Origin of the sequence: Saccharopolyspora sp. NPDC050389 (assembly GCF_040655595.1) — a bacterium.
GTDB lineage: Bacteria > Actinomycetota > Actinomycetes > Mycobacteriales > Pseudonocardiaceae > Saccharopolyspora.
In genome coordinates this window covers 1-46,541 of record NZ_JBFAKG010000019.1, presented here as the reverse complement: position 1 = coordinate 46,541, position 46,541 = coordinate 1, and the positions used below count along the sequence as shown (strand labels likewise).

The following is a 46,541-nucleotide window of genomic DNA, read 5'->3' as shown; positions in this document are numbered from 1 at the left end:
CGTGAGTCTTTTGGGTTGCCATAGCAGCCCAAAAGACTCACGGCCCCGTGCTTCAGCCCAGGCTGCTCATCACGTGCTTGATGCGGGTGTAGTCCTCCAGGCCGTACATGGACAGGTCCTTGCCGTAGCCGGAGTGCTTGAACCCGCCGTGCGGCATCTCCGCGACCAGCGGGATGTGCGTGTTGAGCCACACCGTGCCGAAGTCCAGCTCGATGCTCGCCCGCATCGCCCGCGCGTGGTCGGCGGTCCACACCGACGACGCCAGGCCGTAGCGGACGCCGTTGGCCTTGGCGTACGCGTCGTCTTCGTCGGTGAAGCTCTGCACCGTGATCACCGGCCCGAACACCTCGTCCTGCACGATCTCGTCGTCCTGGCGCAGCCCGGAAACCACGGTGGGCGCGTAGAAGTAGCCGCGCTCCCCGACCCGTGACCCGCCGCAGTGGACGACGGCGCGGTCGGGCAGCCGGTCGATGAACCCGGCCACCAACGCCTGCTGGTCGGCGCTGTTCAGCGGGCCGTAGTCCGCGTCGGTGTCGCCGGGCGGGCCGGTCCGGGTGTTGCGGGCCTGCTCGGTCAGCGCCGCGACGAACTCGTCGTGCAGCCCTTCCTGCACCAGCACGCGGGTCGCCGCCGTGCAGTCCTGCCCGGCGTTGAAGAAGCCCGCAGCCGCGATGCCCTCCGCGGCCGCCGCGACGTCGGCGTCCGCGAAGACCACGACCGGTGCCTTGCCGCCGAGCTCCAGGTGCACGCGCTTGAGGTCCTGCGCCGCCGATCCGGCGACCTCGACGCCGGCGCGCACCGAGCCGGTGATGGAGGCCATCTGCGGCACCGGATGCCCGACGAGGAGGCGCCCGGTGTCCCGGTCGCCGGTGACCACGTTGAACACGCCGGCGGGCAGGTGCTCGGCGGCGATCTCGGCGAGCAGCAACGTGCTCGCGGGAGTGGTCTCGGACGGCTTGAGCACGACGGTGTTCCCGGCCGCCAGCGCGGGCGCGATCTTCCAGATCGCCATCAGCAACGGGTAGTTCCACGGCGTCACCTGGGCGCACACGCCGAGCGGCTCGCGGCGGATCATCGACGTGTGCCCGGCCAGGTACTCGGCCGCGGCGCGCCCCTCCAGCACCCGGGCCGCGCCGGCGAAGAACCGCAGGTGGTCCAGCACCATCGTCATCTCTTCCGAGTGCGTGAGCGCGACCGGCTTGCCGGTGTTCTCGCACTCCACGCGCACCACCTCGGCCGCGCGCGCCTCGATGGCGTCGGCGATGCGCAGCAGCGCGGTCTGCCGCTGCGCCGGGGTGGTGCGCCGCCAGTCCCGGAAAGCCCTTCCGGCGGCGGCCATCGCATTGTCCACATCGGACTTCCCGGAGTTCGCCTGGGCGGCGTAGACCTCGCCGGTCGCCGGGTCGACGACGTCCAGGGTCCGGCCGTCGACGGCCGGCACCCGGCGGCCGTCGATGAAGTTGTCGAACGCTTGCCCGGTCACGCGACACCTCTTCCGTTGATCGACTGCAATTGACCACTAGATCAATTGTTAGAGATGGTATTTACGACGCTTTCCGTTGTCTACTGCGATCAGTACAATGGATTCCGCACACCCCGATTAACGTGAGGTTGATCATGAGCGCGACGGACAAGCCCGCCGCAACCAGCGCCCGCACCTTCGGCGACCGGGCCCGCGACCACCTGTGGCTGCACTTCGCCGACCACAGCGGCTACGCCGACACCGAGATCCCGGTGATCGTGCGCGGCGACGGCCCCTACGTCTACGACGAGCACGGCAAGCGCTACTTCGACGGCCTGGCCGGCCTGTTCGCCGTCCAGGTCGGGCACGGCCGCGACGAACTGGCCGAGGCGGCGGCGCGGCAGACCAAGCAGCTCGCCTACTTCCCGCTGTGGTCGCACGCGCACCCCGGCGCGGTGGAGCTCGCCGAACGGGTCGCCGCCCAGGCACCCGGCGACCTCAACCGGGTGTTCTTCACCGGCGGCGGCGGCGAAGCCGTGGAGAGCGCCTGGAAACTCGCCAAGCAGTACTTCAAGAAGACCGGAAAACCCAACAAGCACAAGGTGATCAGCCGCTCGCTGGCCTACCACGGCACCTCGCAGGGCGCGCTGTCCATCACCGGCATCCCGGGCGCCAAGCAGGACTTCGAGCCGCTGGTGCCCAGCGCGATCAAGGTGCCCAACACCAACTTCTACCGCGCGCCGGTATTCGCCGACGACTACGAGGCGTTCGGTGCCTGGACGGCCGACGAGATCGCCCGCGCGATCGAGCGGGAAGGCCCGGAAACCGTCGCCGCGGTGTTCCTGGAGCCGCTGCAGAACACCGGCGGCTGCTTCCCGCCGCCGCCCGGCTACTGGCAGCGGGTGCGGGAGATCTGCACCGAGCACGACGTGCTGCTGGTCTCCGACGAGGTGATCTGCGCCTTCGGCCGGCTCGGGCACGACTTCGGCGCCAACCGCTACGGATACCAGCCGGACATCATCACCGTCGCCAAGGGCCTGACCTCCGGGTACGCGCCGCTGGGCGCGATGATCGCCGACGAGCGGCTGATGGAGCCGTTCCTGGTCGACGGCAGCAGCTTCACGCACGGCTCGACCTACGGCGGGCACCCGGTGGCCTGCGCGGTCGCCCTGGCCAACCTGGACCTGATGGAGTCAGAGGACCTCTACGGCCGGGTCCAGGCCAACGAGGCGAACTTCCGGGCCACCCTGGAGAAGCTGCTGGACCTGCCGATCGTCGGCGACGTCCGCGGCGCCGGGTACTTCTACGGCATCGAGCTGGTCAAGGACAAGGCGACCAAGGAGACCTTCACCGCCGAAGACGCGGAACGCGTCCTGCGCGGCCACGTCTCCCCCGCCCTGTTCGAAGCCGGGCTGTACTGCCGCGCGGACGACCGGGCGGAGCCGGTGATCCAACTGGCCCCGCCGCTGATCTCCACCCAGGAGCACTTCGACGAGGTGGAGCAGATCCTCCGCGCGGTCCTCACCGACGCCCAAGCCAAGCTCTGATCCACTGCGTGACGGGCGCCTTCGTCGCCGAAGGCGCCCGTCACGCTGCGCGCGCATGAAAAAGGCCCCTTCCGCGAGAGACGGGGTCATCGCGGAAGGGGCCCGAGTCACCGATCGTCAGGCGATGATGCGGATCGGGTCCTCCAGCAGCCCGGTCAGCAGCTGCAGGAACGCCGCGCCGACCGCGCCGTCCACCGCCCGGTGGTCCGCCGACAGCGTCGCCCGCAGGATCTTGCGGGCCACGAACTCGCCGTCGCGCACCTGTACCTCGTCGCGAGCCGCGCCGACCGCCAGGATCCCCGCCTCCGGCGGGTTGATCACCGCGCTGAACTGCTCGATGCCGAACATGCCCAGGTTGGAGATCGAGAAGGTGCCGCCGGACATCTCGTCCAGCGTCAGCTTGCCCTCGCGGGCCCGCCCGGCCAGCTCCCGGCTCTCCGCGGCGATCTCCGAGACGCTCTTGCGGTCGGCGTCCTTGATCACCGGCACGACCAGGCCGTTGTCGATGGCCACCGCGACGCCGAGGTTGATGCGCTTGTGCTGCAGCATCTTGTCGCCGGCGAACGAGACGTTCACCGCCGGGTTCGCGCGCAGGGCCGTGGCCACCGCCTTGACGATCAGGTCGTTGATGCTGACCTTCGGGCCGCCCGCGGCCTGCAGGCGCTCGTTGAGCGTCGCCCGGAAGGCCATCAGGTCGGTGACGTCGATGGCGCTGGTCAGGTAGAAGTGCGGGGCCTGCTGCTTGCTCTCCGTCAGGCGCTTCGCGGTCACCTTGCGGATGTTGCTGAGCGGGATCTCCTCGACGTCCTCGTTGGCCGCCGTCGCGGCAGCGACCACATTGGACACCGCCACCGGGGCAGCGGCAGGAGCAGCAGCCGGGGCAGCAGCCGGGGCAGCAGCAGCCGGGGCGGCCGAGGCGGCGGCCTCGATGTCGGCGCGGATGATCCGCCCGCCGGGCCCGGTGCCCTGCACCGTCGACAGGTCGACGCCCTTCTCCTTTGCGACCGCCTTCGCCAGCGGCGACGCCTTCGGCTTCGCACCCTGCTCGGCGGGCGCGGCCGGGGCGGCAGGCGCGGGAGCCGGCGCAGCTGCGGGCTCGGCCGGAGCCGGGGCCTCAGCAGCAGCCGGAGCGGCGGCGGGCGCCGGAGCCGGGGCGGCTTCCGCCGCGGCGCCGGAACCGTCGCCGAGGATCGCGATCGGGGTGCCGATCGGCACCGTCGTACCCGCCTCGACGAGGATCTTCTCCAGCACCCCGTCGTCGTAGGCCTCCAGCTCCATGATGGCCTTGTCGGTCTCGATCTCGGCCATCACTTCGCCGCGGCTGACCTGGTCGCCGACGTTCTTGCGCCAGGTCGAGATCACGCCCTCCTCCATCGTGTCGGAGAGCCTCGGCATCTGAATCTCAGTCATGGTCTTCCTCGGGTGAGCACAGGCCTCAGCGGCGGCGGCCGACGGCGTCCAGCGTTTGGTGGACTGCGGTCGTAAGGGACTCGGCGGACGGCAGCGCGGCGCGCTCCAGCGGCTTGGCGTAGGGCAGCGGCACCTCCGCCGCCGCGACCCGGCGCACCGGGGCGTCCAGGTAGTCGAACGCACCGTCCGAAATGGACGCGGCGATCTCCGCGCCGATGCCGTAGGTCAGCCAGTCGTCCTCGGCGATCACGGCGCAGCCGGTCTTGCGCACCGACTCCACGACCGTCTCGCGGTCCAGCGGCCGCAGGCTGCGCAGGTCGACGACCTCGGCGTTGATGCCCTCTTCGGCCTGCAGCTTCTCGGCGACCTGCTGGGCGACCATGGCCATCCGCGAGTAGCCGATGATGGTGATGTCGGTGCCCTGCTTGGTCACCTTCGCCTTGCCGATCTCGGCGGGCTCGACGACGTCCGGGACCTCGCCCTTGGTGTTGTACAGCGCGAGGTTCTCCAGGAACAGCACCGGGTCGTTGTCCCGAATGGACGCCAGCAGCAGCGCCTTGGCGTCGGCCGGGGTGCTCGGCGCGACGACCTTCAGGCCCGGCACGAACGCGTAGTACAGCTCGATGTTCTGCGAGTGGGTGGCGCCCAGCTGCTGGCCGCCGCCGCCCGGCGTGCGCAGCACCATCGGCACGCTGGTCTGCCCGCCGAACATGCCGTAGATCTTGGCCGCGTGGTTGACGATCTGGTCCAGCGCGATCAACGAGAAGTTGATCGTCATCAGTTCCACGACCGGCCGCAGGCCCAGCATGGCGGCGCCGACCGCGGCGCCGACGAAGCCCTCCTCGGCGATCGGGGTGTCGCGCACGCGCTTCTCGCCGAATTCCTTCAGCAATCCGGCGGTGATCTTGTAGGAGCCTTCGAAGACCCCGATTTCCTCGCCGATGAGGAAGACGTCCTCATCGCGCAGCATTTCCTCGCGAAGCGTGTCGTGCAACGCTTGGCGATACGTGATGACGGCCAAGGGTTTTTCTCCTGCACAAAAGCATTGGTGAGCCCGTGGATCTCTCAATTGGCGTCAGAGAGATCCACGGGACCTGTGGCGGGGTGTCGCTAAATCGCGGGCGGGTGCCTCAGAAGACCGGGTCGGCCGGCAGGCGCCGCGAGTCGTTGGCCACCGGGGTGGCGTAGGTGTAGTCGAACAGCGTCGAGGGGTCCGGGTGCGGGCTGTCGTCGGCGAACGCGACCGCCGCGTCGGCCTCGGCCTGCGCCTTGCGCTCGATCTCCACGGCGGCGTCCTCGTCCAGGATGCCCGCCTCGATCAACTGCGCCCGGAAGTTCGCCACCGGGTCGGCCTGCTTGGCCTGCTCGACCGACTCTTCGCTGCGGTACTTCGCCGGGTCGACCACCGAGTGGCCCTTCAGCCGCTCGCTGACCGCCTCCAGCAGCGCCGGGCGACCGGTCTCGCGGGCCTGCTCGACCAGCCGGGTCGCCGCGTCGCGGACGGCCAGCACGTCGTTGCCGTCCACCCGCTCGCCGTGCATCCGGTAGGCGGCGGCGCGCTTGAACAGATCCGGCTCGGCGGAGGACTTGTCGACCGTGGTGCCCATCCCGAGCTGGTTGTTGATCACCACGAACACCACCGGCAGGTTCCACAGCGCCGCGATGTTCAGCGCCTCGTGGAAGGCGCCGATGTTGGTGGTGCCGTCGCCCATCTGGCACATCACGACCTGGTCGCCGCCGCGGTAGTCGATGGCCAGCGCGGCACCGGTGGCCAGCGGGACCTGCCCGCCGACGATGCCGTAGCCGCCGAGCAGCCCGGCCTCGACGTCGAACATGTGCATCGAGCCGCCCCAGCCCTTGGAGGTGCCGGTGGTGCGGCCGTACAGCTCGGCCATCACGCGGCCGGGCTCGATGCCCTTGGCGATCGCGTAGCCGTGCTCGCGGTAGTTGGTGAACAGCAGGTCGCTCTTGCGCAGCGCCCGCATCAGGCCGACGACGGTGGCTTCCTCACCGAGGTTGAGGTGGCAGTAGCCGCCGATCTTGGCCTGGGTGTAGCCCTGCGCCGCGCGCTCCTCGAAGCGGCGGATCAGGGTCATCTCGTAGAAGTAGTCCTGCAGCAGCTCCGGCGACTCACCGGCGAAAGCTCCGCCGCCGGAGCCGCGTACCGAGCCGCCGCGACGCGACTTGGTGGCGCGAGTGGCAGGTTTGGTGCGGGTAGCAGTCTGTGCCATCACAGATCCCCTTCTCGTTCGCTCAGCGCTTCTTCGGCGGCGCGACGTGGACCGGCAGGCCCAGCGCGGACATCGCCGCCTCCATGCCGATCTCGCCCAGGGTCGGGTGCGCGTGGATGGTCTCGGCGAGTTCGTCGAGGGTGGCTTCCAGGGCCATGGCCAGGGCTCCCTCGGTGATCAGGTCGCTGGCGGAGTGCCCGATGATGTGCACGCCCAGCACCTCGCCGTACTTCTTGCCGGCGACGATCTTCATGAAGCCCTCGGTGTCGCCGTAGCTCTGCGCGCGACCGAGCGCGGCGAACGGGAACTTGGCGGCGACGACCTCGTGGCCGGCCTCGATCGCCTTGGCCTCGGTGAGCCCGACGCTGGCGATCTCCGGGTGGGTGAAGGTGGCGGCCGGGATGACGTTGTAGTCGATCGCGGCGTGGTGCCCGGCGATCGTCTCGGCGGCGACCACGCCCTGGTGCGACGCGACGTGCGCGAGCAGCGCCTTGCCGGTGACGTCACCGATCGCGTAGACGTGCTCGACGTTGGTGCGCAGTTTGTCGTCGACGCCGATGAAGCCGCGCTCGCTGGTGGCGACGCCGGTCTTCTCCAGGTCCAGGTTGGCGGTGTTTGGCTTGCGGCCGACACCGACCAGCACCACGTCCGCGTCGATCTGCTGCGGCTTGGCGCCGTCCACGGTGACCTTGAGGCCGTCGGCGGCCTGGTCGACGCGGGACACGGTCGCCTCGGTGAGCACCTTGATGCCGCGCTTGGTGAACGAGCGGCCCAGCGCCTTGCCGACCTCGACGTCCTCGGCGGGCACCAGGGTCTTCTGCATCTCGATGATGCTGACCTCGCTGCCGAGGGTGGCGAACAGCGTCGCCCACTCGGCGCCGACCGCGCTGCCGCCGATGATCGCGATGCGCTTGGGCACCTCGGTGAGCCCGAAGGCGCCGTCGGAGGTGATCACGCCGGGCAGGTCCGCGCCGGGCAGCGGCAGCTGCACGGGGACCGAGCCGGTGGCGATGATGACGTCGCGGGCCTTGACCTGCTCGATGGCCTGCGAGCCGGCCGGTTCGGCGGCGTAGCGCGGGCCGTCGGCGCCCAGCGGCGACTCACCGGTGGCGTAGACGTCCACGGTCGTCGGGCCGGTGAACCGGGCGTGGCCGTTGATCACGGTGACGCCGTTGCTCTTGAGCAGGCCTGCGACGCCGTCGGTGAGGCCCTTGACGACGGCGCTCTTGCGACGCGTGATCGCGTCGTAGTCGATGGTGACGTTCTCGACGTTCACCCCGAAATCGGCCGCGTGCAGCACGGTTTCGTACACCTCGGCCGAGCGCAGCATCGCCTTGGTCGGGATGCAGCCCCAGTTCAAGCAGACCCCGCCGGGCCGCTCCTTTTCCACCACGGCGACCGAGAGGCCACGCTGCGCCGCCCGGATCGCGGCGACGTATCCGCCGGGACCGCCACCCACCACGAGAAGGTCGAACTCCTGCACTTCGCTGTGCTCCTTTGACTGCACGCGCCGGTTACGGAAAGCCCGGATCGAGCGGGCAATTCTCACTGTGAGTGTCGTGAGCACGACCACTTCCGCGCTATGCCCGCTCGCCCAGACTTCTCACATAACGGATGTGCAGAGCGCACATTCCCACGCGTGACGTACACAACATGTAATGCGATCATCACCGACAGTATTCGAGACGGCGATCACATGATCGGAGACACACCCAGGCACAAAAAAGCAAGCGGCGGCGCCGACACCGAGTCGACGCCGCCGCCTGCGGCCCGAATTATACAATTTGTCCGACTGCCACGCTTGCACAGTCAAGCGGCTGACCAGGTGGCGTCTCAGCCGGCCCGCTGCTGCCGTTGCACGGCCAACGCGGCATACGCGGCCGCGCCGTCGCCGAGCACCGCGTCGTCGAACCGGGCTCGCGGCGAGTGGTTGTTCGGCGCCTTCTCGGGGTCGAGGTCGTCCGGGCAGGCGCCCAGGGAGATCATCGCTCCGGGGATTTCGTCGAGCACCCGGGAGAAGTCCTCCGAGGCGCTGAGCGGTTTGGGCGCCCGGGCGAAGCTGTGCTCACCGTGCAGCTCCCGCAGGGCGTCCGCGACGAACTCCGCCTCCGCCTCGTCGTTGACCGTCACCGGGTACTGCTCGACGAATTCCGCTCGCACCTCCGCCCCGTGCGCCGCGGCGATGCCCCTGCAGACCTGGACCGCACCGTCCTTGACCACCGACTGGGCGTGCCGGGAGAAGGACCGGACCGTCGCGGCGAAGGTGACCTCGTCGGGGATGACGTTCTCCTGGGTGCCGCCGTGGATCATGCCCACCGTCAGCACCACCGGGTCGAAGATGTCGAACCGGCGGGTCACGAAGGCCTGCAGCGCCAGGACCATCTCGCACGCCACCGGCACCGGATCCACCGCCCGGAACGGCGCCGAACCGTGCCCGCCGCTGCCCCGAACGGTCACCTCCAACCGGTTCGACGCCGAGAGCATCGGCCCACCACGGGTGGTGAAGAGACCACGGCGCAGCCCGGAGATCACGTGCAGCGCGTAGGCCGCGTCGGGTTTGCGCCCGGAAGCGGACAGCAGGCCCTCTTCGAGCATCCGCGCCGCGCCGTCGTAGCCCTCCTCTCCCGGCTGGAACATGAACACCACGTCCCCGGCGAGCTGATCCCGTTGCGGCGCCAGCAGTTTCGCCGCGCCCAACAACATCGTCGTGTGCAGATCATGACCGCAGGCGTGCATCCGGTCGTTGTCCGCGGCGAAATCCAGCCCGGTCTGCTCCACCACCGGCAACGCGTCCATGTCCCCGCGCAGCAGCACCGTCGGGCCCGGTCGCGATCCGCGCAGGACCGCGGTGACCGAGCTGAGACCGGCACCCGTCGACACCTCCAGGCCCAGTCCGTCCAATTCGGACAACACGCGTTCCTGGGTGCGCGGCAGCCGCAGCCCCAGCTCCGGAACCCGGTGCAGATCATGGCGAATCCGCACCAGGTCCGGATGCAGAGCGCGGGCGTCGTCCAACAACGTCGGCAGGGCGATCACGGCTGTCCCTTCTCATCGGAATGTGCACCGAGCACCGCGGTTCCCAACAGCGTGATGACGGCGGTACCGGCGGCGAACCACGGAACCGCGGTCAGGTGCCCGAGCGCCGCGAGCCCCTCCGCCAGCAGCGGGAAGGTGCCACCGAACAGCGCCACCGCGAGGGTGAACGGCACACCCATCGCCACCACCCGCACCGCCACAGGGAAGATCTCGCTGTAGAGCACGTTCGCCACTGCCGTGGTGGGCGCGACGCCGAGGACGAGGTAGCAGGTCGCCACCGCCCACATCGGCAACCAGCCCTGAGCGAGCGCGGTCATCAGCGGAACCGTGCTCAACGCCAGCAGCAGAGCCCCGATGCGGAACACCTTCATGCCGCCGAAGCGATCGGCCAGCAACCCGGAAACCACCATCGCGGCGATCAACGCGAGCAGGCTCGGGATCATCTCCAGGTTGGACGCCGCGGAATGCGCGACGCCGACCTGCGCGGCGTACTCCGGCAGGTAGACGGTCCCGAAGTAGACCCCGACGGTGGTGCCGGTGGTCATCAGGAACACCGCGAGCATGCTTCGGGCGTGTTCGAGCGGTTTCGGCCGCGGTGCCGCGGCGCTCCTACCGGCCTCGAACTCCTCGCTCTCGGCGGCCGTGCTGCGCACCCAGAACGCCAGGACCCCGAAGAGCGCCGCGACGACGAAACCGATCCGCCAGCCGCCGTCGACGACCCCCTGCTTGCCCAGCACGAGCAGCAGCGCGCCGACGACCGCGAAGCAGAGGATGTTGCCGATGAACGCGCCGCAGTAGGACAGGCCGCTGTAGAGGAACTTGCGGCGCTGCGGCGCGGTTTCGGTGATGTAAGCCGCGACGCTCGGGTTCTCCCCGCCCATCGCGATCCCCTGCAGGGCGCGCAGCAGCACCAGGACCACCGGAGCCGCGACCCCGATCGTCGCCGCCGTGGGCAGCGCCGCGATCAGCAGGCTGCCCAGGCAGATCGTGCCCATGCTGACGATCAGCGCGAACCGGCGGCCGCGCACGTCGGCGATCCGGCCGAGCAGGTAGCTGCCCATCGGGCGGACCACGAATCCCACCGCGAAACCCGCATAGGCCGCGAGCAGCTTGGTCAGCTCGTCGTCCCCGGCGAACATCTGCGATGCGAAGTACGGCGCCAGAACCGCGTAGATCGTCCAGTCGAACGACTCGACGATCCCGCCGACGGTGCCGGCGATCAGTTCTCGACGCCCCTTCGGCGAAACCGCCACTCGCCCTGGCCGCGCTGCCAGGGCCCCATCCACCTGCGCCAACACTCACCTCCGAGGTGTGTTCGTGCCGAGCAGAGTGCGATCCGGTGTAGTTCGCCGAAAGGAACCTGCGCGAGAATGCAGGAAAAAGCGCGAGGGCTGGATGGTCATGCAGGAAAAGACACTGGACGAGCTGGACCGGTCGATCCTGCACGCGCTGCAGATCGCGCCCCGCGCCTCCTGGACCGAGGTGGGCCGGGTGCTCGACGTGGATGCGGTGACCGCGGCGCGCCGCTGGGACCGGCTGCGCAGCACCGGCCGGGCCTGGACGACCTGCTACCCGGGAGTCCGGCTGATCGACGCGATCTTCACGGCTTACGTCGAGATCGACGTGCAGTCCGGCCGGGCGATGGAGGTGGCCCGAACGCTGGCGACCTACCCGCAGGTGGCCACCGTCGAACACCTCGCGGGCGGCCGGGACCTGCTGGTCATGGTGCTGATCCAGGATCTCGGCGCGCTGTCGGAGCTGGTGTCCGAACGCATCTCGGCACTGCCCGGGGTCGCCCGCACCCGCGCCGCGCTGGGCACCCGCGTGTTCACCGAAGGCTCCCGGTGGCGACTGCGCAGCCTCACCGCCGCCCAACAGCGCCGGCTGGCCCGGCCTGCCACCGAACAGCCACGCGCCGATCTCGACGAGCACGACCACCAGCTGATCACCGCCCTGTCCCGGGATGCCCGGGCACCCGCGGTCGAGCTGGCCCGGGAGACCGGGCTGAGCGCGCCGAACGTCCGCCGCCGCATCGCCGGGCTGACGCACCACGGCGACGCCGTGCTGCGGTGCGAGGTCGCCCGCAACCTCACCGAATGGCCGATCGCCGCCACCCTCTGGGCCAGCGTGCCGCCCGGCGAGCTCGACAAGGTCGTGCAGGGCCTGGCCGCCCTGCCCGAACTGCGGATGTGCTCATCGGTCACGGGCCCGCACAACCTGCTGTTCACGCTGTGGCTGAAATCCGTGGCCGACCTGGCGCGCCTGGAAGCGCTGCTGGCCGACCGCCTGCCCCAACTCCACCTCGTGGACCGGGCGGTGACGCTGCGCATGGTGAAGCTGATGGGCCGCCTCCTGGACGAGGACGGCCACGCCGCGGGCTGCGTCCCGATCGACCCCTGGCTGCCGCCGAAGCGGCTGCCGGATCCCCGCCGGTAGGGGCGGCGCCAAATCGGCACCGCCCCTGCGGGTCAGTTGCCCGACTGCTGGCGTTGCACGGCCAGCGCCGCGTATGCGACGGCCCCGTCGCCGAGGACCGCGTCGTCGAACTGGGCGCGAGGCGAGTGGGTGTTCGGCGCGTTCGCCACATCGAGGTCGTCCGGGCAGGCGCCGAGGGCGATCATCGCGCCCGGCACCTCGTCGAGCACTCGGGAGAAGTCCTCGGAACCTGCGACCGGGTTGGGCGCCGGGGCGAAGCGCTCCTCGCCGTGCAACTCGCGCAGGGTGTCGGTCACGAACGACGTCTCGGCCACGTCGTTGACCGTCACCGGGTACAGCTCGACGAACTCCGCGTCCAGCTCGGCCCCGTGCGCGGCCGCGATGCCCTCGCACACCCGGATCGAGCCGTCCTTGACCACCGCCTGGGCCTGCGGCGAGAACGACCGGACCGTCGCGGCGAAGGTGACCTCGTCGGGGATGACGTTCTCCTGGGTGCCGCCGTGGATCATGCCCACCGTCAGCACCACCGGGTCGAAGATGTCGAACCGGCGGGTCACGAACGACTGGAGCGCCAGGACCATCTCGCACGCCACCGGCACCGGATCCACCGCCCGGAACGGCGCCGAACCGTGCCCGCCGCTGCCCCGAACGGTCACCCGCAGCCGGTTCGACGCCGAGAGCATCGGCCCACCACGCGTCGTGAACACCCCCTGCTTGATCCACGATGACATGACGTGCAGGGCGTAGGCCGCGTCGGGCTTGCGGCCGCTGGCGTCGAGCAGTCCCTCTTCGATCATCCGCGCCGCGCCGTCGTAGCCCTCCTCTCCCGGCTGGAACATGAACACCACGTCGCCTGAGAGCTGATCCCGGCGCGGGGCAAGCAGTTTCGCCGCACCTAGCAGCATCGTGGTGTGCAGGTCGTGCCCGCAGGCGTGCATCCGCCCGTCGGTGGCGGCGAAGTCCAGCCCGGTCTCCTCCGCGACGGGCAGCGCGTCCATGTCCCCGCGCAGCAGCACCGTCGGGCCGGGGCGGGCTCCGCGCAGCACCGCCGTGACGGAGCTGACCGATTCCCCGGTGGACACCTCCAGCCCCAGACCGTCCAATTCGGATAGAACCCGCTCCTGGGTGCGCGGCAGCTGCAACCCCAGCTCCGGAATCCCGTGCAGGCCGTGGCGGATCTGCACCAGATCCGGATGCAGCGCGCGGGCATCGTCGAGCAAGGTCGACAAGGAAGTCATGGCAGTATTTCTCCGAATTCAGTCCTGTTTGAAAAGCGCGGTGCCCACCAGCGCGATGACGGCGACGATGGCGGCCGCCCAGGGCACCGCGGCGAGGTACCCGGCCGCGCCGAGGCCCTGGGCCAGCAGCGGGAAGGTGCCGCCGAACAACGCGATCGAGAGGGTGGACGGCACACCCATGCACACCACCCGCACCTCGACCGGGAATCCACGCGCGGACAGCACGTTGGCCAGCGCGATGGTCGGCGCGACGCCGAGCACCAGGTAGAGGGTCGTCACCGCCCACACCGGCAACCAGCCCTGCGCGAGCGCCGTCATCAGCGGCACCGTGCACAACGCCAGCAGCACCAACCCGATCCGGAACACCCGCATGCCACCGAAGCGGTCGGCCAGAATCCCGAACAGCGCCATCGCGGCGATCAGCAGCAGCAGGCTTGGGATCATGCTCAGGTTCGAGCCCGCGGCGGGCGCCGCACCGACCTGCGCCGCGTACTCCGGCATGTAGGTCGTGCCCAGGTAGTAGCCGACGGTGACCCCGGTGGTCATCAGGAAAACCGCGAGCATGTTCCGCATGTGCCCGGCCAGCTTCGGCCGCTGCGCTTCGCGCTTGCCGCTCTCGAACTCGCCGCTCTCCGCGGCGATGCTGCGCACCCAGAACGCCAGCACGCCGAACACCGCCGCGATGACGAACCCGATCCGCCAGCCGCCGTCCACGACGCCCGGCTTGCCCATCACGAGCAGCAGCACGCCCACAACCGCGAAGCACAGGACGTTGCCGATGATCACGCCGCTGTAGGACAGGGCGCTGAACAAGAACTTGCGGTTCGACGGTGCCGTCTCGCTGATGTACGCGGCCACGCTGGGCGCTTCCCCGCCCATCGCGACGCCCTGCAGCGCCCGCAGCAGCACCAGCAGCGCCGGAGCCGCGACACCGATCGACGCCGCGGTGGGCAGCAGCGCGATCAGCAGGCTGCCGAGGCAGATGGTGATCATGCTGACCATCAGCGCGAACCGGCGGCCCCGCACGTCGGCGAGCCGCCCCAGCAGGTAGCTGCCGAAGGGCCGGACCACGAAGCTCACCGCGAAGCCCGCGTAGGCGGCCAGCAGCTTGGTCAGCTCGTTGTCCCCGGCGAACATCTGCGATGCGAAGTACGGCGCCAGCACCGCGTAGATCGTCCAGTCGAACGACTCGACGACGCCGCCCACCGTCCCGGCGAGCAGCTCCCGGCGCCCCTTCGCCGGGACCGTTGATCTCCCTGGTCGCGCCACCAGGGCGTCGTCCACCTGCGTCACGTTCACCTCCGAGGTGCTGTCGTTCGGAGCAGCGTGCGACCCGGCGGCAAAGATCGATAGAAACTTGCGCGAGAATGCACGGAAAAGCTCGAAGGGCAGGTCCGAATGCATGATTCGTCACTCGACGAGCTGGACCGCTCGATCCTGCACGCGCTGCAGATCTCGCCGCGCGCCGCCTGGACCGAGATCGGTGGCGTGCTCGGCGTGGATTCGGCCACCGTCGGGCGGCGCTGGGAACGGCTGCACGCGGCGGGTCTCGCCTGGACGACCTGCTACCCCGGGCGGCTGGCCGGTTCGATCTGCATGGCCTTCATCGAGATCGACGTGCAGTCCGGGCAGCAGGTGGCGGTGGGTCGCCAGCTCGCGACCTACCCGCAGGTGATCACCGTCGAACACATGGCCGGAGGCCGGGATCTGCTGATCACCGTGATGATCCGGGATCTCGGCACGCTCTCCGAGCTGCTGTCCGATCGCATCTCGCCGCTGCCGGGCGTCGTGCGCACCCGCGCCGCGCTGGGCACCAAGGTCTTCACCGAGGGATCCAGCTGGCGGCTCCGCGCGCTGAAACCGTCCCAGCAGCGCCGACTGGCCCGCCCGACCACGACGGACCTGCCGCCCGCGACCGACCTCGAAGAGCGCGACCGCAGGCTGATCACCGCGCTGGCCCGGAACGGCCGGGCGACCGCGGTCGAGCTCGCCCAGGAGGCCGGCCTGAACGCGCCGAGCGTGCGCCGGCGGCTGGCCGGGATGACGCACAACGGCGGCCTGTCGCTGCGCTGCGAGATCGCGCGCGACCTGACCGACTGGCCGGTCTCGGCGAGCCTGTGGGCGAGCGTGCCGCCGGGACAGCTGGACAAGGTGGTGCAGGGCCTGCGGGCGCTGCCCGAACTCCGGCTGTGCGCATCCGTAACGGGCCCGCAGAACCTGCTGTTCACGGTGTGGCTGAAATCGGTGGCGGACGTGGGCCGCCTGGAAGCGCTGCTCGGCGACCGCCTCCCCCAACTGCAGCTGGTCGACCGAGCGGTGGCGCTGCGCCAGGTGAAGCTGATGGGCCGGCTCCTGGACGACAACGGCCACGCCGAGGGCTGCATCCCGATCAACCCCTGGCTACCCCCGAAATCCCTGCCAACCGCCTGACCGCTACCCACACCGCGACGCAACCCCAAGAGCTTCTTCTAGGGTTGTCCTGCGGCGAGGAGTCCTTGCCCGGGGCCAACGGCGGAGATGTTCAGCGTGCGCAGGGCCGCCCAGATAGTGGCCTGGTTGGCAGTGATGATCGGCTTGCCCAGCTCCTGTTCCAGCGGCGCGATGACGTCATAGGTCGGCAATGCCGTGCAACTGAGGAACACCGCGTCCGATTCGGGGTGGTCAGCGGCACGCACCAGATCGGCCACGCGTGCGTACGACACCGCGTACACCTCTCTGATCGAGCCGAGACCGAGGTCGGTGCTGGAGACGACGTCGAATCCCGACTCCGTCAGGAACTCGCCCAGTCGCAGGCCCACCGGCGGTTCGTAGGGATGCGCGACCGCCACACGTCGTGTGCCAACGGCCCGCAGCGCGTCGACGACGGCTCCCGCGGTGGTCACGGCCCGCGGTGCGCCCTGTTCGAGCACCGCGTCCCGGAGCGCGCGCTCGCGACCGATGCCGCCGACGAAACTGCAGGCCGTGCACAGAAAAGCCACGGTCCGCACGCCGAGCGCGCACATCTCACGGGTGGGGCGTTCGACGCAGCCGGGCTGGTTGAGGGTCGACACCAGGTCCAGGTTGTCGGTGAACGACACCGGATCGGTGCGAGCGATGAACAGCGAAACCTCGTCCGGCACCCACCGCCAGAGTTCCCGGTCGCGATCGAAGTCGAACGACGCGACGATTCCCACGCCGACCTGCGGTGGCGGTCCTGCGAAACCAGTACTCATTCCGGCCCGTCCTCGTGTGTGCGGTTGTTCCGCACCAACGCTAGGAAAGCCGGGGCCTCGGATGAATGGATCATGCCAACCGATCCGGCGCTGGGGCTTTCTGTTCGCTAGGCAGAACTGCCCGATGCTTGTCGCATGACCAAGCCGCTCGATCAGGCTGATCAACAACCTCCCGGATCAGGGCTTGATCACGTGCACCGTCCTCAGCGCCCTGCCCTAGTCCCGGAGGCCGTCGCGGAGGCGCAGCGCGGACAGCGCCAGCGACAGCGACACGTATGCCGTGCGGCCGTAGAGGGGCTGGCCGATCAGGGACGTGATGCGGTGCAGGCGGTTCAGGACCGTGTTGCGGTGGCAGTGGAGGCGGACCGCCGCGTTGGCCGTCGAGCAGTTCTCCTCCAGCCACGCCGTCAGGGTGTCCAGCAGCATGTCGCGTTCCTTGACCGGCAGCTCCAGGATCGGGCCGAGCTGGGACTCCAGCATCCGCTGCGCCAGGTCCGGCGACTGCACCAGCAGCGCCTCCGGGAACCGCTCCTCCAGGGTCACCAGCTCCGCGGCGCCGTACGACGACGTGCCCAGCGTGGTGAGCGCGAGCTGGTGGGCGAGCCCCACCTCCGCGAGGCCGCGCACCGGCGGCGACACCGCGACCCGGCCGCGCGCCAGCGGTCGCAGCGCGTCCAACGCGAGATCCTTGCTCCGCTGCTCCAGCGCCACCAGGCCCACCAGCGAATCGGCGCGCACCTGCCACACCGAGCGGAAGTGCAGGGCGCTCAAGGTGTCCTGGTGCCCGCGCAGCGCGAAGCCGCCGTCGCTGGTCAGGTCGGCGACGATCACCAGGTACCGCCCGCCGGTGGGCAGGTCGAGCTCCTTCGCGGTGCGCTGCGCGAAGGCGATGTCGCGCGCGCGACCCGCGAGCAGGTCCTCGACCATGGCGTGGCGCCGCTGGTCGTCGCGGCGCAGCCGCTCCAGCTCGGTGTTGCGGTAGGACGTCGACAGCGTCGAGGACAGCCCGTCGATGACCGTCCAGATCGACGTCGCGACGCCCAGCACCGAGTCGGGATCGGCGCCGTCCTGGTGCGCCTGGTCGACCAGCGCCTCCCAGGCGATCCGGCCGCCCAGCCGGAACGTCCGCAGCATCACCTCCAGCGGCACGCCCTGCTCGGCGCGGCGGCGGCCGATCGCGGCCGCCACGTCGTCGCCGTCGGGCCCGGCGACCTCACCGCTGAGGATCTGCAGGATGCGCTCGAGGTACTGCCGGCAGCCCTCCCAGAGATCCTCCTTGGGCACCGGGCTGTAGTCGGTCCACTCCGGGTTGTCGGTGAAGATCGCGGCCATCAGCCGCTCGGTGAGAGCGGGCACGTCGGCGAGGCGGGCCCTGGCCAGCGCGTGGGTGACCTGGGCGGCGGAGTCGGCAGGATCGGCTACCACACCTGGAACGATACCGGCCGCCCATCGACCTTCTTTCTTTGAAGCGGCGCAGCCCAGAACGAGCCTGGAACCACTCGTTGCTCATCGCTCGATGCGTAGCAGTCCCTCCTGCGCGACCGTTGCGACGTGGCGGCCGGAACGGTCGAAGACGTTGCCGCGTCCAAGCACCCGACCGCCCGCCGCAACCGGGCAGTCCTGGTCGTAGAGCAGCCACTCGTCGGCGCGGAGGTCTTCGTGGAACCACATCGCGTGATCCAGACTGGCCAGCTGCAAGCCCTTGGCGTGCCGGTCGACGCCGTGCAGCAGGAACACCGGCTCCAGCAAGGTCATGTCCGAGGCGTAGGCCAGCGCGCAGGCGTGCAGCAGCGGATCGTCCGGCAGCTTCTCCGGGGCGCGCATCCACACCAGGTGCCGCGAGGCGTCGGTCGGCTCGACCGGCGGCGCATCAGTACTGCGGCGCGAAGCGCCTCCGTGGGGGGTGGCGGTCGGGAGACGGGTGGGGGGGTTGTCGACGTGGCGGAGCTCGATCGCGCGGGGCTTGCGCCACCAGTCCGGTACCGGCACGTCGGAGTCGGCGAAGCGCTCGTGCAGCGGCAGCAGGTCCTCTGGCTCGGTGGCCCGCGGGAACTCCGCCTGGTGCCGCAGGCCGTCGCGGCCGCGCTGGAAGGAGACCAGCGCGGTGAACACCTCGACCCCGTCCTGGCGGGCGATCACCCGCCGCGCCGAGGTCGCTCCGCCATCCCGAATTCTGTCCACTGTGTACTCGATGAGGTCGGTCGGGTCGGCGGGCCGGACGAACAGCGCGTGCATCGAGTGCACCGGCCGGTCGTCGGCGACCGTGCGTCCGGCGGCGGCGATCGACTGGGCGAGCAGCAGCCCGCCGAAGAGTCGGAGCTTCGGCATCGGCTGGGTGCGGCCCAGGAACCGGTCGGCATCCGGCTCCGCCAGGTCGAGCAGGTCCTGCAGGCGAGGAACGTCCATGACCTGAATCAACTACGCACAACAGGTGGTATCAAGTTGCACGTGACAGGCGACACAACCGGTGGATCAGGGGCGGCCGAGCGGTGATCGACGCTGCGATGCGCGCACGCTCCCCCCGGCTTCCCGACGAGCTGGCCGGTCGGCTGCGGGAAGGGATCATGACGGGCCGGCTGCGGCAGGGCGATCACCTGCACCTGGAACGCCTCGCCGAGCAGCTCGGCGTCAGCGTCACACCGGTGCGGGAGGCGCTGCTGGCGCTGCGCGGCGAGGGCTTCGTCGACCTGGAACCGCGCCGCGGGTTCACCGTGGCGCCGCTGAGCCGGCAGGACTTCGAGGACGCGCACCGGCTGCAGGCCACCATCGCGGGCGAGCTCGCGGCCCGCGCGGCGCGCCAGATCGACGCCGAGCGGCTCGCCGAACTCGGTTCCCTGCTCGAGGAAATGCAGATGGCGAACCGGTTCGCGCTGCTCGACATGGGCGCGCCGGTGGCCCGCTTCCACGCCGTGATCTGCCGGGCCGCCGAATCGCCGAAGCTCGCCTGGTTCCTCGGCATCGCGGTGCGCTACACGCCGCGCAACACCACCGCCGACGTGCCGGGCTGGCGGGAAATCGCGGTCGCCGATCACCAGACGCTGCTCACCGCGCTGTGCCACCGGGATCCCGCCGGGGCGCGCGCCGCGATGCACCAGCACATCACCCATACCGGACAGTTACTGATCCATCACCTGCAGCAACTGGGGCTGTGGGCCGAGCCGCCCGAAAACCCACCCCCACCAGGGAGTTCCGCATCACACTTGGAACATGGCGAAGGTCGCTAACGTTGTTCCCTCTCGTGGCGACACCCCAGGTGAGACGCCCGACGTGGCGTTCGCCGCAATTCGCCTTTTGTTCCTACGCGAGAATCCGGGGGCACCTGCCATGCAAAGCAACAGCCGCACCTTCGTGTCGGTTGTCGGAACGGTGATGATGGTCGTGACGACCGTTCTGCTCGCTTCGTGGAGCCCCCCTCAATCGGAAACACCGATCCATCCGGCGGCCAACCAGGCCTCGATCGTCCTGGACCACTAGGTCTCCCGGACCACGTCCCGCGGGCGTTTGTCGTTGCGCAGCCCCGAAAAGCGCGGGTGACGCAGCTTGCCGTCGCCGGTCCACTCGGTGAACCCGACCTGCGCGACCAGCTCCGGCGCCACCCAGTGCGCGCCGGGCTCGGTCACCGGATCGGCGAACGGCGAGCGCTCGCGGGCCAGCTCGTCCAGCCTGCCGCGCAGGTCCCGCAGCGTCCGCTCGTCGTAACCGGTGCCGACCTTGCCCGCGTAGCGCAGCCGCGAATCCTGGTAGTAGCCGACCAGCAACGCTCCGAAGCCGACGCGGGATCCCTTGGGTTCGGTGTAGCCGCCGATGACGAATTCCTGGTCGGCGACGCACTTGAACTTCAGCCAGTCGCGGCTGCGCCCGCCGCGGTAGGGCCGGTCTGCGCGCTTGGCGATCAGGCCTTCCCAACCGCGGCGGCACGCTTCGCGGAAGAACTCCTCGCCGTCGCCGGCGCGGTGCGCGCTGAACCGCAGCGGGTCGGTGAAGTCGAAGCACTCGCGCAGCAGGCGCTTCCGGGAGCGCAGCGACAGCCGCGTGAGGTCGACGCCGCCGAAGGCGATCAGGTCGAACGCGTAGAAGTAGACCGCGACGCCGGTGCGGCGGGCCGCCCGCGGATCGGTCAGGTTGAGGCGCTTCTGCAGCCGCGCGAAGCTCGTCCGGTCGCCCTCGAAGGCGACCATCTCGCCGTCCAGCACGAACCGGTCCGCGCCCTGCGCGGCGAGCGCGTCGATGATCTCCGGGTAGGAGGCGTCGACGCGTTTGTGGTTGCGCGACCACAGCACCGGCCGGTCGCCGTCGCAACCGGCGATCACCCGCGCCCCGTCCAGCTTGCGCTCGAAGATCCAGTCCGGATCGGAGAACCGGCGGTCGGTCAGCGTCGCCAGGGCGGGCTCGTGCCAGGTCCCGCCGGGCCAGGACCGCAGCAGGCCGCGTTCGGCATCGTCCAGAAGGCGCAGCGGATCGTTCATCGAATGCGGAATACCCGGAGATTTCGGCGGCGCAAACCGGTTCAGCTGAGAGCCGGCTGTGAACGACCTGTGAGTTGCACCCCGCGAGAGTTCCCAATCGGGTTAATGCGAGAAACTGGACGTGCCGTCCTTCCCCGCAGAACCAGCGGGCCCGACCGCCGAAGGTGAAAAGCGCGCGATGTCGAACAACAAGAACCCCGTGACCGAGAAGAGCGGGCTGTCCACGAACGTCATCCTCACCGTCGTGGTGGTGGTCGTCGCCGTCGTGGTGATCGGCGGCGTGCTGCTGTTCAGCCGCGGCGGTTCGGACAACGCCGATTCCGGCGGCCCCGCGGTGGCGGCCGAGATCCTGCGCAAGCCCGACAGCAACGTGCTGATCGCCGCGCCGGACAACAAGGTCACCGTTGTCGAGTTCCTCGACTACCAGTGCCCGGGCTGCCACTCGTACTACTCGGGGCTGACCAAGCAGATCGAGAAGGACTACGCGGGCAAGATCACCTTCATCGCCCGCAACTTCCCGCTCGGCATGCACCCGCTGGCCCGGCCGGCCGCGCAGGCCGCCGAGGCCGCCGCGGTGCAGGGCAAGTTCAAGGAGATGTACCACGCGATCTACGACAACTACGACGCGTGGGCGGTGGCGCCCGACGGGCAGAACATCAGCACCGACGAAGCCAAGGCGCGCGGGCTGTTCGACCAGTACGCCCAGCAGCTCGGCCTCGACCTGAACAAGCTCCACCAGGACATGAACTCGCCTCAGGTCAACGCCAAGATCGACGCCGACGTCGCCGACGGGGAGAAGGCCGGGGTGCAGAGCACGCCGACGATCTTCATCAACGGCAAGGAGTTCGACGCGGGCAACATCCAGACCTTCCAGCAGCTCAACGACGCCTTCCGCGGCGAGCTCGACAAGGAGCTCGCGAAGTGACCGCCGCCCACGCCGTCGAACCGGCCCCCGCCGAGCGATCGCACCCGAGCGGCGCGGCGCGCGGCCTGGGCTGGCTGTACGTCGTGGGCGGCGTGATCGGCTTCGCCGGCTCGTTCGCGCTGATCCTGGAGAAGCTGGAGAAGCTGGCCAACCCCGGCTACGTGCCGACCTGCAGCATCAACCCGATCATCTCGTGCGGTTCGGTGATGGACAGCACCCAGGCGGCGGTGCTCGGCTTCCCGAACCCGCTGATCGGGGTGGCGGCGTTCCCGGTGGTGGTCACCGCCGGGGTCGCGGTGCTGGCCGGGTTCCGGCCGCCGCGCTGGTTCTGGCTGGGCATGCAGCTCGGCACCACGCTGGCGGTCGGCTTCATCCACTGGCTGGTGGTGCAGAGCCTCTACGAGATCGGCGCGCTGTGCCCGTACTGCATGGTCGTGTGGGTCGTGACCATCCCGCTGTTCTGGTACACGACGCTGCACAACCTCGAGGCCGGCAACCTCGGCGGCGGCAAATCCGTCGGCGCGGCGCTGCGCCGGGTCCACAGCGTGGTGCTCGCGGTGTGGTATCTGGTCATCGTGGTCCTGATCCTGCAGGCGTTCTGGGACTACTGGACCACCCTGGTGTAACCGGCGGCCCGTCCGTTTGTTCGGTGCGGGCCTCGGGTACCAGGTGACTGTGAGTGAGGTGTGCGCCGCACCGACCGAGACGAGGTGGCCCGGGATGAGCGTGGAACGCGAGCTCGCGCACGTCGAGCCGGAGACAGCCGCGGCGAACCTGGTCGAGGTCCGCATCGCGGCCGAACCAGCCCAGTTGGCGGTCATGCGGGCCGTCGCCGGTGATCTCGCGATGCGCGCCGACTACGACGTCGACTCCATCGCGGACCTGCGGTTGGCCGTCGACGAAGCGTGCTCGTCGCTGGTCCGGCTGGCCGCCCCGGCCGCGACGCTCGTCTGCCGGTTCCGTCTCGGCGGCGACCGGCTGTCGGTCACCGCCGAGGTGATCAGCGACGATGCGTTCGGACCCCGCAAGGACACCTTCAGCTGGCGCGTGCTGAGCGCGTTGGCCGACGTTGTGTCAACCTCGGTCGAGTCGGATCCGGCTGCCAACGGCAGCCACCTGGTGCGGATCGAGTTGACCAAGGGACGGACGGCCCACGTGTGAAACGAGCGGACTCCAAGCCGACAGCGCACTCGCGCAACGAGCGCTACGACCGGCTGGCGCCGCTGTTCCGCGAGCTCGCGAAGCTGGGCAAGGAGGATCCGCGCCGCGGCGTACTCCGCGAAACGCTGGTGACCGAGCACCTGCCGGTGGCCGAGCACATCGCCCGCCGCTTCAGCCACCGCGGCGAATCGCAGGAGGACCTCACCCAGGTCGCGACGCTGGGGCTGATCAACGCGGTGGACCGCTTCGACCCGGAGCGCGGCGTGGACTTCCTGTCCTACGCGGTGCCGACGATCATGGGCGAGGTGCGCAGGCACTTCCGGGACACCGGCTGGGCGGTGCGGATGCCGCGCAGGCTGCAGGAGCTGCACCTGTCGGTGTCGGCGGCGATCGCCCGGCTGTCGCAGGAGCTGGGCCGCGCACCGACGCCGAGCGAGCTCGCGAAGCACCTCGGGATCGGCACCGACGACGTCTACCGCGGTCTGGAGGCGGGCAACGCCTACCGCAGCGCCTCGCTGGACGAACTGCTCACCGACACCGACGAGATCCCGCTCGGCGACGCCATCGGCTCCGACGACGCCGAGCTGGCCGAGGTGGAGAACCGCGAGATGGTCCGGCCGCTGCTGCAGGACCTGCCGGACCGGGAGCGCCGCATCCTGGTGATGCGCTTTTTCCGCGGCATGACCCAGACGCAGATCGCCGAGCAGATCGGCATCTCGCAGATGCACGTCTCCCGCCTGCTGGCGCGAACCCTCGGCTTCCTCCGGCAACGCCTGGAGGAAGACCAACCGGCCGAAACCGCCGCCGAGCAGTAGCCGGGCCCGGAAATGGGGAAGCCGCCCGGGACCCGTCGGGGGCTTCGGGTCCCGGGCGGCTGCTCAGGGTCGCTTTACAGCGAGATGCCGCGCTCTTTGAGCCAGGGCAGGGGGTTGATCTTGATGCCGTCCTCGATGACCTCGAAGTGCAGGTGCGGGCCGGTGGACTGGCCGCGGTTGCCCATCGTGGCGATCTTGTCACCGGCACCGACCTGCTGGCCGACGCTGACGTCGATGGTGTTGATGTGCCCGTAGACGGTGATCGTGCCGTCGTTGTGCTGCACCCGGATCCACTGGCCGAAGCCGCTGGCCGGGCCGGCCTCGATGATCTTGCCGGCGGCCACCGCGCGGATCGTGGTGCCGATGCTGTTGGCGATGTCGACGCCCCGGTGGCTGGTGCCCCAGCGGGCGCCGAAGCCGGAGGTGAAGGTGCCTTCGGCGGGCTTGACGAAGCTGCGCGCCTTCCGCTCCCGCTCCTCCTCCGCGCGCTTGGCCTCGGCGGCGGCCCGCTCGGCCTCCGCGCGGGCGGCTTCGCGCTCCTGCTCGATCGCCTCGCTCTTGTCGATCTTCTGGCCCTCCTCGGCCGAGTCGATCGGGGACTGGGCGGCGAGCAGCCGAACCGCGGCCGGGCTCTCGGTGGTGCCGGTGACGGCGAGGCTCAGGTTCTTCGAACCGACGAGCCGCTGCACGGGCTGGTCGACCTCGGAGTCGGCGCTGGCGGCCAGCGGCTGCCCGACCGCGGCGAAGGCGCCTCCGGCGACCACTGCCGCGACAACCTTGTTGCGAGCCGGAAGGACGGCCTTCGGGGGATGGCCGCCCTCCTTGCGGTGCTTGCCCATCTTCACCTTCCGTCTCGGGGGGATCCGATCGCTGCCCCGCCGGGGGATTGCGGGGAACGCCTCTCGGGGGTGAGGCATTGCCGTGATCGAACCGTGACGTACGAGCCGTGAACGTAGCTGAGGGTTATCGACAGACGCAACCACTGACCCGTTTGGCGGATAAAACCTATACGGTTGCCACCCGATCAGTAACTCTGAGTGCTTCACAAAGATGACCAGTCGATAACGGCAGGGCCGAAAGTCCCCGATTCAGCCGAACCCGCCGGGTCACTCACCCGAAACGATCAAGGCGCCCGTCGTTTCCGCTGGCCCAAAGCAAAACGATCAGCCCAGCCGGCGCGCGCCGCCCGCATCGCCGCCCCTGCGCCCGCACCGCGGAGTCCACAGAGGACACTGCCGTGCACCGGCGGCTGAACTGCCGCGATCACCCGATCGGCAAGATCGATCGACCCTGAAAGTGGCCTTGGGCACACGAAGCGCGAAACCGCGCAGTAACCTTCCCGCACTTTGAGACCAGTGCCGCTCGATCGCGGGATCTGTTTCACTGTCCCGCATGACGCCTGGTGATCAGTGGCGGCTGCTGGTGCAGCGCCTCCACGTCGACCTGCTCCGCGTCACCTCCGCAGGGTGTCGGCGCGCGCGGTAGACCCGCCTCCACCGCCTCATCTCCCCACCCCGAACCGGTTCACACCTGGCTGCGCAGCGCCGCATCGCGGCTCGTCGCGCCCTCCCCGGTACTCACGCACGCACCCACGGAGACATCGTGCAAGCATTCCTGATCTTCGCCATTGGCGGCTTCGTCGCGCAGCTGGTCGACGGCTCACTCGGCATGGCCTACGGGGTGACCTCCACGACGATCCTGCTCACCGCCGGCCTCACGCCGGCCCTGGCGTCGGCATCGGTGCACCTCGCCGAGCTCGGCACCTCGGTCGCCTCCGGGCTGTCGCACTGGAAGTTCGGCAACGTGGACTGGAAGGTGGTGCTCACCCTCGGCGTGCCGGGCGCCGTCGGCGCGTTCCTCGGCGCCACCGCGCTGAGCAACCTCTCCACCGAGGCCGCCGAGCCGTGGATGTCCACGATCCTGCTCGCCCTCGGCCTCTACGTGCTGCTGCGGTTCGCGATCCGCCCGCTGCGGCGCCGCCAGCTCACCGGCGTCAGCCCGAAGCTGCTGGCCCCGCTCGGCCTGGTGGCCGGGTTCGTGGACGCCACCGGTGGCGGCGGCTGGGGCCCGGTGGCGACGCCGACGCTGCTGAGCACCGGCAAGGTCGAGCCGCGCAAGGTGATCGGTTCGGTGGACACCAGCGAGTTCCTGATCGCCGCCGCGGCGAGCCTGGGCTTCCTGACCTCGCTGTCGCACCAGGAGCTGTCCTGGACGACGGTCGGCGCGCTACTGCTGGGCGGCGTGCTCGCCGCACCGCTGGCGGCCTACCTGGTGCGCATCGTGCCGATGCGGCTGATCGGGGTCGGCGCCGGCGGGCTGATCGTGCTGACCAACGCCCGGACACTGATCAAGAACTTCGAGCTGCCCGCCCCGTCGCCGACCATCATCTACGCGGTGATCGTCGTGGCCTGGGTCGCGGCGCTGGCCTACACGATCCGCGTGATCCGGGCCGAGCGGCGGGCGACGACCGAGGTGGACGAGCAGGCCGCCGAGCCGGTCGGGCACTGACCCGATCCGCGTTCGGACGGTGAAGGTTTACCCACGTGCCGTATCGCCGGGATCAACCGAAACGAGTTACTGTTCGGTAGACCGTGTGGAAGCCCCCCGACACACGGTAGGCGCCCCGGGTGCGGAGTCACGCTCCGCGCCCGGGGCACCGCTCCCCGTTACCGGCCGCGACCGACGGCGGCGACCGCGGCGTTAGTGACCAAGTCTGCCCGGCCGCGTTGGTATATTCCAGCCGCCACGCGGCCCAGTCGTCGGCGCGATTGCAGCACGCGCCGTTCAGCGATCCGCGCGCAGCGGATTGGCGGCGTGGCGCCAGTTGACCGTCGGCCGCATAGCGGCGATGTCGACCCGGTACTTGTGCTTGTCCGCCACCCGGAACAGCGACTCGATGAGCGTGTTCGACAGCAGGTGCGGCTCCAGCCCCAGCTCGACCAAGCCGGTGTGCCGGACGTTGTAGTAGTGCTCGCCCTGCTCGACCCGCGGGTTGTCCAGGTACTCGACATCGACCGGCCCCTCGTAGCTGTTGGCCACGATCTTGGCGATCTCCCCCACCGAGTACTTCTCGGTCATCTGGTTGAACACCCGGAACTCGCCGCGGTCGGCCGGGTTCTCCGCGGCCAGCCGGATGCATTCGACGGTGTCGCGGATGTCGATCAGGCCGCGGGTCTGGCCGCCGGTGCCGTACACCGTCAGCGGGTGGCCGAGCACGGCCTGGATGACGAACCGGTTGAGCACCGTGCCGAAGATCGCGTCGTAGTCGAACCTGGTCGCCAGCCGGGCGTCGCGCGCGGTCTGCGGGGTTTCCTGCCCGTAGACGACGCCCTGGTTGAGGTCGGTGGCGCGCAGGCCCCAGGCCCGGCAGGCGAACTCGATGTTGTGGCTGTCGTGCACCTTGCTCAGGTGGTAGAACGAGCCGGGCTTCTTCGGGTACAGCATCCGGTCGGTCCGCCCGTTGTGGGTGACCTCCAGCCAGCCTTCCTCGATGTCGATGTCCGGCGTGCCGTACTCGCCCATCGTGCCCAGCTTGACCAGGTGGATCTCCGGGTCGACCTGCTGGATCGCGAACAGCACGTTGAGGTTGCCGATCACGTTGTTCTGCTGCGTGTAGACCGCGTGCCGGCGGTCGATCATCGAGTACGGCGCGGCCCGCTGCTCGGCGAAGTGCACGACCGCGTCGGGCCGGAAGTCCGCGATCATCGCCTCGGTGAACTCGCCGTCGACCAGATCGCCGTAGTAGGACTTGATCGACTTCCCGGAGACCTCGCACCAGGCGTTCAGGCGGACCTGCATGGGCTCGATCGGCACGAGGCTGTCCACGCCCAGCTCGTGGTCGTAGCCCCGGCGGGCGTAGTTGTCCGCGACCGCGACCTCGTGACCGCGGTCGGACAAGTGCAGAGCGGTCGGCCAACCGAGGTAGCCGTCCCCTCCGAGGACGAGGATTCGCACGCCTTAACTCCTCCAGTTCACCCGTTGGATACAAACACCGGGCATGGTCTCATCTCGTGACCGTTCCATGGTCGACTGCCCTTTTCCTTGCCCCGCACTGAGAATCAGCTGAGACCGGACTCGGTATGGTGCGACGGGAGCGAACCGCACCGAACGGAGACCGCATGGCGCAGCAGACCAGCACCAGGAGCCGGTACTGGCGGTTGCTCAGCCGTTTCGCGGCCGCATCGGTGGTGGCCACCGGGATCAGCCAACTGGTCTTCCTGCTGTCCTACTCGCTCGGCGCCACGCCGGTGATGTCGACCGTGCTGGCGTGGCTGTCCGGCGCGATCCCGAACTTCGTGCTCAACCGGCGCACCTGGGGCGGCGGCGAGCGGGCCGCGCTGCGCGGCGAGATCCTCCGCTACGGCGCGATCTCGGTGGGCACCGCGCTGCTCGCAGCGCTCGCCACGCACAACGCCGAAATTCTGGTGAACGAGCTGTTCCCGGACGCCCGTGCTGGGCAGGTCGCCGTCGTCTGGGGCGCGTTCGTCGCGACCTACGCGGTGATGTTCGTAGTCAAGTTCTTCCTGATCGACCGGCTGGTGTTCCGGCGTTCCCGCCACCAGGTGCCGAGCACGACCCGCGCGTAGCGGTAGCCGTAGCGGAAGCTGCCGCCCTTCTTGCTCACCCCGGCCGTGCGCGGCAGCATCCGCATCGGCTGCTCCAGCACCCGGTAGCCGCGGCTGAGCACGCCGACCAGCAGCTCGGACGACTGGTACTGCGGCTGTTCCAGGGTCACCGAGTTGGGCACCTCGGCCCGCATGCCGCGGAACCCGAACGACGTGTCCGTGATGCGCTGCCTGGTCAGCGCGCTGACCAGCCAGGCGAACATGTAGGTGCCGACGCGGCGGATCAGCGCCGGGCGCTCGTTGCTGCCCAGCCGGCGGGATCCCGTTACGAAGTCGGCGCGGTCGTCGATCAGCGGGCGCAGCAGCTTGGGCAGCTCGGCGATGTCGTACTGGCCGTCGGCGTCGGTGGTGACGATGTAGCGCGCCCCGCGCCCGGCCGCCAGGTGGTAGCCGAGCCGCAGCGCGGCGCCCTGCCCGCGGTTGGTGGGGACGACGCAGGTCTGCGCGCCGTGCTTCAGCGCGATCTTGGCGGTGTCGTCGGTCGCGCCGTCGACCACCACCAGCTTGTCCACGTCGAGGCCGCAGCTGTAGGCCAGGATGCCGTCGAGCACCTCGCCGAGCGACTCCTCCTCGTTGTAGGCGGCGATCAGCACGACCACCGGCGCTAACGGCTGGTCGCCGTAGCGCGCGGCGTAGTCCTCCAGCGCCGCCCGGTCCACCTCGCTCGGGAAGGTCGTGGGCATTTCAGCTCTCCTTCGGGGATTCGGGTCGGGCGATCAGGGCGGTCACGCCGAGCGCACCCGCGAGCGGGATCAGGATCAGGCCGGGCAACTGGTAGCGCCAGGAGAATTCCATCGCCGCGGCGGTGCCCAGCACGGTGGTCGCCAGCCCTGCAGGCAGCAGGCACACCGCGCGCAGCCCGGAGCCGCGGGCCCGGCCGACGCCGAGCACCGCGAGCGCAGCGATCACCAGCGCGCCGCCCAGGACGATGCCCGGCGTGTAGCCGCCACCGAGCTGGTAGGCGCGCAGGAATCCGGCCAGCGCCGGGTCGACCGAGAACGTGCCGTCGCCGTACAGCTCCGCCCACTCCGCGACGTACCAGTCGGGGGCGAACATCGGGTAGACCGGCTGGAACTGCCAGCGGTCCAGCGGCACGTCGCCGGGGGTTTGGGTGCGGGTCGGGGCGAATCCCTTGAGGAAGTCGCCGGCCATCCCGCCGAGCACGTCCAGCGGCTGGTGCAGCAGGACCTTGCGGGTGAACGAGCCCTGCGCGGCGGCGACGTCCATGTCCGCGGGCAGGAACTTCACGACGTTCTCCTGGACGTTCCAGAAGTGGATGTAGAAGTCGATCCCGTTGGTGGCGCGGCATTCCAGCGGCTCGTTCGGGCAGACGAGCTTCTCCTGCGGCGTCAGATCCAGGCTCTCGCACTCGGCGACGACGGCGGCGCGGCCGTACAGCGCGCCGCCACCGGAACCGCCGAGGCCCAGCGAACCCGTCCACGTCAGGTTGTACAGCGAGTAGCCGAACACGCCGGCCGCGAACCCGCCGACGAGCGCGCCGGCGGCGATCAGCCGCCGCGGCCAGCCCTCCCGCGGCCGCCAACCGGTGGCCAGCAGCACGAACACCGCGGCGGGAACCACCAGCGTCACGCCCACGACGCGCACCATCACCGCCGCGGCCAGAACGATCCCGGCCAGCGCGGCGAGCCTCGGGCCGGGCGCACCCCACCAGGTCAGCACGTAGATCGCGGCCAGCAGCAGCACCTGGAACAGCAGATCAGACATGATGTTCTGTTCGATCTGCAGCTGGTAGGCGTCCAGCAGCACGGGCGCGGCGGCCAGCGCCGCGAGCCACGTCCGGGCCCCGAAACGCCGCAGCAGCGCGTAAATCCCGATGCCGAGCCCGAGGCCGAGCAGGTGTTGCACCGCCACCACGCAGGTCAGGCCGCCGATCGCCAGCAGCGGCCACAGGAACAGCTCGTAGCCGATCGGGTTGATGCCGCCAGGGAAGAACGCGCCGACATCGTCGAGGTAGCGGAACGAGTCGATGTAGAGCAGCGCGGGCCGGTAGGCCAGCTGCACGACGATCCGCAGGGCCAGCCCGGCGAGCAGGAGCAGCGCCAGCAACCAGTGCCGGCGGAGGGCGCGCGCGAGCGCCGCGCTCATCGCGCCCCGCGGAAGTCCGCCCAGACGGTGCGCAAACCCTCGGTGAGCTCGACGTTCGGGCGGTAGCCGAGTTCCCGCTGCGCCTTGGACACGTCCACGATCACCGCGGGCATCTCGCCGTTCTTGGCCGGCACGTGGGTGACCGGCACGTCTTCGCCGGTGGCCGCGCGAACCGCTTCGATGAGCTCCAGCACCGAAATCGAGCGCCCCGAGCCGATGACCACGGTGCCGGTGTACTGCTTGTCCCACGCGGCGAGCACGCCCTGCACGACGTCGTCGACGTGCACGAAGTCGCGCGACTGCGAGCCGTCGCCGTAAACCTCGACGCCGCTGCCGGCCGCGGCCGCGCGCATCAGCCGCGGGATGAAGCTGTCCTTGTGCGCCATGCCGGGCCCGTAGATGTTGGTGAAGCGCAGCGCGCAGGTCGCCAGCCCGTACGCGCCGGCGTAGCCGGAGAGCAGCATCTCGCACGCCGCCTTGGTGGCGCCGTAGGGCGTGAGCGGGCGCAGCGGCAGCGCCTCGGAGATCGTGCCGCGGCCGATGTCGCCGACGACCGCGTTGGTGGAGGCGAGCACGAAGCGGCCGATGCCGCGAATCCGGGCCAGTTCCAGGAGTTCCTGGGTGACCGCGACGTTGCTGGCGTAGGTCTCGGCGGGCTGGTCCACCGAGCGCAGCACCGAGGTGATCGCGGCCAGGTGGATGATTCCCGCCGTGCCCGCCGGGACCGCCGCCTCCCGCACCGCCGGATCCCGCAGATCGCCCTCGACGTGGGTCAGCAGGTCGCTGCGCAACTCGGCGGGCGGGTCCTGGAGACCGACGGTGGTGACCGGCGTGCCGCGCTCCAGGAAGGCACGAACCACGGCTCTGCCGACGAAACCGGTGCCACCGGTGACGACGACGCGATCGGCCTGGGCAGTGTCTGCATTGGAAGGAGTGGCGCTGCTTGGCACGCGCCCGACTCTAACCGCCGCCGAATTCGCCCCGGTTCACACCCTTCCCACTACCCGGCCAGGAATTCCCGGAGCCCGTTCAGCCCGGTCCGGTAAACGCCGTGCGCGAAGGTCTTGTCCATCTTCTCCTCGTCGGCGGCGTCGGCGTCCCAGTGCGAGTACCACTCGACGAAGCTGTGCCCGGTGTCGGTGATCGGCGCGACCCGGATGGTGGAGCGGTAGCTGCGCACCGGGAACGGGCTTTCCACGAAGTCGTAGGTGTAGCTGCGCTCGACGTCGTCCATCGACATCAGCCGTTCCCGGACCACGCCGCCGTCGGCGAGCGTCAGGTGCCGGACGCAGCCCACCGCGTCCGCGGCGCCGCCGCCCTCGATCTCGCTGCGCTCGATCGCCGCGTGCCACTGCGGCAAGCCGTTGAAGTCGCGCACCACCTGCCACACCTGCTCGGCAGACGCCTCGATCACCGCGCTCGTGTAGGACTTCGCCACCGTTTCCTCCCAGTCCTTGTTTGTAAGCGGCGCAGCCGCTTAGCCCACCCTCGCAACCGGCACCGCCGCGGGTTCACGGTGCCCACCCCTCCGGGGTTCTTCCAGCGAGGACAGCCCCGACGTGGTGAATTGGTCATTCATGATGTCGGGGATCCCACAGCGAGAAGACCGCGGTGACTCCCGCAGGGGGGCCGCCACCCGCACCGCGAAGCAAGCCAACTACTTCCTATCTTCTCAATTGTGTGAAGGCTTTCGTCTGCTCGGTCAGTGCTTGCTCGGTCGGCAGCCGCTCCATGCTGCTCGCGCCGTAGAAGCCGTGGCAGCGCTTGGTCCGGGACAGCACGTACGCGGCGTCTTCCGGCGTCGAGATCGGCCCGCCGTGGCAGAGCACCAGCACGTCGTCGCGCACCTCGGCCGCCGCCTGCGCCCACTCGTCGATCAACGCCACACAGTCGTCCAGCGACTTGGCGGTCTCGGCGCCGATCGCGCCGCCGGTCGTCAGCCCCAGGTGGCACACGACGATGTCCGCGCCCGCCTCGGTCATCGCCCGCGCGTCGGCGCTGGAGAACACGTACGGCGTGGTCAGCAGGTCGGCCTCGCGCGCGGCGGCGACGAGCTCGACCTCCAGGCCGTAGCCCATGCCGGTCTCCTCCAGGTTCGCCCGGAAGGTGCCGTCGATGAGCCCGACGGTCGGGAAGTTCTGGATCCCGGCGAACCCGAGGTCGCGCAGCTCGCCGAGGAACCGGTCGCGCAGCATGAACGGGTCGGTGCCGTTGACGCCGGCCAGCACCGGGGTGTGCCGCACCACCGGCAGCACCTCTCGGGCCATGTCGACGACGATGTCGTTGGCGTTGCCGTAGGCCAGCAGCCCGGCCAGCGAGCCGCGCCCGGCCATCCGGTAGCGGCCCGAGTTGTAGATGACGATCAGGTCGATCCCGCCGGCCTCCTCGCACTTGGCGGACAAGCCGGTGCCCGCGCCGCCGCCGACGATCGGCTCACCGCGCTCGATCTTGGCGCGGAACCGGCGCATCAGTTCGGCCCGGTCGAATCGGCTCATGGTGTCTCCTACCTGGTTCTCTCGGCAGATCCGGCGACCTCCCGGAACGCCGCGACCAGCGCGGCGGCGAACTCCGGATCGTTGACGTTGTGCGGCACCCGCTCGACCCGCCGATCGCCGGTCTGCCGCACCTGGCTCTCCAACGTCTCGAAGAGCACCGCGTCCGCCTCGGGATCGTGGAAGGGCTGCCCCGGCGAGTCCAACATGGACACTCCGCCGACCGGGAGCAGGAACCGCACCGGGCCGTCGCAGGCGTTGAGCTTGGCGGCGATGAACTCGGCGATCCGCCGGCATTCCGCCGCGGACGTGCGCATCAGCGTGACCTGCGGATTGTGCACGTAGAGGTTGCGATCCCGGTACTGCTCCGGAACCGTTTCCAGGGCACCGAAGTTCACCATGTCGAGGGCACCGCACGAGCCGACGTAGGGCACGCCGGTGCGGGCGATGGCGTCCAGCCGCTGCTCCCCCGCACTCATCACGCCGCCGGCGATCAGGTCGCACACCTCGGTGGTGGTGATGTCCGCGACGGCGCGCACCAGGCCGTCGTCGACGAGCTTCTCCATGGCGCGACCGCCGGTTCCGGTCGCGTGGAACACCAGCGGGTCGTAGTCGGCGGCCAGCTGCTCGGCCACCGCCGTCACGCACGGCGTGGTGACGCCGAACATCGACAGCGCGACGGCGGGCTTGTCCTCGACCGCGGGCACCGGGCGCGTCACCGCGCCCAGCAGCGCGTGCGCGGCGTTTCCCAGCACCTGGCGGGAAATCCGGTTCAGCCCGGCGACATCGGTGACCGACGGGAACATCGCGATGTCGGTGGCGTCCACATAGGCCGAAACGTCGCCGGAGGCCACTGTGGACACCATGACCTTGGGCACCCCGACCGGCAACGCGCGCATCGCGGGCGTGATCAGCGCCGTGCCGCCCGAACCACCGAGCCCGATGATCCCGGCGACGTCCCGCGCGGCCAGGAACCGCTCGAACGCCAGGGCCATCGCGGTGACGGCCGAGCCCCGATCGCTGGTGAACACCGCACCGGCCCCGCCCGGGTGGTGCGCGGCCACGTCGGCGGCCGACACGTCGGCGTCGGAGTTCCCGCCGGTGGTGGACAAGTCCACGGTGACCACGGGATGCCCGCCGGCGATCAGCCCGGCGACGTAGCGCAGCTCAGCACCCTTGGTGTCGAAGGTCCCGACGACGTAGGCGCTACCCATTGGCCCTCCGCGGCTCGGAATCGAGTCAACCCCGCGAAACTCTACTGGCGGCGCCGCCCTCACACAGTCGGCAGATCAGGCGACTACTACTCCAGCCGCTTCTGCGCCTCGGCCAGGTTCCTGGTGACCTTCTCGATCGCCCGCTCGAACCCGTCGCTGAGCTTGTCCAGCTCCGTCTCGAACGCCTGCATCGCGTGGTCGGGCTTTCCGGCGGCGTCGTCGAGAGCGGCGTTGACCGCCTCCCGAACGGCGGCCGCGATGGCCGCGACCCCGCTGCCCAGCAGCCGCGGCTCCAGGTGCAGCTCGTCGACCTTCCCGTCGGCACCGACGGTCACCCGCACCGCGCCCCCGGCAGCACTGCCCTCGCCACGGACGTCGTCCGCCATCACGTGCCCTCCCAAGTCCGAACCCTCCACGACCATCTCACAAGACCCATGCACCGCAACACGCTTCGACTCGATCTACGAGAGGCAAAGGGTCACAGGGTCAGCAACTCCAGAAGCTCAGCGTCCTCCGCGAGAAACCGGCGCACCTTTTTCGCCCGATACTCATCGTGACGAGCGAAGTACTCGCGCAGCGCTGTCACCACGATCTCGTGCATCGAGCGGCTCTCTCGTTCGGCAGTTTCACGGAGCTTCGCGTTGTCGTCGCCATTGAGCCGCAAGGTCAGCCCCATGCCTACACACAGTAGCGAGTCCGATGAAACAGCCCCCGGTGCGGACACCGGGGGCTGTCGTCAGGGCAATCGGTCAGTGGCTCTTGCCGTCCTTGCCGAAGAACTTGTTCTTGACCTGGTCGATCTTCTCCTTGTTCTTCGGGTCGGAGGCGTACTTCTTGGCCTGGTCGATCACCTTGCGGCCCTGCTGGCTGCTGGCGAAATCGGCGACCTTCTTGAACAGAGACATCGTCGCTCCCGGCGGTTCGACAGTTACGGCCACCACCAGGCTACCGACAATTCGGTCACGAATCAGCCGAGCACCAGCTGCAAAGTCTGATCGACGCAACCGCACGTTGCGTCAGACAAGCGGCGAAGCCGCTTAGCCCACCCTCGCAGCCTGCACCGCCGCGGGTTCTCAGAGGTCTTCTCGCGAGGACAGCCCCGACGCCGCGTATTGGACATACATAAGTCGGGGATCCCGGAGTCGAGAAGGCCTCTGAGGTTCCGCCACCCGCACCGCTAAGCAGGACGAGCCTGGAAACTGTAGTCAGCCGAGGACGCCGCCGATCGACGCGTGGCCCTTCAGCAGGTTCCGGGCCACGGTGCGGCGCTGGATCTCGTCGGTGCCCTCGAAGATGCGCAGCAGCCGCAGGTCGCGGTACCAGCGCTCGACCGGCAGCTCCTTGGTGTAGCCCATGCCGCCGTGCATCTGCAGCACCCGGTCCACGATCTCGTTGGCGTGGGTGGCGCCGAAGAGCTTGGCCACCGACTGCGCGTGTCGGGAGTCCATGCCCTGGTCGACCTGCCAGGCCGCCTGCAGCACGAGCCAGCGCAGCGCCTCGATCTCCACCGCGGAGTCGGCGATCATCCACTGGATGGCCTGGCGCTCGGCGATCGGCTTGCCAAAGGTCTCGCGGGTCTTGGCGTATTCCATGCCCATCTCGACGAGCCGCTCGCAGGCGCCGAGGGCGTGCGCGGGCAGCAGGTAGCGGCCGCGGCCGATCCACTGCATGGCGAGCTTGAAGCCGTGGCCGACCTCGCCGAGCACGTTGCGCTCCGGGACCCGCACGTTGTCGAACACCAGCGCGGCGGGCTGCCGCTCCCACGGGCCCATGATGTCGATCGGCTCGGACTTCCAGCCCGCGTCGCGGTCGGCCAGGAAGCAGGTGACGCCGCCGTTGGCGCCCTTCTCCCGGTCGGTCACGGCGAAGACCATCACGAAGTCGGCGTCGATGCCGCCGGTGATGAAGGTCTTCTCGCCGTTGATGACCCACTCGTCGCCGTCCTTGACGGCGGTGGTGCGCAGGTTCTTGGCGTCCGAGCCGGCGCCGGGCTCGGTGATCGCGAAGCAGGACTTGCGGGTGCCCTCGATCGTCGGGAGCAGGTAGCGCTCCTTCTGGTCGGCGTTGGCGTAGTAGAGGATGTTGTCGGCGTAGCCGCCGAAGCGGAACGGCACGAAGGTGCGGCCGAGCTCGACCTCGATGAGCGCCGTCATCACCGCCGACAGGCCCATGCCGCCGTACTCCTCGGGCGTCTGCACGCCCCAGAACCCGGCCTGCTTCGCCTTGTCCTGCAGTTCCCGCTGCTCGTCCTTGGTCAAACCGCGCTCCCCGGCCCGCTCGCGGCGCAGCACCTCCGGTTCCAGCGGCACCAGTTCGCGCTGGACGAAGTTGCGCACCCAGTCGCGGATGTCGCGTTCTGTGTCGGACAGCGAGAAGTCGACCATCGCCGGATCCTTTCCTGCGGCCAGCTAACTAACGACGTTAGTTTTGTGGCAGCCTAAGACGGTCTCGGCGACCGCCGCAAGGGATCCGACGAGGAGAAGACGTGCCCAGACCGACCATCCCCCGGCTGTCGCCGGAACGCATCCAGCGGATCGGGCTGGAGATCATCGACGCCGACGGCCTCGAAGCGCTGTCCATGCGGCGGCTGGCCGAACGACTCGGCGTCCGCGCGGCGTCGCTGTACAACCACGTGTCGACCAAGGACGAGCTGCTGCACGAGATCGCCGACGACGTGATGACCGCGGTGGACGTCTCGGGCTTCGAAACGGACTGGACGACCGGCCTGCGCACCTGGGCGCGCTCCTACCGGGCCGCCCTGATCGCCCACCCGAACCTGGTCCCGTTCCTGGCCTACGGCCCGGCCCGCCGGGAGAACGCGCTGCGCAGGGCGGACGCGGTGCACGGCGGCCTGACCCGGGCCGGCTGGCCGCAGCGCTACGCCACGATGATCGGCGCCTCGACGAAGTACCTGGTGGTGGGCTCGGCGATGGGCTCCTTCAGCGGCGGATTCCCGGATGACGCGGCGCTCTACGGCGACCGCTTCCCGCACCTGAACAAGGCCCACCTGCTCCGCGAGCACGCGGCGGAGATCGACGCCGACAGCTTCGAGCTGGCCCTGGCGGCCCTCGTCGACGGCTTGGAGAAGCAGTACCGCGAGCTCACCGCCTGACGCCCGCCCGAGATCACTCACCCTCCCGGTTGACGTGGGTCACGCCGGTTCGTAGCGTCCTCTTCGCACAACCGAATACCGCGCCTACGACGTCGTGCGGGAGAGACTCCGGCCCGGTCCGGGACTGGAGCGCCGAAGGAGCAATTCTCCCCAGCAAACTCTCAGGCACCGGCACCGCACGGCACCAGGCGAACACGGAGAAAAGCAGAAGCAGGCGCTTCTCGCCCACGGTGCAAGCCGTCCCTCGGGGCGGCGAAACTCTCAGGCCAATGACTCCGGGGAGACCGCCCGACCAGCGCAAGCCCGCGCAGGTCGGGGTCGAGGTGCCCCCGATAAGGTTGGACTCAGTGAGCTGACCGGCCCTCGACTGCCGACCGGCGCCCACCAGGAGGAGTCTCACCATGTCGTCGCCACGACAGACGCCCTTGCACCACGTGCACGAAGCCCTAGGGGCGACGTTCACCGAGTTCGCCGGCTGGCGGATGCCACTGCGCTACTCGGGCGACACCGCCGAGCACAACGCGGTGCGCAACGGCGCCGGGCTGTTCGACCTGACCCACATGGGCGAGATCCGGATCAGCGGGCCGCAGGCCGCCGAGGCGCTGGACTACGCGCTGGTCGCGAACGCGTCCGCGATCAAGCCCGGCCGCGCCCGCTACACGATGATCTGCAACGCCACCGGCGGCGTGCTCGACGACCTGATCGTCTACCGGCTCGGCGAGCAGGAGTTCCTGGTGGTGGCCAACGCGGCGAACGCCGCCGTGGTCTCCGCCGAGCTGGCCGAGCGCATCGGCGGCTTCGACGCCGAGCATCGGGACGTCTCCGACGACTACGCGCTGATCGCGGTGCAGGGCCCGAACGCGGTCGCCATCCTCGCGCCGCTGACCGACACCGACCTCGCCGAGGTCAAGTACTACGCGGGCTACCGCAGCCGGGTCGCGGGCAAGGACGTGCTGCTGGCGCGCACCGGTTACACCGGCGAGGACGGCTTCGAGCTGTTCACCGCGCCCGGCGACGCCGAGGCGGTCTGGCAGGCGCTGACCGAGTCCGGTGCTTCGCACGGCCTGCAGCCCGCCGGGTTGTCCTGCCGCGACACGCTGCGGCTGGAGGCCGGCATGCCGCTGTACGGCAACGAGCTGTCCGCCGAGCTCACGCCCTTCCAAGCCAACCTCGGCCGGGTGGTCAAGCTGGACAAGGCCGGCGACTTCGTCGGCAAGGACGCGCTGGCCGCCGCGGCGGAGAAGCCCACCGAGCGCACGCTGGTCGGGTTGAGCACCGAGCAGCGCCGGGCGCCCCGGCACGGCTACCGCGTGCTGGACGCCGACGGCGCCGAGATCGGCGTCGTGACCAGCGGCGCCCCGTCCCCGACGCTCGGCCACCCGATCGGGATGGCCTACGTGGACCGCGACCACAGCGAACCCGGCACGCAGCTGCAGGTCGACATCCGCGGCAAGGCCGTCGCGGTGCAGGTCGTCGAGCTGCCGTTCTACCGCCGCAATGCCTGAAGAGAAATACACAGGAGGCAACACCATGTCGACACCGGACCTGTTCAACGACCAGCTGGCCGCGGTGGACCCCGAGGTGGCGGCGGCGGTCGACGCCGAGCTCAACCGCCAGCAGACCACGCTGGAGATGATCGCCTCGGAGAACTTCGCACCGCAGGCCGTCCTTGAGGCGCAGGGCTCGGTGCTGACCAACAAGTACGCCGAGGGCTACCCGGGCCGCCGCTACTACGGCGGCTGCGAGCACGTCGACGTCGTCGAGCAGCTGGCCATCGACCGGGTCAAGGAGCTCTTCGGGGCGTCCTTCGCCAACGTGCAGCCGCACTCCGGCGCGCAGGCCAACGCGGCGGCGATGTTCGCGCTGCTCAAGCCGGGCGACACGATCATGGGCCTGGACCTGGCGCACGGCGGTCACCTGACCCACGGCATGCGGATCAACTTCTCCGGCAAGCTCTACAACGTGGTGCCCTACCACGTGCGCGAGGACGACCACCGCGTCGACATGGACGAGGTCGCCAAGCTCGCGCGGGAGTCCAAGCCGCAGCTGATCATCGCCGGTTGGTCGGCGTACCCGCGGCAGCTGGACTTCAAGCGGTTCCGGGAGATCGCCGACGAGGTCGGCGCCTACCTGATGGTCGACATGGCGCACTTCGCCGGCCTGGTGGCCGCCGGACTGCACCCGAGCCCGGTGCCGCACGCCCACGTCGTCACCACCACCACGCACAAGACGCTCGGCGGTCCGCGTGGTGGCGTGATCCTGTCGGCGGACACGGAGTTCGCGAAGAAGTTCAACTCGGCGGTGTTCCCGGGCCAGCAGGGCGGGCCGCTGGAGCACGTGATCGCCGGCAAGGCGGTGTCGTTCAAGGTCGCCGCGTCGCCGGAGTTCGCCGACCGGCAGCGCCGCACCGTGGAGGGCGCGCAGATCCTGGCCGAGCGGCTGCTCGCCGACGACGCCGCCAAGGCCGGCGTGCAGCTGGTCTCCGGCGGCACCGACGTGCACCTGGTGCTGGTGGACCTGCGGGACTCCGAGCTCGACGGCAAGCAGGCCGAGGACCGGCTCCACGAGATCGGCATCACGGTCAACCGCAACGCGGTGCCCAACGACCCGCGGCCGCCGATGGTGACCTCCGGGCTGCGCATCGGCACCCCGGCGCTGGCCACCCGCGGCTTCGGCAAGGAGGACTTCACCGAGGTCGCCGACATCATCGCCGAGGCCCTCAAGCCCGGCTTCGACGAGGCGGCGAGCGCCAAGCTCCGCGAGCGGGTGGAGGCCCTGGCCGCCAAGCACCCGCTGTACCCGAACCTCTGATATGTGATCCGCTGGAACGCCGCATTTCGGTCCGCATTGACCGAAATGCGGCGTTTCACGTTTTGTGTCCTATGTGGACAATGTTGGAACTGGGAAAAGGCTCGATTTCAACTGCGTCGAATCGCTTGCCAGCACCGGCCGGATGCCGGATTATCTGCGCAGCTTCAGCGAAACACGCTGGCGATTAAGGAGTCCACTTCGATGAGCCAACCAGTGGCCGAGGAGTACCGGAAGGATCTGAGTACCCGGCACATCAACATGATCGCGATCGGCGGGGCGATCGGGGTCGGGCTGTTCCTCGGTTCCGGCAAGGCGCTGCACCAGGTCGGCCCCGGCCTGATCCTGATCTACGCGATCGCCGGGTTGATGATCTTCTTCGTGATGCGCGCGCTCGGCGAGCTGCTGATGTACCGCCCGGTGAGCGGATCGTTCGCGGAGTACGCGGGCGAATTCGTCGGCCCGTGGGCGAAGTTCGCGGTGGGCTGGGGGTACTGGCTGGTCTGGATCGTCACCGGCATGGCCGAGATCACCGCGGTCGGCAAGTACTTCCAGTTCTGGTTCCCCACCGTCCCGCAGTGGATTCCCGCCCTGGGAGCGCTGATCGTGCTCTCCGGCGTGAACCTGATCGCGGTCAAGCTCTTCGGTGAGTTCGAGTTCTGGTTCGCCCTGATCAAGGTGCTGGCCATCATCGGCCTGATCGTGCTCGCCGCCGCGATCCTGGTGTTCGGCTTCAGCGACCTCGGCGACACCGCCTCGCTGAGCAACATCTGGTCCCACGGCGGGCTGTTCCCCAACGGCGCGGCGTCGTCGCTGCTGGCGTTCCAGATCGTCATGTTCGCCTTCGTTGGCGTGGAGATGGTCGGCCAGACCGCCAGCGAGAGCAAGAACCCGCAGAAGGTCCTGCCCCGGGCGATCAACTCGGTGATGTGGCGGATCCTGATCTTCTACGTCGGCGCGCTGATCGCATTGACCGCGCTGGTCCCGTGGACGCAGTTCCCGACCAGTGGCAGCCCGTTCGTGCACGCCTTCACCCTGATCGGCATCCCGGCCGCCGCCGGTGTGATCAACTTCGTGGTCACCACCGCCGCGCTGTCGTCCTGCAACAGCGGCATCTACTCCACCGCGCGAATGCTGCGCACCCTGTCGGAGGACCGCCAGGCGCCGCGCTCGGTGGGACGGCTCAGCGGCCGGGCGGTGCCCGCGCGGGCCATCGGGATCACGTTCTGCGCGATGCTGATCGGCGTGGTGCTCAACTACTTCGTGCCGGAGCAGGCGTTCACCTACATCACCAGTGCCAGCACCGCCGGTGCCATCTTCACCTGGGGCATGATCGTGATCGCGCACCTGGTCTACCGGCGCAAGGTCGCCCGCGGCGAACTCCCGGCCGGGCCGTTCCGGATGCCGTTCGCGCCCTACTCGAACTACGTGGTGCTGGCCTTCCTCGCGTTCGTCGTGGTGCTGCTGGCCTTCGACGCGGAAACCCGGATCGCGCTGTACATCACGCCCGTGCTCGCGATCGCAATGGTGATCGGCTACCTCGCCGTGCGCAACAAGCAGCCGCAGCAGGAATCCGTGAACAGGTGAACATCGCCTGATCAGGATTCCAGGTAGTGCAGGACGGCGAGGACCCGGCGGCTGTAGCCGGTGGCGCGGGCGAGGTCGAGCTTGTCGAAGATCGCGTTCGCGTGCTTCTCCACCGCGCTCTGCGAGATGTGCAGGTGGGCGGCGATGCCCGCGTTGGTGCGGCCCTGGGCCATCTGTTCGAGGACGTCGCGTTCGCGGGGCGTCAGCAGTGACTGCGGATCGCGGTCGCTGCCGGACAGCAGGCGCCGCACCACCTCCGGGTCGAACGCCACTCCCCCGTCTGCCACCCGCTGGAGGGCGTCGAGGAACTCGTCGACCTGCACCACCCGGTCCTTGAGGAGATAGCCAACGCGCGCGGTGTCGCCGGTGAGCAGCTCGACCGCGTAGCGCTTCTCCACGTACTGCGAGAGCACCAGCACACCGACGTCGGGGAACCGGCGCCGGATCTCCAGCGCGGCGCGCAGGCCGTCGTCGGTGTGCGTGGGCGGCATGCGGACGTCGACGACGGCCACGTCCGGCTTCCGCGCCGCCACCTCCGCGAGCAGGCTCGGCGCGTCGCCGACCGCGGCCACCACGTCGTGCCCCTCCTCTGCCAGCAGGCGCACCAGGCCTTCCCGCAGCAGGGTTGAATCGTCGGCCAGGATCACCCGCACGGCAGCTCCGCGATGATGATCGTCGGGCCACCGACGGGACTGTCCACTGTGAACTTCCCGTCCAGCGCCGCGACGCGCCGGGCCAGGCCGGAAAGCCCGGCGCCGCGCACCGATGCGCCTCCGGCGCCGTCGTCGTCCACTCGAACCACCAGCCACCCCGCTTCCCGATCCACCCGGACGGTGACGATACCCGCGCCCGAGTGCTTGGCCGCGTTCGTCACGGCCTCCGAAACCACGAAGTACGCCACGGCCTCGACCTCCACCGCCGGCCGCTGCGCCACGTCGTACTGCAGCTCGACCGGCATCCCGGCGCGCTCCACCAGCGCCGCCAAGGCCGGTTGCAGGCCCCCGGCGTCCAGCGCGGCCGGGTACACCCGCCACGCGACATCGCGGAAATCCCTGAGTATTTCCTGGGATTCCTCGTGCGCCTGGCGCAGCAGCCCGGCGGCCCGGTCGCCGTCGCCGGCGCGCCGGGCCCGGCCGATCAGCATGCCCAGCGCCACCAGCCGCTGCTGCACGCCGTCGTGCAGGTCGCGTTCGATGCGGCGGCGCTCCTCGTGGATCGCGGCGACCACATCGGAGCGCGTGGTGGAAAGCTGTTCCACCCGTTGCCGGAGCTGTTCGGCACGGTCCGGCTCCAGGAAGCGCCCGCCGAGCGCGCGATCCATGACCGCGACGCCCGCGAGCCCGGTCAACGCCAGAAACCCGAGCACCGAGCAGAAGACCACCAGGTAGACCGTGAGCCAGAACTTCTCGATGGCGGTGCGGCCTTCCAGCGGATTCGTGGAGACCCACAGGTCGCGGAGTTCGACCGGCACGCCGACCGCGCCGTAGACGATCAGGAACAGCACGATCCCACCGAGCAGCCCGGCCGCGCAGCGAACCGCCAGATACCGCAGCGCCCGAGCGCCGTCGGGTCGACCCGCATGGCTGCTGTCCAGGTACTTCGCCAACCGCCGACGTTCGAGCTCGGTCAGCGCCTGCGCCCCGGCGAACGACAGCGAGGCGACTCGCGGTCTCAGCCGGGGAAGGATCAGCACCCCGGTCAGCGCCAGACCCGCCGACAGCACGAAGACAAGTTCCACCAGCGCCGTGCAGGCACCGAGCACGACACCGAGGAGCACTCGCAGCCATCGACGCATGATCCGAGCCTAACCACGGCGACAACCTGCGGTTTTCCACACCCGCCCAGTGCGGATCGCCCCAGGGAAGTCGGCGGGAATCCGCATTCCGCACGGCGCTGCGGATTTCTAGCGTTCGGATCATGAACTTCCTCGCGCAGCCCGGTGATGCAGCAGCCCAGACCGACGGCCTGATCGGCTGGATCACGGGGCTCATGGAAACCATCGGCGGCCCCGGCGCGGGGCTGGCGGTGGCACTGGAGAACCTGTTCCCGCCCATCCCCAGCGAGGTGATCCTGCCGCTGGCCGGGTTCGCCGCGAGCCGGGGCACGATGAGCCTGCCCGGCGCGATCCTGTGGACCACGCTCGGTTCGCTGGTCGGCGCGGTCGTGCTGTACTACCTCGGCGCGTGGCTGGGCCGCGACCGCACCCGAACGATCGCGGCGAAGCTGCCGCTGGTCAAGGTGTCCGATGTGGACCGGACCGAGGCGTGGTTCGCCAGGCACGGGACGAAGGCGGTGTTCCTGGGCCGGATGGTGCCGATCTTCCGCAGCTTCATCTCGCTGCCCGCCGGGGTGAAGCGGATGCCGATGCCGGCCTTCCTGGTGCTGACCGCGCTCGGCAGCCTGATCTGGAACACCGCGCTGGTGCTCGCCGGCTACCTGCTCGGGCAGAGCTGGTGGATCGTCGAGTCGTACGTGGGGATCTTCCAGAAGGTCGTCATCGTCGCGGTGGTCGTCGCGGTCGTCTGGTTCGTGGCCGCGCGGATCGTCCGGATGCGCAAGGCCCGGGCGTGATTCAGGATTCCAGCTCGGCGCGCAGCCACTCGTGGAACTCGCCGATGTGGTGTTCCGAGAGCATCAGGACGCCGCCGTCGGCGTAGGCGCGGGAGCTCATCGCCGTGTTCTTGAAGAAGCCGAAGCCCTCGTGCGAGAAGTCGGTGCTGGTCAGCGGCGAGGACGGTGACGTCGGCCCAGCCGCGTTCGGTGAGCTCGTCGGCGATGGAGCAGCCGACGATTCCGGCTCCGATGACGACCACGCGGGGTTGGTTGCCCATGAGGCCTCCTGAGTGGGTGCATCGACGCCGGTGGCACGGGCGCCCCGGCTCCAGAAGCAGCAGGGGATTTTGTTCCGCTATGCGCGCCGAGTTTCGTTGAGAGCAACACCGTCGCCGCTGGCGCCGGGGGCCGTCAAGAGCGCGAGGCAGGTTTTTCGGCCGTGTAACACGAATGGAGGCCGCACACGATGTGTCGACCGAACCCCTTGACGCAGCCTGGATCAAAGCCGCACATTGTTGCGCATCGCACTCCGTGTTCTGGATAGCGCAACGGAGGTCCAAATGTTCGAAGCCTGCCAAATGTCCGATCTGCCGCCCGGCGAGTCCGTCCGCATCGAGGCGCACGTCCCGATCGCGGTGTTCAACGTGGAAGGCGATCTCTACGCCATCGACGACACCTGCACCCACCAGGACGCCTCGCTGTCGGAGGGCTGGGTGGAGGACTGCCGGGTCGAGTGCCCGCTGCACGCGGCGGCGTTCGACCTGCGCACCGGCCTGCCGTGCGGGCTACCGGCGAAGCGCCCGGTGCGGACCTATCCGGTGCAGGTCGCGGAGGGAATGGTCTACGTCGAGACCGAAGCGCAAGAGGTCGCATGAGGACGGTCGCGATCGTCGGAGCGTCCCTGGCCGGCTGGCGAGCGGCGCGATGAACAACCCGAAGCTGTTCACCAAGCACCGCAGACAACTAACCGCAAAGCCCACAACACCGGTCGACTGACTACAAGCCGACTCCACCGCATTCGGGCGTCACGAATCGCCCGCCGGGCCCCGTGGTGCGGGAATGAGCTCCCGGAGGTGTTCGCGGTGCCGGGCGGGTAGTGCTGTGTCGCCTGGTCTGGGTGTTCGTTTGAGGTCCACTGTGGGCGGTGGGATGAACTCGGGCCGCCCGTCACGCATGGCGATGTCCCATCTTTGGTTGTGAAGCGTGCGGTGGTGGTGTCCGCAGAGCATGACCATGTTGTCCAGGTCGGTTGCGCCGCCGTCGACCCAGTGTTGGACGTGGTGTGCTTCCGGAGTTCCCGGAGGTCGGTCGCATCCGGGGAAGGCACACACGCCATCACGTCGAAGCAACGCGACTCGAATGTGCGTGGGCGCGGTTCGCTTAGCCCTGCCGACATCCAGCGGAAGACTGTCACCGCCAAGCACCATCGGGAGGATTTCGGCGTCGCAGGCGATGCGGCGGGCGTTCTGTGCGGTGATGGCGCGTTCGGTGTTCAACGTGCCAGGCATACCGTACTCGTCGACGAACCCCAAGTTCCGCTTCAGGTCGTCGAAGTCGATGGCGATGGTCATCTGCGGTCGCTGCCCACCCGTGCGCGGCATCCCGTCGTGATCCAACGTCAAATCCAGCAACGCGGAGAATCCGTCGGCATTCCGCTGTCCGACGGTGCGCGGGTCTTTCTCCCCGTCGATCTCGGGGCGGGGTGCGGCGAGGGGCTCGATCAACGCGGCGAACTTCGCGCCGGTTTCCCGGTCGAGGCGGGCTTTGATGATGGTCATGCCGTCCCGGGTGGTCGCGTAGTGGAGTTCTCGTGCTTCGTGTTGGGTTTCTTCGTCGTTGTAGGCTCCGTCTTGGTCGAGGAGGTAGCGGATGCGTTCGGCGAGTTTCTCCAGCTCGCGCGGTGACATCGTGCGCGCATACCCCGCGAGAGTCGCTTCGACCTCGCTGACTTGGTGGCAGCGGGCGTATTCGGGCAACCGGCGAACACCGTTGACGATGACGCGTGCGTGCTCCAGCCCGATCGCACCCTCGGACAAAGCGGCAGCGGTGTGAGGCAGGTCGGCGGGCATGAGCTCGCCGTGCAGGGTGTGCCGGTCCTCAACAGT

46 protein-coding genes, 1 pseudogene and 2 riboswitches are annotated in these 46,541 nt (G+C 69.5%); of the genes and pseudogenes, 18 read left to right on the top strand and 29 right to left on the bottom strand.

What is annotated here, in order from left to right:
* Positions 1 to 52: 52 nt before the first annotated feature.
* Positions 53 to 1,456 (bottom strand): gamma-aminobutyraldehyde dehydrogenase, encoded by a 1,404-nt coding sequence (locus tag AB0I53_RS14985; protein WP_358602274.1) that lies wholly within the window; start codon positions 1,454 to 1,456, stop codon positions 53 to 55.
* Between the two features lie 161 nt (positions 1,457 to 1,617).
* On the opposite strand from AB0I53_RS14985, the gene AB0I53_RS14980 reads away from it, so the two are divergent.
* Entirely contained in the window at positions 1,618 to 3,009 is a 1,392-nt protein-coding gene (locus AB0I53_RS14980) for an aspartate aminotransferase family protein (protein WP_358602060.1), read from the top strand.
* 117 nt (positions 3,010 to 3,126) lie between these two features.
* Here AB0I53_RS14980 and AB0I53_RS14975 read toward each other — a convergent pair whose 3' ends face one another.
* The 6 genes from AB0I53_RS14975 to AB0I53_RS14950 all read right to left on the bottom strand — a co-directional run bounded on the left by AB0I53_RS14975 (position 3,127) and on the right by AB0I53_RS14950 (position 10,972).
* Complete coding sequence (locus AB0I53_RS14975) at positions 3,127 to 4,419, bottom strand: pyruvate dehydrogenase complex dihydrolipoamide acetyltransferase (protein ID WP_358602057.1); 1,293 nt, start codon at positions 4,417 to 4,419, stop codon at positions 3,127 to 3,129.
* 25 nt (positions 4,420 to 4,444) lie between these two features.
* On the bottom strand, positions 4,445 to 5,440 hold the full coding sequence (locus tag AB0I53_RS14970; protein WP_358602054.1) for an alpha-ketoacid dehydrogenase subunit beta: 996 nt from the start codon (positions 5,438 to 5,440) through the stop codon (positions 4,445 to 4,447).
* 109 nt (positions 5,441 to 5,549) lie between these two features.
* Positions 5,550 to 6,650: a pyruvate dehydrogenase (acetyl-transferring) E1 component subunit alpha gene (pdhA, locus tag AB0I53_RS14965; protein WP_358602051.1), complete on the bottom strand. Its 1,101-nt coding sequence runs from the start codon at positions 6,648 to 6,650 to the stop codon at positions 5,550 to 5,552.
* Between the two features lie 22 nt (positions 6,651 to 6,672).
* Positions 6,673 to 8,133 (bottom strand): dihydrolipoyl dehydrogenase, encoded by a 1,461-nt coding sequence (lpdA, locus tag AB0I53_RS14960; RefSeq protein WP_358602048.1) that lies wholly within the window; start codon positions 8,131 to 8,133, stop codon positions 6,673 to 6,675.
* Between the two features lie 350 nt (positions 8,134 to 8,483).
* On the bottom strand, positions 8,484 to 9,683 hold the full coding sequence (locus AB0I53_RS14955) for a M20 family metallopeptidase (protein WP_358602271.1): 1,200 nt from the start codon (positions 9,681 to 9,683) through the stop codon (positions 8,484 to 8,486).
* Positions 9,683 to 10,972 (bottom strand): MFS transporter, encoded by a 1,290-nt coding sequence (locus tag AB0I53_RS14950; RefSeq protein WP_358602268.1) that lies wholly within the window; start codon positions 10,970 to 10,972, stop codon positions 9,683 to 9,685. Before AB0I53_RS14950 ends, AB0I53_RS14955 begins: the two co-directional genes overlap by 1 nt.
* Positions 10,973 to 11,087: 115 nt before the next feature.
* On the opposite strand from AB0I53_RS14950, the gene AB0I53_RS14945 reads away from it, so the two are divergent.
* Positions 11,088 to 12,122 carry an Lrp/AsnC family transcriptional regulator gene (locus AB0I53_RS14945; protein WP_358602045.1) on the top strand — a complete coding sequence of 345 codons (1,035 nt, stop codon included), beginning with the start codon at positions 11,088 to 11,090 and terminating at the stop codon, positions 12,120 to 12,122.
* A gap of 32 nt (positions 12,123 to 12,154) precedes the next feature.
* Here AB0I53_RS14945 and AB0I53_RS14940 read toward each other — a convergent pair whose 3' ends face one another.
* Entirely contained in the window at positions 12,155 to 13,360 is a 1,206-nt protein-coding gene (locus AB0I53_RS14940; protein WP_358602042.1) for a M20 family metallopeptidase, read from the bottom strand.
* Between the two features lie 18 nt (positions 13,361 to 13,378).
* Complete coding sequence (locus tag AB0I53_RS14935) at positions 13,379 to 14,653, bottom strand: MFS transporter (RefSeq protein WP_358602039.1); 1,275 nt, start codon at positions 14,651 to 14,653, stop codon at positions 13,379 to 13,381.
* A 105-nt stretch (positions 14,654 to 14,758) separates the two neighbouring features.
* On the opposite strand from AB0I53_RS14935, the gene AB0I53_RS14930 reads away from it, so the two are divergent.
* Positions 14,759 to 15,790, top strand: a complete 1,032-nt coding sequence (locus AB0I53_RS14930) for an Lrp/AsnC family transcriptional regulator (protein ID WP_358602036.1) — start codon at positions 14,759 to 14,761, stop codon at positions 15,788 to 15,790.
* Between the two features lie 38 nt (positions 15,791 to 15,828).
* Here AB0I53_RS14930 and AB0I53_RS14925 read toward each other — a convergent pair whose 3' ends face one another.
* The 3 genes from AB0I53_RS14925 to AB0I53_RS14915 all read right to left on the bottom strand — a co-directional run bounded on the left by AB0I53_RS14925 (position 15,829) and on the right by AB0I53_RS14915 (position 18,978).
* Positions 15,829 to 16,572, bottom strand: a complete 744-nt coding sequence (locus AB0I53_RS14925) for an Asp/Glu racemase (RefSeq protein ID WP_358602033.1) — start codon at positions 16,570 to 16,572, stop codon at positions 15,829 to 15,831.
* A gap of 216 nt (positions 16,573 to 16,788) precedes the next feature.
* Complete coding sequence (locus tag AB0I53_RS14920) at positions 16,789 to 17,997, bottom strand: helix-turn-helix domain-containing protein (protein ID WP_358602030.1); 1,209 nt, start codon at positions 17,995 to 17,997, stop codon at positions 16,789 to 16,791.
* An 81-nt stretch (positions 17,998 to 18,078) separates the two neighbouring features.
* Entirely contained in the window at positions 18,079 to 18,978 is a 900-nt protein-coding gene (locus AB0I53_RS14915) for an acyl-CoA thioesterase II (protein WP_358602027.1), read from the bottom strand.
* Positions 18,979 to 19,076: 98 nt separating this feature from the next.
* Here AB0I53_RS14915 and AB0I53_RS14910 point away from each other — a divergent pair, with 98 nt between their 5' ends.
* Together AB0I53_RS14910 and AB0I53_RS14905 are read left to right on the top strand one after the other, a co-directional pair.
* Positions 19,077 to 19,796, top strand: coding sequence for a GntR family transcriptional regulator (locus AB0I53_RS14910; RefSeq protein ID WP_358602024.1), 720 nt, complete (start codon positions 19,077 to 19,079; stop codon positions 19,794 to 19,796).
* Entirely contained in the window at positions 19,780 to 20,046 is a 267-nt protein-coding gene (locus AB0I53_RS14905) for a hypothetical protein (RefSeq protein ID WP_358602021.1), read from the top strand. Before AB0I53_RS14910 ends, AB0I53_RS14905 begins: the two co-directional genes overlap by 17 nt.
* Here AB0I53_RS14905 and ligD read toward each other — a convergent pair.
* A complete protein-coding gene (ligD, locus tag AB0I53_RS14900; RefSeq protein WP_358602019.1) occupies positions 20,043 to 21,038 on the bottom strand; it encodes a non-homologous end-joining DNA ligase in 996 nt (331 codons plus the stop codon). The two genes, AB0I53_RS14905 and ligD, sit on opposite strands and share 4 nt — an antisense overlap.
* A gap of 178 nt (positions 21,039 to 21,216) precedes the next feature.
* Here ligD and AB0I53_RS14895 point away from each other — a divergent pair, with 178 nt between their 5' ends.
* The 4 genes from AB0I53_RS14895 (at position 21,217) to AB0I53_RS14880 (ending at position 23,939) form a co-directional block, all read left to right on the top strand.
* Entirely contained in the window at positions 21,217 to 21,963 is a 747-nt protein-coding gene (locus AB0I53_RS14895; protein ID WP_358602016.1) for a thioredoxin domain-containing protein, read from the top strand.
* 65 nt (positions 21,964 to 22,028) lie between these two features.
* Positions 22,029 to 22,589 carry a vitamin K epoxide reductase family protein gene (locus AB0I53_RS14890; RefSeq protein ID WP_358602266.1) on the top strand — a complete coding sequence of 187 codons (561 nt, stop codon included), beginning with the start codon at positions 22,029 to 22,031 and terminating at the stop codon, positions 22,587 to 22,589.
* 94 nt (positions 22,590 to 22,683) lie between these two features.
* A complete protein-coding gene (locus AB0I53_RS14885) occupies positions 22,684 to 23,124 on the top strand; it encodes an ATP-binding protein (protein ID WP_358602013.1) in 441 nt (146 codons plus the stop codon).
* A complete protein-coding gene (locus AB0I53_RS14880; RefSeq protein WP_358602012.1) occupies positions 23,121 to 23,939 on the top strand; it encodes a SigB/SigF/SigG family RNA polymerase sigma factor in 819 nt (272 codons plus the stop codon). Before AB0I53_RS14885 ends, AB0I53_RS14880 begins: the two co-directional genes overlap by 4 nt.
* A gap of 74 nt (positions 23,940 to 24,013) precedes the next feature.
* On the opposite strand, the gene AB0I53_RS14875 is transcribed toward AB0I53_RS14880, so the two are convergent.
* Positions 24,014 to 24,778, bottom strand: coding sequence for a M23 family metallopeptidase (locus AB0I53_RS14875; RefSeq protein WP_358602009.1), 765 nt, complete (start codon positions 24,776 to 24,778; stop codon positions 24,014 to 24,016).
* A 553-nt stretch (positions 24,779 to 25,331) separates the two neighbouring features.
* Here AB0I53_RS14875 and AB0I53_RS14870 point away from each other — a divergent pair.
* Both AB0I53_RS14870 and AB0I53_RS14865 read left to right on the top strand, forming a co-directional pair.
* Entirely contained in the window at positions 25,332 to 25,424 is a 93-nt protein-coding gene (locus AB0I53_RS14870; protein WP_358602006.1) for a putative leader peptide, read from the top strand.
* Positions 25,425 to 25,541: 117 nt separating this feature from the next.
* A complete protein-coding gene (locus AB0I53_RS14865) occupies positions 25,542 to 26,447 on the top strand; it encodes a sulfite exporter TauE/SafE family protein (protein WP_358602004.1) in 906 nt (301 codons plus the stop codon).
* 276 nt (positions 26,448 to 26,723) lie between these two features.
* Here the strand turns inward: AB0I53_RS14865 and AB0I53_RS14860 are convergent, their stop codons facing one another.
* Positions 26,724 to 27,893: an NAD-dependent epimerase/dehydratase family protein gene (locus AB0I53_RS14860; RefSeq protein ID WP_358602001.1), complete on the bottom strand. Its 1,170-nt coding sequence runs from the start codon at positions 27,891 to 27,893 to the stop codon at positions 26,724 to 26,726.
* A gap of 164 nt (positions 27,894 to 28,057) precedes the next feature.
* On the opposite strand from AB0I53_RS14860, the gene AB0I53_RS14855 reads away from it, so the two are divergent.
* Complete coding sequence (locus AB0I53_RS14855) at positions 28,058 to 28,525, top strand: GtrA family protein (RefSeq protein WP_358601998.1); 468 nt, start codon at positions 28,058 to 28,060, stop codon at positions 28,523 to 28,525.
* Here AB0I53_RS14855 and AB0I53_RS14850 read toward each other — a convergent pair.
* The 10 genes from AB0I53_RS14850 to AB0I53_RS14805 all read right to left on the bottom strand — a co-directional run bounded on the left by AB0I53_RS14850 (position 28,432) and on the right by AB0I53_RS14805 (position 36,760).
* Complete coding sequence (locus tag AB0I53_RS14850) at positions 28,432 to 29,247, bottom strand: glycosyltransferase family 2 protein (protein ID WP_358601995.1); 816 nt, start codon at positions 29,245 to 29,247, stop codon at positions 28,432 to 28,434. The genes AB0I53_RS14855 and AB0I53_RS14850 overlap by 94 nt on opposite strands.
* 1 nt (position 29,248) lies before the next feature.
* Positions 29,249 to 30,670 (bottom strand): phospholipid carrier-dependent glycosyltransferase, encoded by a 1,422-nt coding sequence (locus AB0I53_RS14845; RefSeq protein WP_358601992.1) that lies wholly within the window; start codon positions 30,668 to 30,670, stop codon positions 29,249 to 29,251.
* Positions 30,667 to 31,620, bottom strand: a complete 954-nt coding sequence (locus tag AB0I53_RS14840; protein ID WP_358601990.1) for an NAD-dependent epimerase/dehydratase family protein — start codon at positions 31,618 to 31,620, stop codon at positions 30,667 to 30,669. The genes AB0I53_RS14845 and AB0I53_RS14840 overlap by 4 nt, the downstream gene beginning before the upstream one ends.
* A 50-nt stretch (positions 31,621 to 31,670) precedes the next feature.
* Positions 31,671 to 32,108, bottom strand: a complete 438-nt coding sequence (locus AB0I53_RS14835; RefSeq protein WP_358601987.1) for an SRPBCC family protein — start codon at positions 32,106 to 32,108, stop codon at positions 31,671 to 31,673.
* A 226-nt stretch (positions 32,109 to 32,334) separates the two neighbouring features.
* On the bottom strand, positions 32,335 to 33,165 hold the full coding sequence (locus AB0I53_RS14830) for a phosphoenolpyruvate hydrolase family protein (protein ID WP_358601984.1): 831 nt from the start codon (positions 33,163 to 33,165) through the stop codon (positions 32,335 to 32,337).
* A gap of 8 nt (positions 33,166 to 33,173) precedes the next feature.
* Complete coding sequence (locus tag AB0I53_RS14825) at positions 33,174 to 34,376, bottom strand: Tm-1-like ATP-binding domain-containing protein (protein WP_358601981.1); 1,203 nt, start codon at positions 34,374 to 34,376, stop codon at positions 33,174 to 33,176.
* A gap of 86 nt (positions 34,377 to 34,462) precedes the next feature.
* Positions 34,463 to 34,762: a YbaB/EbfC family nucleoid-associated protein gene (locus tag AB0I53_RS14820; protein WP_358601978.1), complete on the bottom strand. Its 300-nt coding sequence runs from the start codon at positions 34,760 to 34,762 to the stop codon at positions 34,463 to 34,465.
* 92 nt (positions 34,763 to 34,854) lie between these two features.
* Positions 34,855 to 35,052 (bottom strand): hypothetical protein, encoded by a 198-nt coding sequence (locus AB0I53_RS14815; protein ID WP_358601975.1) that lies wholly within the window; start codon positions 35,050 to 35,052, stop codon positions 34,855 to 34,857.
* Between the two features lie 73 nt (positions 35,053 to 35,125).
* Positions 35,126 to 35,281, bottom strand: coding sequence for a hypothetical protein (locus AB0I53_RS14810; protein ID WP_358601972.1), 156 nt, complete (start codon positions 35,279 to 35,281; stop codon positions 35,126 to 35,128).
* 300 nt (positions 35,282 to 35,581) lie between these two features.
* Positions 35,582 to 36,760 (bottom strand): acyl-CoA dehydrogenase family protein, encoded by a 1,179-nt coding sequence (locus AB0I53_RS14805; protein WP_358601969.1) that lies wholly within the window; start codon positions 36,758 to 36,760, stop codon positions 35,582 to 35,584.
* A 101-nt stretch (positions 36,761 to 36,861) separates the two neighbouring features.
* Here AB0I53_RS14805 and AB0I53_RS14800 point away from each other — a divergent pair, with 101 nt between their 5' ends.
* From AB0I53_RS14800 to AB0I53_RS14785, 4 genes are all read left to right on the top strand, one after another.
* Positions 36,862 to 37,488 (top strand): TetR/AcrR family transcriptional regulator, encoded by a 627-nt coding sequence (locus tag AB0I53_RS14800; RefSeq protein ID WP_358601967.1) that lies wholly within the window; start codon positions 36,862 to 36,864, stop codon positions 37,486 to 37,488.
* An 87-nt stretch (positions 37,489 to 37,575) separates the two neighbouring features.
* Positions 37,576 to 37,675: riboswitch (glycine riboswitch) on the top strand.
* Positions 37,676 to 37,774: riboswitch (glycine riboswitch) on the top strand.
* Positions 37,775 to 37,889: 115 nt separating this feature from the next.
* Positions 37,890 to 38,993, top strand: coding sequence for a glycine cleavage system aminomethyltransferase GcvT (gene gcvT / locus AB0I53_RS14795; RefSeq protein WP_358601964.1), 1,104 nt, complete (start codon positions 37,890 to 37,892; stop codon positions 38,991 to 38,993).
* A gap of 25 nt (positions 38,994 to 39,018) precedes the next feature.
* The gene (glyA, locus tag AB0I53_RS14790) at positions 39,019 to 40,299 is read left to right on the top strand and encodes a serine hydroxymethyltransferase (RefSeq protein WP_358601961.1); all 1,281 of its coding nucleotides are present in this window, start codon (positions 39,019 to 39,021) and stop codon (positions 40,297 to 40,299) included.
* A 201-nt stretch (positions 40,300 to 40,500) separates the two neighbouring features.
* Entirely contained in the window at positions 40,501 to 41,883 is a 1,383-nt protein-coding gene (locus AB0I53_RS14785; RefSeq protein ID WP_358601958.1) for an amino acid permease, read from the top strand.
* 11 nt (positions 41,884 to 41,894) lie between these two features.
* On the opposite strand, the gene AB0I53_RS14780 is transcribed toward AB0I53_RS14785, so the two are convergent.
* Positions 41,895 to 42,536 (bottom strand): response regulator transcription factor, encoded by a 642-nt coding sequence (locus tag AB0I53_RS14780; RefSeq protein WP_358601955.1) that lies wholly within the window; start codon positions 42,534 to 42,536, stop codon positions 41,895 to 41,897.
* The gene (locus AB0I53_RS14775) at positions 42,527 to 43,678 is read right to left on the bottom strand and encodes a histidine kinase (RefSeq protein WP_358601952.1); all 1,152 of its coding nucleotides are present in this window, start codon (positions 43,676 to 43,678) and stop codon (positions 42,527 to 42,529) included. Before AB0I53_RS14775 ends, AB0I53_RS14780 begins: the two co-directional genes overlap by 10 nt.
* A gap of 122 nt (positions 43,679 to 43,800) precedes the next feature.
* Between AB0I53_RS14775 and AB0I53_RS14770 the strand changes: the two genes are divergently transcribed.
* Positions 43,801 to 44,454, top strand: a complete 654-nt coding sequence (locus AB0I53_RS14770) for a DedA family protein (RefSeq protein WP_358601949.1) — start codon at positions 43,801 to 43,803, stop codon at positions 44,452 to 44,454.
* A 191-nt stretch (positions 44,455 to 44,645) separates the two neighbouring features.
* On the opposite strand, the pseudogene AB0I53_RS14765 reads toward AB0I53_RS14770, so the two are convergent.
* A pseudogene (locus AB0I53_RS14765) lies at positions 44,646 to 44,714 on the bottom strand (hypothetical protein); the annotation flags it as partial.
* Between the two features lie 282 nt (positions 44,715 to 44,996).
* Here AB0I53_RS14765 and AB0I53_RS14760 point away from each other — a divergent pair.
* Positions 44,997 to 45,311: a bifunctional 3-phenylpropionate/cinnamic acid dioxygenase ferredoxin subunit gene (locus AB0I53_RS14760; protein WP_358601947.1), complete on the top strand. Its 315-nt coding sequence runs from the start codon at positions 44,997 to 44,999 to the stop codon at positions 45,309 to 45,311.
* Between the two features lie 150 nt (positions 45,312 to 45,461).
* Here the strand turns inward: AB0I53_RS14760 and AB0I53_RS14755 are convergent.
* Positions 45,462 to 46,541 (bottom strand): DUF222 domain-containing protein (locus tag AB0I53_RS14755; protein WP_358601944.1); only part of this gene is annotated, 1,080 nt, incomplete at its 5' end.

Bases quoted from the DNA above. Each gene is read 5' to 3' on its own strand.
- AB0I53_RS14915 (WP_358602027.1), bottom strand. From the start codon at position 18,978: ATGGACGTTCCTCGCCTGCAGGACCTGCTCGACCTGGCGGAGCCGGAT.
- AB0I53_RS14905 (WP_358602021.1), top strand. From the start codon at position 19,780: ATGGCGAAGGTCGCTAACGTTGTTCCCTCTCGTGGCGACACCCCAGGT.
- AB0I53_RS14975 (WP_358602057.1), bottom strand. From the start codon at position 4,419: ATGACTGAGATTCAGATGCCGAGGCTCTCCGACACGATGGAGGAGGGC.
- AB0I53_RS14825 (WP_358601981.1), bottom strand. From the start codon at position 34,376: ATGGGTAGCGCCTACGTCGTCGGGACCTTCGACACCAAGGGTGCTGAG.
- ligD (WP_358602019.1), bottom strand. From the start codon at position 21,038: ATGAACGATCCGCTGCGCCTTCTGGACGATGCCGAACGCGGCCTGCTG.
- AB0I53_RS14885 (WP_358602013.1), top strand. From the start codon at position 22,684: ATGAGCGTGGAACGCGAGCTCGCGCACGTCGAGCCGGAGACAGCCGCG.
- AB0I53_RS14770 (WP_358601949.1), top strand. From the start codon at position 43,801: ATGAACTTCCTCGCGCAGCCCGGTGATGCAGCAGCCCAGACCGACGGC.
- AB0I53_RS14980 (WP_358602060.1), top strand. From the start codon at position 1,618: ATGAGCGCGACGGACAAGCCCGCCGCAACCAGCGCCCGCACCTTCGGC.
- AB0I53_RS14940 (WP_358602042.1), bottom strand. From the start codon at position 13,360: ATGACTTCCTTGTCGACCTTGCTCGACGATGCCCGCGCGCTGCATCCG.
- AB0I53_RS14855 (WP_358601998.1), top strand. From the start codon at position 28,058: ATGGCGCAGCAGACCAGCACCAGGAGCCGGTACTGGCGGTTGCTCAGC.
- glyA (WP_358601961.1), top strand. From the start codon at position 39,019: ATGTCGACACCGGACCTGTTCAACGACCAGCTGGCCGCGGTGGACCCC.
- AB0I53_RS14830 (WP_358601984.1), bottom strand. From the start codon at position 33,165: ATGAGCCGATTCGACCGGGCCGAACTGATGCGCCGGTTCCGCGCCAAG.
- gcvT (WP_358601964.1), top strand. From the start codon at position 37,890: ATGTCGTCGCCACGACAGACGCCCTTGCACCACGTGCACGAAGCCCTA.
- pdhA (WP_358602051.1), bottom strand. From the start codon at position 6,650: ATGGCACAGACTGCTACCCGCACCAAACCTGCCACTCGCGCCACCAAG.
- AB0I53_RS14850 (WP_358601995.1), bottom strand. From the start codon at position 29,247: ATGCCCACGACCTTCCCGAGCGAGGTGGACCGGGCGGCGCTGGAGGAC.
- AB0I53_RS14875 (WP_358602009.1), bottom strand. From the start codon at position 24,778: ATGGGCAAGCACCGCAAGGAGGGCGGCCATCCCCCGAAGGCCGTCCTT.
- AB0I53_RS14805 (WP_358601969.1), bottom strand. From the start codon at position 36,760: ATGGTCGACTTCTCGCTGTCCGACACAGAACGCGACATCCGCGACTGG.
- AB0I53_RS14925 (WP_358602033.1), bottom strand. From the start codon at position 16,572: ATGAGTACTGGTTTCGCAGGACCGCCACCGCAGGTCGGCGTGGGAATC.
- AB0I53_RS14820 (WP_358601978.1), bottom strand. From the start codon at position 34,762: ATGGCGGACGACGTCCGTGGCGAGGGCAGTGCTGCCGGGGGCGCGGTG.
- AB0I53_RS14945 (WP_358602045.1), top strand. From the start codon at position 11,088: ATGCAGGAAAAGACACTGGACGAGCTGGACCGGTCGATCCTGCACGCG.
- AB0I53_RS14845 (WP_358601992.1), bottom strand. From the start codon at position 30,670: ATGAGCGCGGCGCTCGCGCGCGCCCTCCGCCGGCACTGGTTGCTGGCG.
- AB0I53_RS14760 (WP_358601947.1), top strand. From the start codon at position 44,997: ATGTTCGAAGCCTGCCAAATGTCCGATCTGCCGCCCGGCGAGTCCGTC.
- AB0I53_RS14785 (WP_358601958.1), top strand. From the start codon at position 40,501: ATGAGCCAACCAGTGGCCGAGGAGTACCGGAAGGATCTGAGTACCCGG.
- AB0I53_RS14895 (WP_358602016.1), top strand. From the start codon at position 21,217: ATGTCGAACAACAAGAACCCCGTGACCGAGAAGAGCGGGCTGTCCACG.
- AB0I53_RS14930 (WP_358602036.1), top strand. From the start codon at position 14,759: ATGCATGATTCGTCACTCGACGAGCTGGACCGCTCGATCCTGCACGCG.
- AB0I53_RS14810 (WP_358601972.1), bottom strand. From the start codon at position 35,281: ATGTCTCTGTTCAAGAAGGTCGCCGATTTCGCCAGCAGCCAGCAGGGC.
- AB0I53_RS14870 (WP_358602006.1), top strand. From the start codon at position 25,332: ATGACGCCTGGTGATCAGTGGCGGCTGCTGGTGCAGCGCCTCCACGTC.
- AB0I53_RS14775 (WP_358601952.1), bottom strand. From the start codon at position 43,678: ATGCGTCGATGGCTGCGAGTGCTCCTCGGTGTCGTGCTCGGTGCCTGC.
- AB0I53_RS14910 (WP_358602024.1), top strand. From the start codon at position 19,077: ATGCGCGCACGCTCCCCCCGGCTTCCCGACGAGCTGGCCGGTCGGCTG.
- AB0I53_RS14815 (WP_358601975.1), bottom strand. From the start codon at position 35,052: ATGGGGCTGACCTTGCGGCTCAATGGCGACGACAACGCGAAGCTCCGT.